53 protein-coding genes and 6 pseudogenes are annotated in these 56635 nt (G+C 61.0%); 29 read left to right on the forward strand and 30 right to left on the reverse strand.

Annotated features, from left to right (window positions below; translation table 11 throughout):
* Positions 1-151: 151 nt before the first annotated feature.
* Together NKJ28_RS28480 and NKJ28_RS28485 are read right to left on the reverse strand one after the other, a co-directional pair.
* The gene (locus tag NKJ28_RS28480) at positions 152-550 is read right to left on the reverse strand and encodes a type II toxin-antitoxin system VapC family toxin (protein WP_352637897.1); all 399 of its coding nucleotides are present in this window, start codon (positions 548-550) and stop codon (positions 152-154) included.
* Positions 547-813, reverse strand: a complete 267-nt coding sequence (locus NKJ28_RS28485) for an AbrB/MazE/SpoVT family DNA-binding domain-containing protein (RefSeq protein ID WP_059186960.1) — start codon at positions 811-813, stop codon at positions 547-549. Before NKJ28_RS28485 ends, NKJ28_RS28480 begins: the two co-directional genes overlap by 4 nt.
* A gap of 123 nt (positions 814-936) precedes the next feature.
* Here NKJ28_RS28485 and NKJ28_RS28490 point away from each other — a divergent pair, with 123 nt between their 5' ends.
* The 6 genes from NKJ28_RS28490 to NKJ28_RS28515 all read left to right on the forward strand — a co-directional run bounded on the left by NKJ28_RS28490 (position 937) and on the right by NKJ28_RS28515 (position 6148).
* Complete coding sequence (locus NKJ28_RS28490) at positions 937-2343, forward strand: pilus assembly protein TadG-related protein (protein ID WP_352637898.1); 1407 nt, start codon at positions 937-939, stop codon at positions 2341-2343.
* A gap of 26 nt (positions 2344-2369) precedes the next feature.
* Positions 2370-2789, forward strand: a complete 420-nt coding sequence (locus NKJ28_RS28495; RefSeq protein WP_352637899.1) for a TadE/TadG family type IV pilus assembly protein — start codon at positions 2370-2372, stop codon at positions 2787-2789.
* Positions 2779-3183 carry a TadE/TadG family type IV pilus assembly protein gene (locus NKJ28_RS28500; protein ID WP_352455495.1) on the forward strand — a complete coding sequence of 135 codons (405 nt, stop codon included), beginning with the start codon at positions 2779-2781 and terminating at the stop codon, positions 3181-3183. Before NKJ28_RS28495 ends, NKJ28_RS28500 begins: the two co-directional genes overlap by 11 nt.
* Positions 3184-4158: 975 nt before the next feature.
* On the forward strand, positions 4159-4446 hold the full coding sequence (locus NKJ28_RS28505; RefSeq protein WP_352592868.1) for a PilZ domain-containing protein: 288 nt from the start codon (positions 4159-4161) through the stop codon (positions 4444-4446).
* 415 nt (positions 4447-4861) lie between these two features.
* Positions 4862-5197: a hypothetical protein gene (locus NKJ28_RS28510; protein WP_352637901.1), complete on the forward strand. Its 336-nt coding sequence runs from the start codon at positions 4862-4864 to the stop codon at positions 5195-5197.
* Between the two features lie 357 nt (positions 5198-5554).
* On the forward strand, positions 5555-6148 hold the full coding sequence (locus NKJ28_RS28515; protein WP_352637962.1) for a class I SAM-dependent methyltransferase: 594 nt from the start codon (positions 5555-5557) through the stop codon (positions 6146-6148).
* Here NKJ28_RS28515 and NKJ28_RS28520 read toward each other — a convergent pair.
* The gene (locus NKJ28_RS28520) at positions 6137-6388 is read right to left on the reverse strand and encodes a thioredoxin domain-containing protein (RefSeq protein WP_352637967.1); all 252 of its coding nucleotides are present in this window, start codon (positions 6386-6388) and stop codon (positions 6137-6139) included. The two genes, NKJ28_RS28515 and NKJ28_RS28520, sit on opposite strands and share 12 nt — an antisense overlap.
* 544 nt (positions 6389-6932) lie before the next feature.
* On the opposite strand from NKJ28_RS28520, the pseudogene NKJ28_RS28525 reads away from it, so the two are divergent.
* The 5 genes and pseudogenes from NKJ28_RS28525 to NKJ28_RS28545 all read left to right on the forward strand — a co-directional run.
* Positions 6933-7117: pseudogene (locus NKJ28_RS28525) on the forward strand (DUF899 family protein); the annotation flags it as partial.
* A 131-nt stretch (positions 7118-7248) separates the two neighbouring features.
* Positions 7249-8007 carry an SDR family oxidoreductase gene (locus tag NKJ28_RS28530; RefSeq protein ID WP_352637902.1) on the forward strand — a complete coding sequence of 253 codons (759 nt, stop codon included), beginning with the start codon at positions 7249-7251 and terminating at the stop codon, positions 8005-8007.
* 160 nt (positions 8008-8167) lie between these two features.
* Complete coding sequence (locus NKJ28_RS28535) at positions 8168-9082, forward strand: sigma-70 family RNA polymerase sigma factor (RefSeq protein ID WP_352637904.1); 915 nt, start codon at positions 8168-8170, stop codon at positions 9080-9082.
* A 214-nt stretch (positions 9083-9296) separates the two neighbouring features.
* Positions 9297-10079 carry an SDR family NAD(P)-dependent oxidoreductase gene (locus NKJ28_RS28540; protein ID WP_352637906.1) on the forward strand — a complete coding sequence of 261 codons (783 nt, stop codon included), beginning with the start codon at positions 9297-9299 and terminating at the stop codon, positions 10077-10079.
* Between the two features lie 123 nt (positions 10080-10202).
* A complete protein-coding gene (locus NKJ28_RS28545) occupies positions 10203-10586 on the forward strand; it encodes a protein kinase domain-containing protein (protein ID WP_352637907.1) in 384 nt (127 codons plus the stop codon).
* A 10-nt stretch (positions 10587-10596) separates the two neighbouring features.
* Here the strand turns inward: NKJ28_RS28545 and NKJ28_RS28550 are convergent, their stop codons facing one another.
* Positions 10597-12168 carry a winged helix-turn-helix domain-containing protein gene (locus NKJ28_RS28550; RefSeq protein WP_352637908.1) on the reverse strand — a complete coding sequence of 524 codons (1572 nt, stop codon included), beginning with the start codon at positions 12166-12168 and terminating at the stop codon, positions 10597-10599.
* 135 nt (positions 12169-12303) lie between these two features.
* On the opposite strand from NKJ28_RS28550, the gene NKJ28_RS28555 reads away from it, so the two are divergent.
* The 3 genes from NKJ28_RS28555 (at position 12304) to ligD (ending at position 16821) form a co-directional block, all read left to right on the forward strand.
* Positions 12304-12723: a cupin domain-containing protein gene (locus NKJ28_RS28555; protein WP_352637909.1), complete on the forward strand. Its 420-nt coding sequence runs from the start codon at positions 12304-12306 to the stop codon at positions 12721-12723.
* Between the two features lie 342 nt (positions 12724-13065).
* Positions 13066-13470: an SDR family NAD(P)-dependent oxidoreductase gene (locus NKJ28_RS28560; RefSeq protein ID WP_352637911.1), complete on the forward strand. Its 405-nt coding sequence runs from the start codon at positions 13066-13068 to the stop codon at positions 13468-13470.
* A 1572-nt stretch (positions 13471-15042) separates the two neighbouring features.
* The gene (ligD, locus tag NKJ28_RS28565; protein ID WP_352637912.1) at positions 15043-16821 is read left to right on the forward strand and encodes a DNA ligase D; all 1779 of its coding nucleotides are present in this window, start codon (positions 15043-15045) and stop codon (positions 16819-16821) included.
* A gap of 74 nt (positions 16822-16895) precedes the next feature.
* Here ligD and xth read toward each other — a convergent pair whose 3' ends face one another.
* Positions 16896-17684: an exodeoxyribonuclease III gene (gene xth, locus NKJ28_RS28570; RefSeq protein ID WP_352637913.1), complete on the reverse strand. Its 789-nt coding sequence runs from the start codon at positions 17682-17684 to the stop codon at positions 16896-16898.
* A 441-nt stretch (positions 17685-18125) separates the two neighbouring features.
* Between xth and NKJ28_RS28575 the strand changes: the two are divergent.
* From NKJ28_RS28575 to NKJ28_RS28590, 4 genes and pseudogenes are all read left to right on the forward strand, one after another.
* Positions 18126-19005: pseudogene (locus tag NKJ28_RS28575) on the forward strand (hypothetical protein).
* A gap of 191 nt (positions 19006-19196) precedes the next feature.
* Complete coding sequence (locus tag NKJ28_RS28580) at positions 19197-19445, forward strand: type II toxin-antitoxin system VapB family antitoxin (protein ID WP_352637915.1); 249 nt, start codon at positions 19197-19199, stop codon at positions 19443-19445.
* A pseudogene (locus NKJ28_RS28585) lies at positions 19442-19854 on the forward strand (type II toxin-antitoxin system VapC family toxin). The gene NKJ28_RS28580 and the pseudogene NKJ28_RS28585 overlap by 4 nt, the downstream one beginning before the upstream one ends.
* Positions 19855-20100: 246 nt before the next feature.
* Positions 20101-21180: an AI-2E family transporter gene (locus NKJ28_RS28590; RefSeq protein WP_352455626.1), complete on the forward strand. Its 1080-nt coding sequence runs from the start codon at positions 20101-20103 to the stop codon at positions 21178-21180.
* Positions 21181-21268: 88 nt separating this feature from the next.
* On the opposite strand, the gene NKJ28_RS28595 is transcribed toward NKJ28_RS28590, so the two are convergent.
* Positions 21269-22258: a Tim44 domain-containing protein gene (locus tag NKJ28_RS28595; RefSeq protein ID WP_352637964.1), complete on the reverse strand. Its 990-nt coding sequence runs from the start codon at positions 22256-22258 to the stop codon at positions 21269-21271.
* A gap of 367 nt (positions 22259-22625) precedes the next feature.
* On the opposite strand from NKJ28_RS28595, the gene NKJ28_RS28600 reads away from it, so the two are divergent.
* The 5 genes from NKJ28_RS28600 to NKJ28_RS28620 all read left to right on the forward strand — a co-directional run bounded on the left by NKJ28_RS28600 (position 22626) and on the right by NKJ28_RS28620 (position 27499).
* The gene (locus NKJ28_RS28600) at positions 22626-23345 is read left to right on the forward strand and encodes a FadR/GntR family transcriptional regulator (protein ID WP_352637917.1); all 720 of its coding nucleotides are present in this window, start codon (positions 22626-22628) and stop codon (positions 23343-23345) included.
* Positions 23346-23359: 14 nt separating this feature from the next.
* The gene (locus NKJ28_RS28605; RefSeq protein WP_352637918.1) at positions 23360-24565 is read left to right on the forward strand and encodes a mandelate racemase/muconate lactonizing enzyme family protein; all 1206 of its coding nucleotides are present in this window, start codon (positions 23360-23362) and stop codon (positions 24563-24565) included.
* 39 nt (positions 24566-24604) lie between these two features.
* Positions 24605-25588 (forward strand): sugar ABC transporter substrate-binding protein, encoded by a 984-nt coding sequence (locus NKJ28_RS28610; protein WP_352637919.1) that lies wholly within the window; start codon positions 24605-24607, stop codon positions 25586-25588.
* Between the two features lie 196 nt (positions 25589-25784).
* Positions 25785-26765: an ABC transporter permease gene (locus NKJ28_RS28615; RefSeq protein ID WP_352637921.1), complete on the forward strand. Its 981-nt coding sequence runs from the start codon at positions 25785-25787 to the stop codon at positions 26763-26765.
* Between the two features lie 2 nt (positions 26766-26767).
* A complete protein-coding gene (locus tag NKJ28_RS28620) occupies positions 26768-27499 on the forward strand; it encodes an ATP-binding cassette domain-containing protein (RefSeq protein WP_352455504.1) in 732 nt (243 codons plus the stop codon).
* A 52-nt stretch (positions 27500-27551) separates the two neighbouring features.
* Here the strand turns inward: NKJ28_RS28620 and NKJ28_RS28625 are convergent, their stop codons facing one another.
* The 12 genes from NKJ28_RS28625 to NKJ28_RS28680 form a co-directional block, all read right to left on the reverse strand.
* Positions 27552-28550 (reverse strand): sugar-binding transcriptional regulator, encoded by a 999-nt coding sequence (locus NKJ28_RS28625; RefSeq protein WP_352637922.1) that lies wholly within the window; start codon positions 28548-28550, stop codon positions 27552-27554.
* A 97-nt stretch (positions 28551-28647) separates the two neighbouring features.
* A complete protein-coding gene (locus NKJ28_RS28630; protein WP_352637923.1) occupies positions 28648-29703 on the reverse strand; it encodes a hypothetical protein in 1056 nt (351 codons plus the stop codon).
* Positions 29704-30786, reverse strand: a complete 1083-nt coding sequence (locus NKJ28_RS28635; protein WP_352637925.1) for an ABC transporter ATP-binding protein — start codon at positions 30784-30786, stop codon at positions 29704-29706.
* Positions 30787-30863: 77 nt separating this feature from the next.
* The gene (locus NKJ28_RS28640; protein ID WP_352637927.1) at positions 30864-32189 is read right to left on the reverse strand and encodes an iron-containing alcohol dehydrogenase; all 1326 of its coding nucleotides are present in this window, start codon (positions 32187-32189) and stop codon (positions 30864-30866) included.
* The gene (locus NKJ28_RS28645) at positions 32182-33711 is read right to left on the reverse strand and encodes a xylulokinase (RefSeq protein WP_352637928.1); all 1530 of its coding nucleotides are present in this window, start codon (positions 33709-33711) and stop codon (positions 32182-32184) included. The genes NKJ28_RS28640 and NKJ28_RS28645 overlap by 8 nt, the downstream gene beginning before the upstream one ends.
* Positions 33712-33776: 65 nt before the next feature.
* Positions 33777-35306, reverse strand: a complete 1530-nt coding sequence (locus NKJ28_RS28650; protein ID WP_352637930.1) for an ABC transporter substrate-binding protein — start codon at positions 35304-35306, stop codon at positions 33777-33779.
* A 47-nt stretch (positions 35307-35353) separates the two neighbouring features.
* On the reverse strand, positions 35354-36253 hold the full coding sequence (locus tag NKJ28_RS28655; protein ID WP_352637931.1) for a carbohydrate ABC transporter permease: 900 nt from the start codon (positions 36251-36253) through the stop codon (positions 35354-35356).
* Positions 36253-37164, reverse strand: coding sequence for a carbohydrate ABC transporter permease (locus NKJ28_RS28660; RefSeq protein WP_292655834.1), 912 nt, complete (start codon positions 37162-37164; stop codon positions 36253-36255). The genes NKJ28_RS28655 and NKJ28_RS28660 overlap by 1 nt, the downstream gene beginning before the upstream one ends.
* Before the next feature lie 341 nt (positions 37165-37505).
* The gene (locus NKJ28_RS28665) at positions 37506-38552 is read right to left on the reverse strand and encodes an NAD(P)-dependent alcohol dehydrogenase (protein WP_352637932.1); all 1047 of its coding nucleotides are present in this window, start codon (positions 38550-38552) and stop codon (positions 37506-37508) included.
* Positions 38553-39097: 545 nt separating this feature from the next.
* On the reverse strand, positions 39098-39598 hold the full coding sequence (locus NKJ28_RS28670) for an N-acetyltransferase (RefSeq protein ID WP_352637933.1): 501 nt from the start codon (positions 39596-39598) through the stop codon (positions 39098-39100).
* A 23-nt stretch (positions 39599-39621) separates the two neighbouring features.
* Positions 39622-39927, reverse strand: coding sequence for a type II toxin-antitoxin system TacA family antitoxin (locus tag NKJ28_RS28675; RefSeq protein WP_352455514.1), 306 nt, complete (start codon positions 39925-39927; stop codon positions 39622-39624).
* 197 nt (positions 39928-40124) lie between these two features.
* Positions 40125-41240, reverse strand: coding sequence for a Fic family protein (locus tag NKJ28_RS28680; RefSeq protein WP_352637934.1), 1116 nt, complete (start codon positions 41238-41240; stop codon positions 40125-40127).
* 232 nt (positions 41241-41472) lie between these two features.
* Here NKJ28_RS28680 and NKJ28_RS28685 point away from each other — a divergent pair, with 232 nt between their 5' ends.
* A complete protein-coding gene (locus NKJ28_RS28685) occupies positions 41473-41715 on the forward strand; it encodes a hypothetical protein (RefSeq protein WP_352637935.1) in 243 nt (80 codons plus the stop codon).
* Here the strand turns inward: NKJ28_RS28685 and NKJ28_RS28690 are convergent.
* From NKJ28_RS28690 to NKJ28_RS28705, 4 genes and pseudogenes are all read right to left on the reverse strand, one after another.
* Positions 41638-41981, reverse strand: a pseudogene (locus tag NKJ28_RS28690) (P-loop NTPase family protein); the annotation flags it as partial. The gene NKJ28_RS28685 and the pseudogene NKJ28_RS28690 overlap by 78 nt on opposite strands.
* A gap of 70 nt (positions 41982-42051) precedes the next feature.
* The gene (locus NKJ28_RS28695) at positions 42052-42219 is read right to left on the reverse strand and encodes a hypothetical protein (protein WP_352637937.1); all 168 of its coding nucleotides are present in this window, start codon (positions 42217-42219) and stop codon (positions 42052-42054) included.
* Between the two features lie 164 nt (positions 42220-42383).
* Positions 42384-45769 (reverse strand): annotated as a pseudogene (locus NKJ28_RS28700) (acyl-[ACP]--phospholipid O-acyltransferase).
* Positions 45770-46020: 251 nt separating this feature from the next.
* Complete coding sequence (locus tag NKJ28_RS28705; protein WP_352637938.1) at positions 46021-46326, reverse strand: hypothetical protein; 306 nt, start codon at positions 46324-46326, stop codon at positions 46021-46023.
* 489 nt (positions 46327-46815) lie between these two features.
* Between NKJ28_RS28705 and NKJ28_RS28710 the strand changes: the two genes are divergently transcribed.
* Positions 46816-46998 (forward strand): hypothetical protein, encoded by a 183-nt coding sequence (locus NKJ28_RS28710; protein ID WP_352637940.1) that lies wholly within the window; start codon positions 46816-46818, stop codon positions 46996-46998.
* A 111-nt stretch (positions 46999-47109) separates the two neighbouring features.
* On the opposite strand, the gene NKJ28_RS28715 is transcribed toward NKJ28_RS28710, so the two are convergent.
* Both NKJ28_RS28715 and NKJ28_RS28720 read right to left on the reverse strand, forming a co-directional pair.
* A complete protein-coding gene (locus NKJ28_RS28715; RefSeq protein WP_352637941.1) occupies positions 47110-47757 on the reverse strand; it encodes a helix-turn-helix domain-containing protein in 648 nt (215 codons plus the stop codon).
* A 183-nt stretch (positions 47758-47940) separates the two neighbouring features.
* Positions 47941-48632 (reverse strand): annotated as a pseudogene (locus tag NKJ28_RS28720) (ABC transporter ATP-binding protein); the annotation flags it as partial.
* A 252-nt stretch (positions 48633-48884) separates the two neighbouring features.
* Between NKJ28_RS28720 and NKJ28_RS28725 the strand changes: the two are divergent.
* The 4 genes from NKJ28_RS28725 to NKJ28_RS28740 all read left to right on the forward strand — a co-directional run bounded on the left by NKJ28_RS28725 (position 48885) and on the right by NKJ28_RS28740 (position 52164).
* Entirely contained in the window at positions 48885-49529 is a 645-nt protein-coding gene (locus NKJ28_RS28725) for a CBS domain-containing protein (protein WP_352637942.1), read from the forward strand.
* A gap of 23 nt (positions 49530-49552) precedes the next feature.
* Positions 49553-50914, forward strand: coding sequence for a glucoamylase family protein (locus NKJ28_RS28730; RefSeq protein ID WP_352637943.1), 1362 nt, complete (start codon positions 49553-49555; stop codon positions 50912-50914).
* Positions 50915-51235: 321 nt separating this feature from the next.
* A complete protein-coding gene (locus NKJ28_RS28735; RefSeq protein WP_352637944.1) occupies positions 51236-51814 on the forward strand; it encodes a hypothetical protein in 579 nt (192 codons plus the stop codon).
* 2 nt (positions 51815-51816) lie between these two features.
* Complete coding sequence (locus NKJ28_RS28740) at positions 51817-52164, forward strand: hypothetical protein (protein ID WP_352637945.1); 348 nt, start codon at positions 51817-51819, stop codon at positions 52162-52164.
* Between the two features lie 220 nt (positions 52165-52384).
* On the opposite strand, the gene NKJ28_RS28745 is transcribed toward NKJ28_RS28740, so the two are convergent.
* The 6 genes from NKJ28_RS28745 to trxC form a co-directional block, all read right to left on the reverse strand.
* On the reverse strand, positions 52385-52831 hold the full coding sequence (locus tag NKJ28_RS28745; protein ID WP_352637947.1) for a pyridoxamine 5'-phosphate oxidase family protein: 447 nt from the start codon (positions 52829-52831) through the stop codon (positions 52385-52387).
* Between the two features lie 61 nt (positions 52832-52892).
* Positions 52893-53285: a hypothetical protein gene (locus tag NKJ28_RS28750; protein ID WP_352637948.1), complete on the reverse strand. Its 393-nt coding sequence runs from the start codon at positions 53283-53285 to the stop codon at positions 52893-52895.
* Positions 53264-53992: an MFS transporter gene (locus tag NKJ28_RS28755; RefSeq protein WP_352637949.1), complete on the reverse strand. Its 729-nt coding sequence runs from the start codon at positions 53990-53992 to the stop codon at positions 53264-53266. Before NKJ28_RS28755 ends, NKJ28_RS28750 begins: the two co-directional genes overlap by 22 nt.
* 53 nt (positions 53993-54045) lie before the next feature.
* Positions 54046-54636, reverse strand: coding sequence for an NAD(P)H-dependent oxidoreductase (locus tag NKJ28_RS28760; RefSeq protein ID WP_352637951.1), 591 nt, complete (start codon positions 54634-54636; stop codon positions 54046-54048).
* Between the two features lie 158 nt (positions 54637-54794).
* On the reverse strand, positions 54795-56048 hold the full coding sequence (locus NKJ28_RS28765) for an MgtC/SapB family protein (protein ID WP_352637952.1): 1254 nt from the start codon (positions 56046-56048) through the stop codon (positions 54795-54797).
* 2 nt (positions 56049-56050) lie between these two features.
* Complete coding sequence (gene trxC / locus NKJ28_RS28770) at positions 56051-56500, reverse strand: thioredoxin TrxC (protein ID WP_352637953.1); 450 nt, start codon at positions 56498-56500, stop codon at positions 56051-56053.
* Between the last annotated feature and the right edge of the window lie 135 nt (positions 56501-56635).

Below are 56635 nucleotides of genomic sequence, written 5' to 3' on the forward strand. Positions count from 1 at the left end.
AACCAACATCGGTGTGACGAACAGCTTAGGTGTGATGAACAGCTCAGAAGACGCTTGACTTCAAATGGCCGAATAGAGAAGTCCCGGCATTTAATGGGTTGGATTCCGCCAGGCGCGTCAGGCAATACAATGTCGACACGGCTGAGGACAGCTAGGAAAGAAGCTGAACAGGATGTCCTTGCGCTGACAGCAGTTTAACCGCCTTGCGGTCGAGGGAGAGGAATGTCTCCCCGCCCAGCCAGTCGCCGTCGAAGGCAATCACGCCGTCCGCAAAATCACCGCCGGCCTCAAGCACTGCAAGCCCTGCCTCGACAGCTGGCCGGTTGACGACGACATTTGCGGTATTCGCCAAGGCTCGGATTGCCGCCACGATATCTGCGCGTGCGGTTTGATACTGTCGGCCCAAAACCCATGCGAACTCGCACAGGGCCTGAAGGCTAACGGCCACGATGTCTGCCTTCGCCAAGAGATCGACGGCCGCTTCCGCCTGTCGTTCATCGTCGGCGACATAGGCACGCAGCAGAACGTTGGTATCGGCCGTGACTTTCATTCCTTGCTCGATCCCGCTGCAGTACCCGCTTCCGCGATTGCCTCGTTGATCTCTTCAATGCTCAACACCCGGCCATTCGTCTTGCCCTTGAGAAAACCGTAGAGCTCCCGGAATGATCCCTTTGCCCGCGCCGCCTTCAATTCCGCCCGGCCGTCGGGGAGCAGATCAAGTTCGATCTTTTCGCCCGGCCTGATGCCCAGATGCTGCAGAACGTCCTTGCGGAAGGTCACCTGTCCCCGTGCCGTCACCGTCAATGTAGTCATTTTCGCAGCTCCAACTCATCCACACGATTAGATAATGCAAATCTGCATTATCATCAATAGCAAAGGCGTTGTCGAGCAGTTGCGCTCTGGCGGGTCCACAATCACAACGGCCGGAGGCATCCTGTGCGCGTAACGAATCGCGACATCGGCATCGCCGGCGCGCAGGTACAGCTATTAGCAGCGTGCTCGCCGAGTGCGGCCGCCGGAGCTCGTGCCGGCCGCCCAAGGAGCGCACCTGTCAAATGGAGTGAAATCCTTAGTCGTTCCTTCATTCATCCTGGCTTAAATATTTCCATGGAATGGGGTGCCCGTATCTTGAGGCGGTTTGTTAGCCGTCTGCGACAAACAGGCGAGAGCGGCAACGTTGCTACTATTTTTGCCCTGTCTTTGCCGATTGTCGTCGGCGCAGCGGGTCTCGGTATCGAGACCTCCTACTGGTATTTTAGCAGCCTGAAATTACAGGCGGTGGCGGATGCGGCGGCCTATGCTGGCGCTTTGGAAAAGATTTCGGGATCTGACAAGCCAACGATTGTCTCCGCCGCGACACTGTCAGCGACGACGAACGGCTGGGACCCGTCAACAGGCACAATCGAAATCTTCACGCCTCCGTCTTCCGGCCCGAATGTCGCCCAAAAGGCCGTCGAGGTCATCGTTCATCAGACCCTCGATCGGTTTTTCACATCGATATTCACGCAAAACCCGGTCGGCGCACGGGCAAGAGCGGTGGCTCTTATCACGGATTCTTCAAAGGCCTGCCTTATGGCGCGCAATCCTTCCGCTCCGAAAGCGGCGCTGTTTTCCGGCAGTTCGAACCTCAAACTGACCGGCTGCGTCGTGATGTCGAATTCGATAGCCGCGGACGCCATCAAGCTTCAGGGATCGGCAAACCTTCAGGTCGATTGCCTAATATCGGCAGGCGGTGTTTCGTTGAGCAACCCCGTGACGACCGTCTGCGCCAGTCCGATAACCCAGGCGTTGCCCGCTGCCGATCCTTTTGCCGACTTGCCGGCGCCACCGGCCACGAACCCCTGTCAAAACAACAATCAGTCGACGTTGCAACCTGGAACATACTGCAGGGGGCTCAGCTTGAGCGGCAATGTGACGCTCTCGCCCGGGGTATACGTCATTCAGGGAGGAGATTTCAAAGCGAACTCGAATGCAAATATTTCAGGCGAGGGAGTCATTATCTATCTGGCCGGCAGCTCGGGCGTCAGCATGAACGGCACGGCCATTGTCAAGCTCAGCGCACCGACGTTAGGCACCTATTCGGGGGTGCTGTTTTACGGAGACAAAGCTAACCAGACGGGATCGAACACGTTTAATGGCACGGCAGATTCGCTTTTGACCGGCGCTTTGTATTTTCCAACACAGGATGTCAATTACCTCGGCAATTTCTCGGGCAAAGGTGGTTGCACTCAGGTCGTCGCCAGTACCGTGCAGTGGTCCGGCAATGCGAACGTCAATCAGGATTGCACGAGCCTTGGGATGCGAGACATTCCGGCCACGCAATCGATAAAGCTTGTCGAGTAATCTTCGTGGCACGGTTACCAGCCCGGATGTTCGGGAGCGATTCGGGTATCGCCGCGGTGGAGTTTGCGCTGGTTCTGCCGATCCTTTGCCTGGTACTTCTTGGCATCATTGACGGCTGGTCTTTTGTATCAAGCGCGTTGTCGATGCGTGCGGGCGTGAAAACGGCGGCCAATCTCGTGATGCAAGGCGCAGCCGACGACGCGGCTACCCAGACCGTCGCCCTTTCGAGCTGGGAAAATCATCCCGATGACGCGCAGGTGACGCTGAGCCGGAAATATATGTGCGGGATCATCGTGGTCGATCCATCTGTGCTGTGCGACAGTTTGAAAGCTTCCGCGGTTTTCGTTGAAATACAGGCGACGGCCACCTGGTCCCCGCCCTTCAGTTTCGGCGAGTTTTCCCTCTCGCGCGAGCTCAGCCACAAACAGGTGATACGTGTTCGCTAAAGGGAGAGCCTTCATACGTGAGGCATCAGGCGGAGCCGCACTGGAGTTCGCGCTGATCGCGCCTATTCTGATAATGCTTTTGATCGGCATCTTCGCATTCGGCTGGGCTCTGAATGCCATGTCAAGTGTTCGCTATACTCTGGAAACGTCCTCACGAGCGCTGCAAATGAAGAATTCGCTGACCGAAGCCGAGATAAAAGCGATAGCCACGGCAAAATTGCTGAGTTTGGGATTAACCGATGTCGACATAACAATAGCAATCGACGCCCCCAGCGGCGGCTTTCGAATGGCCCATCTGACCGCCAAATATGCGTTCGCGATCGAGTTTCCGTACTTCGACCGATACTCGATAAATTATGCGACAACTGTCACAGTTCCGTTGGTTGCGTCATGAGCGCACCCAATAGTCTCTTTACGCAACATGCGCAGTGATCGGCTTGTTCTTCTTTGCTTGCGTTCAGGTCTGCTTCACCGCCACCGGCGCAGAACGTAGACTTCGGCGCGGGCCTTCATCCTGGCTATAGATCGGGGACGGCATGTATGATCACGGCCTTTGCCCCGGCAATGCGCGGCTTGCCGTCCCTCACCTCGGCCGCTATTCCCTGCCTAACGCCATCGCCCGCGCGCTGCACAGCGCGGACCGGCGGCAGAGACTCCCTGACGGACATAATGCCGGCCGCCGGCTCCGCGCTCGCTCACGATCTCGCCAGTGCGGAAGTCCATGCACAGCGGGCGCTATCGCTTAACGGCGATCGGCGCCGGCCTGGCGACGAAGAGCACATATTCCGGCAGTTATTCCCTCGCACAGCGCACCTGCGGGTGCCGCGGACAAATTCGCCGATATCATTCAGGCGCCTGTCGAACATCGGGAGGAGCCGCTTGGTCCGGGCACAAGCCTGGACGATCATCTCTCCGAAAAAAACTGGCGACGCCACGCGAGGACAATTTCGAGCATGCCGTTGGCGAGACGCTTCTGGTCGCGATTGCGCGGCGTCTTGAGAAAGCAATCAGACGTGGTGGCTTGGTTGCGAGATTGGTGGAGATGAATTCGCACTGCTGATGTCCGGCCCTGCGATGGGACCGGCGACCTTAGCCTCCCGACGCGGCTCATGAAGAACTTGGCGCAACGGCTGAAGGCGGACGTTGGCACCCCCTCCGGGCGGACCATTGGCTACCCGGAAGGGTAGTTCAAGAATCCTGACAGGGCGCCGTATCAGGCCGAGGCAAGGGGCCGAGGCATATGGAAACACCCTTTTGACCCGACTGGACAGCGATCGCAGCTCGACGCGGGTAACAACGCTCCGCGATTTAATCCGGCTCGCGCGTGGGCGGTTCTGATATACAAGTGGGGTGCCTAACGGAGGTCACAATGGTTGAAGAAGGCGACAACCGCCGCGAACGGAGACAGCGCGTCCTGAAGGGTGCCGCGATCATTAACGGCATCAACAACTCCGAAATCAGCTGCACCATTCGAAACCAGAACGTCGGCGGAGCCGAACTCAAGGTGCCGGTCGAAGCCCTGGTGCCGGAGCATTTCCTTCTCTACGTGCCGACCGATGGCGTTGCCTATCGGTCTGTGTTGCGCTGGCGCAGGAACGACCGTGTCGGTGTGCAGTTCACCGAAACAGTGCCCAAACCGCGCCTTCACTATGGCTGAAGTTCTCGTCGCACCAGCCGAGCACCACCGGCAGCAACAGTTGGCACTGACCTTCAACACAGCAAGGGAAGCCGCCGCACGGCCGTGGGCAAAGGCTCAACTCACAAAAGCCGTCGATTGTCTCGTCGACCTTCAGGTTCTGACCGCTCAGCGCGGCATCGCGCCAAAATGCCGCCGCATCACGTTGATCAGGAAACGGACGATGATTGGAACCGAACTCGCCAGCGCGGTTTCGCGGCGGTAGACGGGACCGAGAGGCTCTGCCGCCCCAGGATTTCCCCGGTCAACCGCCGCAACCCCGGCTCGCTATCTCCGATGATGCGGGGCAGCACCGCGAGGCCGAGCCCCGCCACGGCCGCCGCGGCCATGTCGGCCATCTCGCGATTGACCAGCACAATGCTGGCGCGCCCGCCCCGTGCTCGGCAATCCATTTCGCGCCGGGCGTGCCGGAAAGCCTTGCATCGAAGCCAAGCACCTCGTGTCCGACGAGGGCGCGCGGCCTGCGCAGCGCCAAGCGCGAGACGTCACCGCGCAAGGCATCACGGACGCCTTCCGCGAGGCGGAGCGCTGCGCTGCCGCGCTGGATCAAGTCTTCTTCGGCGCAGTCACGTTTGATGAGGCGATGACCGAATATCAGCGCGGGCGCGACGAACGCGTGCTGCCGATGTACGAACTCACGTGCCAGCTCGCGACGCTGGAGCCGCCGCAACCCGAGATGCAGAAGCTCATCGGCGCGATCCAGGGCAATTAGGCGGCCACCGATGCATTTGTCCGCATGAATGCGGGCACGATCACGCCAGCGGAGTTCTTCGCGCTTCAGAATGCCGGCACGCCGATGGCCGTCGTTTGAACCCCGTCCGAACGCGCTGCCGGTGTCGGGACGGCAGCCGGCCCATGGAGTACGGTGCACGGCGCATTGTTCAGGAGGATCGCAGCGCGAACCCCCAACAGGAGCAGCGACGTTAATGTCATCGGAAGCTTGCAATGTCCGCCATCTCGACAATTAGAAGGAGGGTTGACCCGGTCAAAGGCAGCGCCGCTATTCAGGGCGAGCTGTGGGGCGTATGGGCGCGGGACTGGGCCGAGCTGAACGAACCGGCCTGGCGGCCTGTTCGAAGCCGCCCTCGACGTCGCCGAGTTGACTTCCGGTAAACTGCTCCTCGATATCGGCTGCGGCGCCGGCGGCGCCCTGGTCATCGCACGTCGCCGCGGCGCCGAGGTCGCCGGCCTTGACGCCTCGGCAAATCTTGCGACTATCGCGCGCAAGCGGCTGCCTGGAGCGCGGATCGAGGTCGGTGAAACGGAGCACCTGCAATTCGCGGACGAGACGTTTGACATCGTGATCAGTACCAATTCGTTCCCGTTCGCCAGCGATCTTGTCAATGCCCTCTCCGAGGCGAAACGGGTCCTTCGCCGCAACGGCACGCTCATGATGCTCGTCTGGGGAAGACGCGAAGACTGCGAACTCGTCAGCGGCACGGCAAGCGCCGTCTTCCCGCTTCTGCCGCCCGGCGAGCCCGGCACGCCGCCGCCGCTGCCACTGGCGGAGCCGAATGCGATCGACGAGGTGATGCATCAGGCCGGACTTGAGCCAACCGACGCTAGCGAGTTTTCTGCCGCGCTTGCCGTCCCCGACGCACAGACAGCAGTCCGCGTCGTGCTCTCGGCTTCGGCCCGCCCGCCTGATTTCTCACTCGCCTGACGCCCCGCTGCAAGCGTCCATATGTTGCGCATCTATAACGACCTCTCCATCCTCTTTGGTGAAAGGGCCGATATTGGGATTCGGCAGAAAATCGAGCACTGCTTCTGACGGGCGCGCGAGCTTGAAGTTGTTTAGCAGGCACCCGGCCAACGCCAACGCAGCCAATGCGCCGGCGAACTCGGCAACGATGAAACCGGGTAAAATTCTGACGGTGACGTCAGGTCCTTCGCGGACGGGCATCCCGATGATGGGGTGTGTCGGTCCCGCGATGAGCCCTGTGGAGGGTCTCACGCGGGGACTGAACTAGCGCCCCATGGCGTGCGCGTGGTGAGTCTTCGCCCGCTAGGGAATGCCCGACTCGGGCACGATCGAGGAAGTCTACGGGCTTCACGCCAAGTCGTGGGGAATTTCGCGCGAGCAGTTTGCGGGGATCATCACAAGCAGGACTCACGCGAAGCGGCTCCCGTCGTTGATAGAGATGGCCAACGTGGCGGCTTCGTGGCCTCCGACGAGGCAAGCGCGATGACTGGGACGATCGTCAACTTGAGTCTGGGTAACTTAGACGACTGAGCCGTCTGATTCTGCAAGGCGCTGAGAAGCGGCGAGCTGATCGACTGGCCGAAACTCTTCGCAAGGATCGGCGCGATCGCGAGAGCGAACGCCCCCTCACTTCGTCGATGCGGGCCAGGTCGAGCCAGCGGCTTCGGTTGACCGCCCTAGCAATGCAGCCGAGCGTAACGGTCCCACCCAATGGATTCTCCGACAATTAGGAGGCCAACTATGCATGTCACCCGACGACCGCTCAGCGGCCCGCTCGCCCCGAACCCCGCCGATCGTGTCGCCGCAAGAATGGCAAGCCGCGGGCGAGCAGTTGCTCGTAGAAAATCCCTGCTGCGCGCGGTTGACGCGCTTGCCGCCGAACGCAGGCGGATGGCGTGGGTGGCGGAGGAGAAGGCGTACGAATTTGAAGCCCGATCGGCCTGACCGACATCACCGCACGCCTGCGTTATTGTGCTTCTAAAAGCCCTTCCAAAGTAAAGCAGTGACTCTTCTCCTGAACCGCAAACGTCATAGCTAAGGTAAGGCAATGGAGTGGACTAATGAGCCTGAAGGACAAGAATGTCGTCGTCACTGGTGGGAGCCGTGGACTTGGCCTCGGGTTGGTCGAGGCGCTTGTCGCGCATGGCGCCAGGGTGACAGTCGTCGCCCGCGGCGCCGAAGCGCTAGAGGCGGTCAGCACTAGGCTTGGGGTCGCCACGATCTCCGCCGACGTCACGGACGAAGCCGCCGCTCATCGCATTCTTGGTAAGGTCCGCCCGGATATCCTGGCGCTGAACGCCGGCGCAACGCCGCGGATGGGTCGGTTCGATCAGCTGAGCTGGGAGGATTTCTCCGTGCCTTGGGAAACCGACGTCAAGGCTGGGCTCTATTGGCTACAGGCAGCGCTCAACCTCCCGCTCAAGCCCGGCAGTCGCGTGCTGGTGGGATCAAGTGGCGCGGCCGTGACAGGATCGCAGATGTCGGGCGGCTATGGCGGCTCCAAACGCATGCTTTGGTTCATGGCCAAATACGCCAACGGCGTCTCTGTGGAGAAGAAACTCGGAATCCGCTTCCATGCGATTGTGCCGCGGCAGATGATCCTCGGCACCGGGACCGGCGACGCAGCCGCCAAGGCCTACGCAGACTCCATGGGAATCACACCCGAACAATTCGTGGCCCGCTTCGGCGCGCCGATGCCACCACGGGCGTTCGGCGACAGGGTCGTCTCTGTGCTGGAAGACCCGCAATATTCCGAGGGCGTCGTCTTCGGCCTTAATGGCGATGCCGGCGTCACGGTCATGGAAGGCGCGACGGCTTGAGCAGTCGCGCGCGGCCAGACAAAGGAGACCGATATGAAGCTCTTCCAATCACCCGCCGCCTCACCGGCCCCGCATATCATCGCGTGCGAGGCGTTTGGCGTCGAGGAGGTTGTGATGACCGAACCAGAGGGGAGATGCCTTGAACGGTGAAGGATCTACCATGGACCGCGACCGCCGGGAGGGGCTCCTCACCCTGGCCGTCTCGTTGCGGCCTGAACTGCACCGCTACTGTTCGCGTCTCATGGGATCGGTCATCGACGGCGAGGACGTCGTGCAGGACACGTTTACCCGAGCCTTCGTTGCCCTGGACGAGTTGTGCGAGGTGCCGCAATTGCGACCTTGGTTGTTCCGGATCGCCCACAACCGTGCGCTGGACCTGCTGCGCAGCCGCGCCATCCGTGTCGCGGAGCCCATCGAGGCGGCCCTTCAAGTTGTCGACGACGCGAATCCGGACCCCGTGGAGATTTTGATGCGCCAAGAAGCGGTACAAACTGCGGTGTCGCACTTTACGAAACTTCCGATCCTCCAGCGCAGTGTTATCATCCTGAAGGATGTGCTCGACGAGCCATTGACCGAGATCGCCGGCCTGCTGGATATCACGGTGGATGCCGTGAAGGGGCATCTGGCGCGCGGCCGCGCCCGGCTCCGGGAGATGAATGCCCAGGTTGCCCCGTGTCCCGATGCGCGGATCGCGTCTGCTGCCGTGGTCCGCTACGTCAGCCTGTTCAATCAGCGCGACTGGGATGGCTTGCGCGCGCTGCTTGCCGACGATGTGAAACTTCATCAGTCCTTGCACCAGCCGCGCTCGGGTGCCGCTGATGTCGGCATGTTCTTCACCATCTACGCAAAGAGCGATGGCGTATTTCTGAAGCCGGCCTGGCTCGAGGGCCGGGAAGTGATGGCGGTGTTCGAAGACCGGACAGACGCGAAGCCCAACCATTTTATGTGGCTCGAGTGGTGTGAAGGCCGTATCAGCTTCATTCGCGACTATCGCTATGTCGCCTATGTTGCCGACGATGCGGAGCTGGTGCTGGCGCTGGACGCTCGATCCCACGGTGACGGCACTGGCCACTAACTATGCCGACCGAACGGCCGCTAAGCGCGAATTTCTCTGCAGCTGATCGTCACGTTGCGGATGCGCTGCAGCCATAGCTGGCCACCGCCCGCCCAAGCAATCCAGACGGATGGCGAAAAAAGTCGCCGGGTACCGATGAGTTTCGGCCGCCCCGCGAGTCTTATGCATGAGGTGGGCATGTGCAACCACCCGACCCAAAACAAGGAAACCAGAGATGATGCTAAAGAACAAAGTTGCAGTGATCTATGGAGCCGGAGGTGCGATCGGCGGTGCTGTCGCACGCGGCTTTGCGGGCGAGGGGGCCTGGGTTTTTCTAACCGGGCGCCTCCAGGCGCCGGTCGAAGCGGTCGCCAAGGACATCGTTGCCGCCGGCGGATCCGCCGAGGCGGCGGAGGTCGACGCGCTCGATGAGCAGGCTATCAACAAGCATCTGCAGTCGGTGATCGACAAGGCGGGCCGCGTCGATATCTCGTTCAACGCCGCTGGCATCAGGAACACAAAAATTCTGGGTGTCCCTTTGGCCGAGATGGATGCCGAGGTGTTCTCCTTGCCGATCACGGCCTACACGACATCATACTTCCTGACCGCGCGACTGGCCGCAAGGCGTATGATTCCGAACAAATCGGGGGTGATCATGACCGTCACCGCACTCCTCGCACGGCAGGGCACCACATTGAACGGAGGCTACGGTTCGGCGCAGGCCGCCAAGGAGGCACTCACTCGAGATCTATCCGCCGAACTCGCACCTCACGGCATTCGCGTGGTCGGTCTGCGGCCACACGGCATGCCGGAGACAATCACGATGACGGAATTCTCCGCGAAAGGCGCCGGCATGACTCGGGAACAGCTCGAAGGGTACCTCGCCAGCACGACTCACCCGCGACGGGTCATGAAGCTCGAGGAGATGGCAAACATGGCGGTCTTCATGGCGTCCGACAAGGCGAGCGGAATGACGGGAACCACCGTCAACCTGACCATGGGCCACGTGGACGACTAAACGAGGACTGCGATGAAGAGCGAGGCCGGGTCGCGTGACGGAGCCCAACGAAAGCGGCGGTAAGTCGCGCCCTCCAGTCCGCTCGCCGCCGCTCAGCCTTGCTCCTGAGACGAACCGAAAAAGGTGGTCGGGTATGCGCACTTGCACAGTCAAGGAATACTGCATGGCGACGTTCATCCCCGCAACGTCGTCGTCGACGAAAACAAGGCTGTGACCCTGATTGACTTCGGTTTGGCCACGCCCATCGCCGTTGCAAATAGTACGCCTATCGACACCAGGCGTGGCTGCATAGACCTCTTCACAGAGCCCGAACTCGCGCGGGCACATCCCCCTACGCGGCTCAGAGAGCGCCTGGAAGAATTGGCCGCGCTCGCCACGCCTGTCGCACGCGGGTTGCGCTGGCCGTCAGGCTGCTACTCAAGAGAAGCGTCGGAAGTAGATCTTGGCGCGCCTGCGTTTATCAAACCCGAATTGCTCGAATCCAGACATCTTGGTCTTGTTGGCTAAGCACTGACTCCTATGGCGGCAGACCGGCTTGGTGCCATGCTTCCACCAGCGTTGCAGCCAGCGCCGGCGTGATCCCAATGGCATTGCAGTATCCACTCGAACTGAAGGATGGTTGCAGCACAAGCACCTGCCTGGCGGCGGCTTTGGCTTCCGCTGTTCGCCCGAGTTTGGCAAGCGCCGCCGCCAAGAGGCTCTGGGTCACGCTGAAGCTTGGATTGGACAAGACGGCTCGCCGGGCGGCGGTTGCCGCTTCCTCGTATTGCCCAAGTATGAAATTGCCGATGGCTACGGCTTGGTGACCCCCAAAGGCAAACCGGTCTACAGGGCTGACCCGCAACGCACGTTCGGCCCACTCGATCGCCCGCTCCGCCTCTCCGGTCCAGGCCAGGAAAATGCCACCAAGAAAGAGCGCGAAGGCGCAAGAGGGGCTCAGCGCAAGCGCCCGCTCGAATGCTTCACGGGCAGCAGCGCGATCATGCTCCACCAGCCCGATGACGAACGCGCCCAGGGCCATCGCGGTTGCGTCATCGCGACCATGGGTGACTGCTGCGCGAGCGTGGCGAATGGCCGCGATGCGGTCGGTCTCCTTGAAGCCGGCTCGGATGAACAGGAACTGGCTGCACCAGGCGAGTAGGCCATGGGCACTGGCATAGTCGGTTTCCAGCACCAGCGCCCGCTCGAGCAGCGGCACCGCTTTGGCTGCCCCCTCCGGCATGGCTACGTAGACGTGAGGAAGGGCGCGCAGAACGAGATCGTAGGCGTCGAGATTGTCGGGCCTCTTGCGTTTGACGCGTTCGATTTCCGCATCGCGCAAGCTCGGCTCGATTGCACCCACAACGCTCAACGTGATTTCGTCCTGTAGTGCAAAGATGTCGTCGAGATGGCCGTCGCAGCGGTGCGCCCAAAGGTGAATGCTGGTTTCCGCCTCCACGAGTTGCGCACTGATCCGAACGCGCTCGTCCGCCTTGCGGACGCTGCCCTCCAGCACATAGCGCACACCCAGTTCGCGACCGACCCGCTTCACGTCGACAGGCTGCCCTTTGTAGGTGAAGGTGGAATTGCGCGCGATCACGAACAGCCACTTGATGCGCGAGAGTCCCGTGATGATGTCCTCTACCATCCCGTCAGCGAAATAGTCCTGCGCCGGATCCCCGCTCAGGTTCTTGAACGGCATGACGGCAATCGACGGCTTGTCCGGCAGGACCAACCCGGGCAGCGTACCCTCGGCTCGCGGGTGTTGCCGGGTGGCCGCCTCCGCGGCGCCACTAGCTCCCGTCCTGACCTCGGCGGCAAGCAGGAAGCCCCGCCGCTGCACGGTGCGAATGATCGCCTGCCTCTCGCCACTGTCGCCGATCGCCCGGCGGGCGGCGTTGATACGGCTGTTGAGTGCCGCATCCGATACGGCTCGGCCGTTCCAGACACGCTCGATCAACTCATCCTTGCTGACGACCCGGTTGGCGTTCTGCGCAAGATGGAGGATCAGGTCGAAGACCTGCGGCTCGACGTGAACCACTTCCCCGTCGCTGCCCCTAAGCTCTCGTCGGTCATTGTCGAGCAGGAATTTATCGAATGCAACCAGCATTATCTCCGTCCTTCGCAGTTCTCAAGCGAATGACCCGTAAATCTGCCGCGAATCACAAGATCGCCCGAAAGCCTTTGTGCTGGCAAGCGCACACAATGCTCGCGGACCTATCCGGTAACGATCAGGAGAAAATTCATGCGCGACATCGTAAAGACCGTCTCATATGCCACCCGCGCCACCGACGAGTGCGTGACGTACCTGCATATCTACGCCGATGCCGAAGGGGAAACTCACATGGAAGAGGTGGACCTCGCGTTGCTGCCCCGAACCTTCTTCAACGGCCATCCGCCGCTGCGTCTGACGGACACGCTTGCGGCGACCGGCTGCAACATCTGCCGGGTGCCTGCCGGCATGGGAGTGGTGGATTGGCACAACCCGCCGCGTCGCGAGCTGGTGATCTGGCTTACTGGCGAAGTTGAATTCGAAACGAGCGACGGGGACATTCGCCGACTCGCCGCCGGCAGCATAGTGCTGGCGGAAGACAGAACCGGCAAAGGTCATATCTCCCGGCATCCCGGAGAGGGCCAGTTGGTCGTCCACGTCGACCTTTGTTAGAGCCGAGTTGCCTGGCCCAGATTCCGGTCGCCTACCGGTGAGTTCAGTTGCCGCGATGGTCTTACATATGAGCCAGCAGGTGTGCCCTCCAGGCGCTAGACCATGATCCCGAAAAGTGGAACCCGGTTTTCGGAGGAGATCATGGTCAAACAACAAGATAGGGCCCCATCCGAATTCTATCGGATGGATCAGGTTGTAGGAGGACAAAATGCTTCTCTTGACAGGCAAGAACGTAGTCGTGATCGGCGGCAGCCGAGGAGTAGGGCACCGGGTTATAGAAGCCGTCGCGCGGAATGGCGCGCGTGTGCTTGCTGTTGCGGGAAGCAAGACCCGCTGAGGCGATTGGCCCAAGACGTTGCCGGTACGCAAGTCCTGTCGCTTGATGCAACGGATGAAGATGCGCCTTCGAAAGTGTTCGACATTCTCCTGCCCGATATCCTGGTGCTCTGCGCGGGCGCGTTTCCGCCCGTCGCGCCGCTCCGCGAGCAGAGCTGGCAGGAGTTCGCCGTCAACTGGGAGAGTGACGTCAAAATCGCATTTCACTTCTACAAGTCAGCGCTGTCGCGGCCTCTGCCCGCCGGTCGCTTAGTTATTCTGATCTCCAGCACCGCCGCGCTGGCGGGGTCGCCGAACTCGGGAAGATATGCGGGAGCCAAACGCACGCAGTTTTCATGGCAAACTATAGCCAGAAGGAATCGGATCGTCTTGGGCTCGGCTTGCAATTCGTGGCTCTTGCACCACGCATGATGCCCGACACCGAGCTCGGAAAGCATGTGGTCGCCGGCTATTCGCGCTATCTTGGCATGTCCTAGGCGGACTTCATTCAGAGCATGACTTCGCAGCCGGCTTCGGCCGATGTCGCGGCCGCGGTCGACGAGTTGGCTACGAACGCGGATCCCTCGAAGGGATTCATCGTCTCTGGGAAGGGACTTGAGGCCGTGGCCTCATGATAAAGCCATTGAAAGCCGCTCGCTCGCTACAGCGCTATCGAGAGCGCGCTCGCGAGCGGCTTCGCTACCGCCGAGCTACACCACCTGTCCCTTGAGGCGGTTGACCTGCCCTTGGACGGTCATTGCTCCTGGGAGTTCGATGGCGTTCCTATCGCGTCGGGAAGAATGATGTGGCCAGGTCTGCGCGCCCCCTAGCCACGGCCCCACGTCAGCAGCGAAAAAGACCGGCATCTGAAAACACATCACTTCTTCACAATGAGTCCGACAGTCTGGCTCCAAGATCGAAAGACGCGCATCAGAATTCTGAGAAGCCGGACGACTTCGCCCATTCTTTGAGGACAGTGCGTTGGTTTCCCGCTGAACAACGCTAAGATAGAACGAAAAGAGAACTTACCAGACGTGTGCATTTGAGCAGTGGCGCGGATGAGTCTGTCACCGTCGTCCTTGGACCCAAAAACACGACCAAGGGCCACCGCTGGCATACTGGCTTATCGCAACAAATCGCTCGCGCACGATTTCGACCCGCCCTTGGGGGCCTCTGATATTTCCTTCCAGAAAGTCATCGAAATCTGGGGCTCAAGCAGAGCTTTGAACTGGTCGCCGATGTAGGTGCGGACCTCATCGTCCGCGGCTCCGAGCTCAGCGAACAACTCTTTTCGGCCGTCGACGATCAAAGTATGTCCTCGGCATCCCGGCTAGAAAGCAGATCGTTCCCACCTCTGCCAAGATATGCCTCCAGCTTCGTCGCGACGAAGAGTGCCGGTGAGAAGAGGCGGATGATGAGGTTGTCGTCCGACGGACAGTCGACCGCCGTCTCGATGCCCCTTCATACCAACGATTGCTGAATCCAAGGATTTTGGATCGTCCGGCATGAAATCGACTTTGATCTCGCCAGATGCATTCGGCAAATGACACGGTCGTTAGGTGACTCCGAGACCCCCGCTCTCGAAGCTGTTCCAGCAGCTGCGCCCATTCCGAAAAGCCGGCCAGATCGACAATTAGGTCGACGTCGTCAGTTGCCCTGACATCCTCGAGCGTGACGGCATCGGTGATGAAAAGAGCGGTCGTACATCCGCCGACGAGTACAAGGGCGCTCGCGCAGGTCGTCGCATCCGCCAACGGCCGATCAGCGCGGTCCCGGGCCGGGCTCGTAAACACCAACAAGACCTTCGATGTTTTTGCACTGATAGGCAATGCCAGCGCAAGCGACATTCGTACATAAGCGACGGCTTAACTAAGAGTTCCCTCAACCAAGCCCGGTTCGAGCAAGGATTCGGGTAAACCGGCTCGGGACCCTACTCCTCCGGCCAGCTCTGTTGCGGAACCTATTCAGCGGCACCAAAGTTGGGGTGAAGGTCAGGAGTGTGCGATGAGTTGCAAAACCGGGGATGGTCGGCTCTCTTTCATTGAGTTTCAGTCGCCCACGCTGGTCGAGAACGCGCCTGAGGGCAGCGGATGGCTTCATGAGATCAAGTACGATGGCTACCGCACCGAACTGATCATTGCGGGCGGCAAAGCGCGAGCCTTCACGCGCCGTGGCTACGACTGGTCGCACCGATACCGACGAATTGTTCAAGCGGCGGCGGGCTTGCCGGTGAAGGCGGCGATCATCGACGGGGAGGCTGTCGTTCTCGGCGACAGCGGCCTGCCGGATTACCAAGCCCTGGAACGGGAGTTGGGCAATCCGAACTCGGCAAGGCTCATCTTCTACGCGTTCGACCTGCTGCACCTCAACGGGCGCGATCTACGACAGCAGCCGCTGGTAAAGCGCAAGGCAGCCCTGGAGAAACTGTTGAAGAATACGGCGCCGACACTGACCTATGCCGACCATCTGGAGGTGAGCGGCACGGACGTGTTTGAACATGCCTGCCGAATGGGCTTGGAGGGGATTGTGTCTAAGCGCACCGATGCCACGTACCGCTCGGGTATCCAGACGAGTTGGCTCAAGGTGAAGTGCATCAAGAGCGACACTTTCCCCATCGTGGCATTTGTCGAGAAGCTCGGCGCTTACCCGCGCCGCATCGCATCGCTTTACATCGGCCGTCGCGAGGGCGACCGACTGCTCTATGCCGGGAAGGCTCGCAGCGGCTATACGTTGAGCGCTGCGCAACAGGTTCGAGAGCGGCTTGACCCGCTGATCATCAGCAAGTCACCTTTGTCAGAGCCCATCGTGAAACCGAAGGCGACGTGGGTCAGACCAGAGGTGCTGGCCGAGGTACAGTTCAGTGGCGTCACTGATCGCGGCGTGTTGCGCGAGGCAGTATTCAAGGGGCTGCGAGAAGACCTGGTGGCGATTCCGGCCAAGCCTCCGGCGCCATCAAAGCGACGTGGGCCAGCCCAGGAACATGGCGTTCCCAGCGAGAACATCCTGCAACTGCTGCCCGACGCGGTCTCGCCCTCCAAGGAAGAGCTTGCGCGCTATTGGCAGAGGGTTGCCGATCACGCACTCGTCCATCTCGGCCGCCGACCGCTGAAGCTGGTCCGCCATGCTCTCGGGGCAACCTTCTACCACAAAGGCGCGCTGCCGAAGATCCCAGCAGCAGTGCATCAGTTGCGTGTTCAAAAGCGCGAGGGTGGCGAAGGTGTGCGCGTGTGGGTGGACGACCTTGCCGGCTTGCTGGGGCTGGTCGAGATGGATGCGGTAGAGCTGCATCCTTGGAATGCCACCGTTGACGACATCGAGCATGCCGACCGCATCGTTCTGGACCTTGATCCGGGCGAGGGGGTCGAGTGGGATGAAGTCATCGAGACCGCGCTGGCACTTCGCGACATCATGGAAGCGGAAGGTCTGGAGAGCTGGCCGAAGGTGACGGGCGGCAAGGGCATTCACTTGATGGCCCACCTTGAGACGAAGATCACGCACGATAGCGCCCGGCTCCTCGCGCGATCGTTCGCCAATCGCCTCGCTGAGGCCCGTCCTGATCGTTTTCTCCTCTCCGCCGCACCGTCAGCCCGAAAGGGCCGTATCTTCATTGACTACCTTCGCAATGGGCGCGGCAACACGGCGGTCGGCGCCTTCTCCCCACGAGCGCGACCCGGCTTCCCAATCGCCCGTCCCGTGACCTGGAGCCAGATTGAGGCAGCCATCCGTCCAGATGCGTTCACCATTGACCGTCCGTTTAGGGTGGCTGCCAGAAAAGCAGCGTGAGCAATCTCGCAGCGCATTCTATTAGCAGTGGGCGAAGACGCCCAGCGATTCCGCCGAACATTCGATCATGTCAACTACTTGCCGGACGGGTCGATCTCTATCCAGGCGGGCACATGATCACTCGGCTTTTCCCAACCTCGCAAGTCAGCGTCCACGCCCGCGTCACGTAACCTGTTCGAAAGTGATGGGCTGACGAGGAGATGATCCATCCGCAGGCCGGAGCTCCGATCATAGCCGCTCCGGTAGGAGAAGTTCCAATACGTGTAGATGCCTTTCTCCGGATGAATGCAGCGGACGGCATCCATCCAGCCATTGTCTAGCATTTCGGCGTAGGCTTGCCGGCTCTCCGGAAAGTAGACTGCGTCGCCTAGCCAACGTCTTGGCACCACGGCATCGATCGGCGTTGGCACGACATTATAGTCGCCGCACAGAACGCTCGGAACGTCGTCTTTGAGCAGTAGCTGGCCGTAGCTGATCAGACGGTCGAACCAGCGGAGCTTATAGTCGAATTTCGGGCCGGGCGCTGGATTGCCGTTGGGCAGGTACAGGCTGCCGACGACGATCCCATCCACCTCGGCCTCGATATACCGACTGTGAGTGTCGTCAGGATCACCCGGGAGGCCGCGTCGACGCTCCAGCGGCTCTTTTCCCCGGGCGAGTATAGCTACACCGTTGTAGGACTTTTGCCCGTGCCAGATCGCGCCGTAACCGGCGTTCCTGATGGCTTCGGCGGGAAATTTCTCATCCGAGGTCTTCAATTCCTGAAGGCACACGATGTCATAGCCGGTCTGACCCAGCCACTTGATGAGCACGGGCAGGCGACCGTTCACGCCGTTCAAGTTGAAGGTTGCGATGCGGGTCATCCGAAGTTCTCAACAACCTTGGCGATTTGGACATGGAAGGCTCAGATATTGATTCTTGGATCCGCCAAAGGTTTGTCAGTCGTCTTTTTAAGATTTGGCGGCCTCGCCAATCTTTCGCTAGTCGTTGCCGTACCGACGCACCAATTCTCGCGCCTGAGTTGGCGACAGATCCTGTGTCTCAACGACATGTTTCACCTCTGCGTCCTCGGGGGCGCGAACGAGCCTTTTTCGGCCGCACGCCCGCTGCCGCTCACTCATCTGATTCAAACATCGTTCATCCTCTCGGCACTCCTTAACCCACGAGCGTTGGGAAAGTTCAGTGCGCGCGTCCTGAGCATTGGGCATAAGTTCGGTCGCCATATTCCCGCGGGGCTTGTCCGGCTGGTGAACCTTTAGGGCCCGCGCCGCGTTCCGTGCAGCGAACTCGACTGATGCACTACGATGGAATCCGACACTGGTCCCGCGCCGCAGAAAGAGGAGGCAAGTGGTGCCGAAGCCCGCTTTTCGTTCGATCGAATGGCGGTCGAGCGGTTTCGGCAAGCCTTTCCGCTTGCCAGATGGAGCGACGAGCGCAGGAGCTGGTTTGTCCCCGGCAAGACGGCAGCCCGGCGGATCGACCGCTGGCTGGCGCAAGATGCAGCGCTACGGGCGCCCCATGACGATAGCAAGGGACGCGATGCCTTCGCCTTCGACCCAATATCGAGCCAGTATCTGGAGATCGCGGACGACCTCCGCATTCGCACGCCTTATTTGAGGGCGGTGCTTGAAGAATTGCGCGCCGTTCCGTGGGCGAGTTGGGACGATGAGTTGAGGGCCTGGAGAGTTCAATTCCGCTCATATGAAGAGCTCCGGCGCCGATGGCCAAGCATCGAAAAGGCTGCGCAGCAAGCCGAACCGGAGGAAAGGAAAGGGCAACGGGCGGCCGCCAGGAACACCGAATCCTATAGGGCCGCACAAAAGCGGGCTGCTGAGCGCCGGCGTCATCGCTATCCGTTGCCAGTTCAAGATCTACCTACCCTGGGCCGCGCTGTCGCGACCGAGCAGTACGGGACTGTCGTGTTCACTGAGATTTCCGGTGAACTCGTTGAGCTATCAGACGCAGCCGCCTTCTATTCCCATGGACTGCCTGCGAACGGCGACTTCGTTTGGGGCAGGTGGCGTTCGGCTACACTTGCAGAACTTGTAAGCACATGGCCCGCTCGGCTGTCGGCCGAACCGACGAACGCTTCAGCGGCTGGTGGAGCCCAACGCTTGCCGAACTTAGAGTTGCCGTCGAAAAGCCCGGAGTCGGGAGCGTAGTAGGCGAAGTCGCGAGCGGTAGATGCGGCGCTCACATCCGGCGTTAGGACGGCCGCAACGCACGGACTCTTCGGTCGGTGGAGCTTGGGCAGGTCTACTGCCTATTTTCTGTGCGACCACCAATATGCCCTGCAAGATTGGTTTTGACATCAAGCCATCAGCAGCCATCCTAGGGAGCCAAATGAGCCTATATAATGGTGCCAGGAGTCGGATATGGCCGAGCCACAACTCTCAGTCCGCAGCGCTAAGGCGCGTGATCTTGCACACCGGCTTGCCCGCCGTGAAAACCGCTCGATTGCGGACGTGGTCGAGCGCGCCCTCGAATCCTACGAGGTCCGCGAGGCCGGTCGTGAGCCTGCTTCTGCCTTCTATCTGCGTCTTTCAGAGCAATCCGGCACAGACATCGACCTTGAGGCGGTGATCCGCGAGAGTCGCCGGCCGAATCGAGTCGTCGAGCTTTGATCTTCGTCGATACCAACGTCGTTTCCGAAACGTTGAAAAAGACCCCATACGAGGCAGTTATTGCCTGGCTGATCCGATACGATGCCGAACTCGCGCTTCCGACCGTGACGATTGCCGAGATCGCCTTCGGCATCCAGAAGATAAGACCGGATCAGCGTGCCGAACGGCTGAAGCAAGGGTTGTCCGACTGGCGCCGGCGTTTCGCAGACCGCATCTTCGGTCTGACGGAAGAAGCTGCGCTGGTTTACGGGGGATTATGGGTGCTGCTGCTCGCCAGGGACGCGGCATGTCGGCACCCGATGGCATGATCGCGGCGATCGCTCGAGTAAACGGTGGCCGCCTCGCCACGCGCAATCTGACTGAATTCGAGACGGCAGGACTCGTTTTGACATCTCCGTGGGAGTTCTGAAACGTTTTCCTGTCGTCGCTTTTGTTCAAGCCCCATCTGCCAGTCACAGACGGGCTGAAAGGCCGTCAAAGCGCAGGCGAGCGATATCAGGTTCGATTTGCATGCCGTCAAAATCCCTGAAGGTCACTCGAAGCGCCTCACCGGCAGCTTGACCGTAAGGGTACGGCAACCGACCTGCCTTTTCTTCGGGAAAACCATTACGCTCGCTGGGCTTGCGACAAAGCGAGAGATGCCGACGTGAAACAGATGCCGGATGTAAAACAATTGAGATTGCTCGGCGTCGTGGCAGCGACGGCGATCGGTCTATACGTCTGCTATCTGCTGGCGTTGCCTTTTTTGCCGGCATTGACCTGGGCGCTCGTCCTGGCAATCGTTCTGTCTCCGGCTCACCGGTGGGTTGAGAGACGGGTCGGAAATCGAAACCTGGCAGCGCTGATATCGGTAAGTGTCGCGGCGATTGCCGTCGGCCTGCCGCTGGCGCTCGTCGCACAACAGCTCGTTCGCGAGGCGGTAAACGGAGCGACTTATCTGGAGGAGGTCATCCGCGGTTGGGACGCAGACGGCTTCATGTCTGGCTGTCCCACGCTTTCGGCCATTGCCCAATGGATCGAGAACCAATTCGATCCGGCCGGCTCAGTCGCCGCATTCGTGCAATGGCTGACGGGACAAAGCACATCGCTATTGCGTGGCTCCATCTATCAAGTCGCGATGTTCGGGCTGACATTTTATCTTCTGTTCTATTTTCTGCGCGACCGCCAACATGGCCTGCAAGCCGTCGTGGGCCTGTCGCCCCTGCGCGCTCCGGAGACAGCCTACATCTTGTCCCGCTTTGCGGAGACCGTCCATGCAACACTACTCGGCACCGTGTTCGTCGCCGCCGTCCAGGGAACATTGGGTGGCCTGATGTTCTGGTGGCTCGGCCTGCCGACGCCAGTCTTTTGGGGCCTTGTCATGGGACTTCTTGCCATCGTGCCCGTGCTCGGGGCATTTGTGATCTGGGTGCCCGCAGCGGTCTATCTCGCACTGGAGGGAGCTTGGGCCAGTGCGGCGATATTGACCGTCTGGGGCGGCGTCATCGTCGGCGGCATCGACAATCTGCTCTATCCGATGCTTGTCGGGAACCGGTTGCGCCTCCACACGGTGGTGGCCTTTATCGGCGCGGTCGGCGGCATCGTCTTGTTCGGAGCATCCGGCCTTGTCCTCGGACCTGCGGTGATCGCCATCACAATCAGCCTCATCGATGTGCTAAAGACTCGATTGACCGACCGGCGCAAGGCGACGCCGGCGCGCCCTGGTGAGCTACCTCATCAGTCCGTGATGGATTGATCGAGCGCGCGAAAAGGGCGCTGGCCTTCGAGTGGTGGCGCGAAACCTGAACAACCTCTGCGCAGATATCTCAATGAAGGCAAGCACATCAGCCAGGCTGCTGTATTGCGGCAAGCTTCCAGTCACCGGCGGCCTGGCGCGTAAAGGTCCACAGTTCGGTTGTCTCCGTCGGCTGATCGGCCTGGCCCTCAATGATCTTGTCGCTGACGCGATCGCGGGTCACGTCGCGAGACTCATAGCGCAAAGCGGCCGTCGCGTAGTCGCGATCACCCTCCCGCCAGCTTTCCGCAATATCGGCCTCCAACAGGCTGACCTCCGACACGTCGTTCCTGACGCCCTTTTTGGCATTGTCGGCAAGTTCCTCGGACAGATAGGACACCATCTCGGGCGTCACCAAGCGGCGCAATGCAGCATGGTCCTCACGCCCGAACGCCTCCTGAACTTCCGTCAGCCGTTGCTGGAAGGTGTCGAGGTCGGTTTTGGTGAGTGTGATCTCATCGGAAGCGTTGGCTTGGCTCGTTCCGCCATATCCTGACCCGATGGCTGGAATAGGGAAAGCTGTGGCGTTGCTCGGCTCGGGCCGGGCTGCTGCGTTTCGCCCAAAATTCCCTGCGCCCCGCAAGGCTCCAGCCGTAGCGGGCGCTGGGTTGTAGGCCGATTGCGAGCGGAAAAAGCGGATCGCCAGCATGATCGCGCCGCCGAACAGCAGTACTTGGAGCAAAAGACCCAACATGCCGGCCAAGCCGCCGAAGCCATGGCCCAGAAGAACGCCGATCAAACCGCCGAGAAGCAGCCCACGCATCATCGATCCGCCGAGGCCGTTGAAGAAGGCCGGGCGCTGGAATGCCTGCGGCTGACGGGCCGCATTGTTCGTTGCCGCATTGGGCGTCATCGAGCGCTCGACCGGTGCGGCCGGTTGCGGCGCAACTCTGGTCGACGGGACCGGCTGGAAAGTGCGCATGCCGCGACTGCCGAAGCTGCCGCCACGGCGCGCATCGGCGTGATCCACAGCGACCATGGAAAATGCCAGGAACAACCCCGCAAACAAAACTGCAAACCGTCCCCAACGCGAAATCAGCATAGGCAAGTCCTCAAGTGACACTCTTTCCGCTCATATGGGGTGCGTCGATCGAAATATCAGTGAATTGTCCGCCGAGATATTTTCGGGCGGCATGGTTGGCCGCCCGCCAGTGTTCACGACGAGAATGTCTGCCCTACCCAAGCGCGATGATCGCTGTTCGATCACGCAGGCTCCCGCACCCGGCCGACCGGTATCGGTCGCGTCAACAGCATCGGTCATGCAAGCCTCTGGTCATCGATCTCCCCGGCGATGATGCCGAGGGTCTCCCGGCGAAGACTCGATTGACATACAGCTTTCCCATGTACTATCAACATATCGGGAAAACCTGCCATACAGGTTTGCCGACTCCTGAACTGGAGATTGCGTGAGCACGGCCGCATCCGCAAAACATTCCGACGCAGCGAGCCTGGTCAGCAATACGATCGGCGAGATCACGCGCCATATCCGCGCGCATGAGCTCGGGCCCGGCGACCGGCTGCCCAGCGAGGCCGCGCTTTCGAGACAATTGAGCGTCTCGCGTACCGTGGTGCGCGAGGCCTTCAGCTCGCTCGCCGCCATGCGGCTTATCGACTTGAGGGCAGGCAGACGGGCTACCGTCGCTGAGCTGGATTATGGCGCCATGTCGCTGGTGATCGAGCATGGCGTCCACACCGAGCAGATCACGGTGCAGCAAATCTACGACGTGCGCCGCACGATTGAGACCCGCACCGCCATGCTGGCGGCCTTGCGCAGAACAGCCGACGAAGTGGAAAGGATCAGGACGCACGCGCTCGCCATGCGCGAGAATTTCCAGCAGCCGGAACAGGTCATGGAGCACGATCTCGCCTTTCACCTCGAAATCGCCAAGGCTGCGAAGAATCCGGTTTTCAGCCTCATCGTCGGCGCGTTCGAGCGCGTATCGCGCCAGACCTGGCCGATCGGCTGGCGGACCCGCCCTTCGGATGCCGAGCAGTTGGCGATGATCCAGATCCATATCGACCTCGCCGAAGCAATCGAGACCCGTGATCCCCAGTCGGCGCGTGACCTGATGGCGAGGCATTTTGACGAGAGCGTAAAGGCCCTGCTGGCGGCCGGCATCGCCTGAGGAGCAGGGGCGCAATGAAGATCACGAAACTGGAAACGCTGCGGCTCGAGGAGCGGCCGAACCTTCTCTGGGTCCTGGTTCACACGGACGAAGGCCTCGTGGGACTGGGCGAGACCTTCTTCATGGCTGAAACCGTCGAGACCTATCTGCACGAATATGTCGCGCCGCGCGTGATCGGGCGCGACCCCTTGCAGATTGACCTGCTTGCCGCCGACCTCGTCGGCTATCTCGGTTTCCGATCGACGGGCGCGGAAGTCAGGGGCAATTCCGCTTTCGATATCGCGCTTTGGGATCTGTTCGGAAAGGCGACGGGTCAGCCGATCGCACAACTCCTCGGCGGGTTCACCAGGCACGAGATCAGGACCTACAACACCTGTGCCGGAACCGAATACATCAAGAAGGCCACCGGGCAGACAACGGCCAACTACGGGCTCGATAAGCCCGGCGACGCCTATGATGATCTGAACGGCTTCCTTCACCGCGCCGACGAACTGGCGCATTCGTTATTGGAGGAAGGCATCACGGCCATGAAGATCTGGCCGTTCGACATGGCCGCCGAGAAAACGCGCGGCCAGTATGTATCGCAGGCCGATTTGAATTCCGCGCTGGTGCCATTCGAGAAAATCCGCAACGCGGTCGGCGACAAGATGGACATCATGGTTGAATTCCATTCAATGTGGCAGCTGCTGCCGGCCATGCAGATCGCTCGCGAGCTCGCCCCCTACAACACCTTCTGGCACGAAGATCCGATCAGGATGGACAGCCTGTCCAGCCTGAAACGCTATGCCGAGGCTTCGCTGGCGCCGATATCGGCTTCGGAGACGCTCGGTTCCCGGTGGGCTTTCCGCGACCTTCTCGAGACCGGAGCGGCCGGGGTCATTATGCTCGATATCAGCTGGTGCGGCGGGCTCTCGGAGGCGCGCAAGATCGCTGCCATGGCTGAGGCATGGCACCTGCCGGTCGCGCCACACGACTGCACCGGTCCAGTGGTGCTCGGCGCATCGACCCATCTGTCGCTGAATGCGCCGAACGCACTTCTCCAGGAGAGTGTCAGGGCCTTTTACAAGACCTGGTATCGCGATCTTGTGACCGCTTTGCCGCAGGTGAAGAACGGCATGATCACCGTGCCTCCCGGACCGGGCCTCGGCATGGAACTGAACCCGGAGATCGATCGCGCCTTCACGGCGCTTCGACGGGTGACTGACGCATCGTCTCTCTGAAAATGAACCTGAAGCAGCTATCTACGGAGGAGGAGAACCATGAAGAAGCTACTTATCTCGGCAGCCTTGGGAGCAGTACTGGCTGGAGGCTCGGCAATCGGCTCACGCGCACAGGAGCCGATGAACATCGTCTTCACGCATCATTCGTCGGCGTCGAACCCGTTCTGGCAGGCGGTGAAGAAGGGGTTTGACGACGCCTGCGCCAAGATCCAGGCCAATTGCCAGATGGTCTTCACCCAGACCGAAGGCTCGATCGAGCAACAATCGGCCAACATGCAGGCGGCACTCGCGGCAAAACCGGACGCGCTGATCACCTCGATCGTCGACAACAATGCCTTCGACCAGATCATCGCCGACGCCCGCGCTGCCGGCGTCACGGTCATCGCGTCCAACGTCGACGACACCGAGGGTGCAGCCGGCAATGCCCGCCAGGCTTTCATCGGCCAGGGCTTCATTCCCGCCGGCTACGAACTCGGCAAGAAGATGTCCGAGTTCTTCCCCAAGGAAGGCAAGATCAGGGCGCTCGTCGGCGTCTCCGCGCCCGGTCAGAACTGGTCGGAACAGCGCGCTGCCGGTGTCATGAAGTTCCTTGAGGAATACAAGGCCGCGAATGCCGGACGCGAAGTGGTTATTGAACGGCTCGACACCGGCACAGATGGCGCCGTCGTCGCCGATCGTGTCGGCGCCTATCTGTCTGCCCATCCGGACACCACGGTGTATTTCGACACCGGCCTTTGGCATGCCTACGTGGCCCAGGTCCTGATCGATCGCGGCATCGAGCCGGGCAAGGTGCTGATGGGCGGCTTCGACATCGTCTCGGAAGTCCTGCAACAGATGGAAGCGGGTTACATCCAGGTCCAGGTCGACCAGCAGCCCTACATGCAGGGTTTCATGCCGGTGATGGAAGCCTATCTCGCCAAGAACGTCGGTCTGCTGCCGGCAGACATCGACACCGGCAAGGGCATCATCGTCAAGGAAGACGTGCCAAAGCTCAAGCAACTGGCCGCACAAGGCGTGCGGTAGGCGCGAAGCCGGCGTCCTCTCCTCGTTCTTTACGCGGAGAGGGCAAGGGCGAGGGCCAGGGAGCAAGGCCTTGGGCGTCGGCTCCGTCCATCCCTCCAACGGCATCTCCCTTGTCAAGGGCGGTAGAAGACAGACTGCCGCCATCCCCTTGCCGATGCGACAAGCCAGCGCAAACAATCCCAAGCCGGAGCGAATGATGAAGCGCTTGATGAAGATTTATCTGGAGAAGCCGGAGCTTGCGGCGGTCGTGTTCCTGCTCCTTCTCCTCCTCGTCTTTCAGATCCGCTCGAACGGCGTATTTCTGAACACACAGAACGTGCGCGGAATGCTTGGGCTGCTGCCTGAAATGGGGCTGGTCGCGATCGGCGTGACCCTGCTGATGATATGCGGCGAGTTTGATCTTTCCGTGGGCTCGGTCTTTGCGCTGACCCCGATGACCATGGCGGTGATGCTCGCGGCAGGCGTGCCGTTCGCGCCGGCCTTTGCCGCCGGGCTCGCGATCGCCGCCCTGATTGGCTTCTTCAACGGGTTCATAACGATTCGTTTCGCGATACCAAGCTTCATCACCACGCTTGGCATGCTGTTCATCGCGCGTTCGCTGACGGTGGTAATCTCCGGTGGCTTCCCTCCTGTCATCTCAGCCAACGCTCTGCCGAAATGGCTATTTACGATCTATGTGGGACCGGGCGACCTCTTTCGCATGTCGTTCTTCTGGTTTGTCGCCGTGGCAATCCTGGTGACGGTGCTCCTGTCGCGCACGAATTTCGGCAACTGGGTGCGCGCCACCGGCGGCTTTCTGCCCGCCGCCCAGTCGATGGGCATCCCGACGGCCCGGGTGAAGGTCGCCTGCTTCATGATCTGTTCGGTGCTCGCCGGCTTTGCCGGCACCATTCAGGTGATGCGGCTCGGCGCGCCGCTGCCGTCGATCGGCGAGGGGCTGGAGTTGCAAGCCGTGTCGGCTGCCGTCATCGGTGGCGCCTCGCTGGCTGGCGGCATCGGCACCATCTTCGGCGGCATCATCGGGGCTGCCCTGATCCGCGTCATCGACAACGGACTGGTGCTGAGCCAGGTTGACGCCAACTGGTTCAAGATGGCAATCGGCTTCCTGACTATCTTCGCGGTCGTCGTGAACGCCTGGCTTCGAAAGCGGGGCAGGGCAATGAAGGTGGAGACCTGATCATGGCGGCACCCATCATCGCGATCAAGGGACTCCAGAAATGGTATTCCGGCGTCCACGCCTTGAAGAACGTCACTCTGGACATTTATCCAGACGAGGCGCTGGGCCTCGTCGGCGACAATGGCGCCGGCAAATCGACGCTGATCAACATCCTGTCAGGCACCCAAAAGCCCGATGGCGGCGAGATCAGGATCGACGGTGAACCGGTCCGCTTCTCGAACCCGCGCGACGCCATGGATCGCGGCATCGAGACGATCTACCAGTACAATTCGATGGTCCCGACCATGAGCATCGCCCGCAACGTTTTCATCGGACGCGAGCCGGTGAAGGGCTCGGTTTTCGGCATCGGCATCCTGGACCAGAAGCGCATGCGTGACGAAAGCGTCAAGGCGATCGCCGACGTCGATCTGCATCTGAGGTCGCCCGATGCGCTGGTCGGCGAACTGTCGGGCGGCCAGCGCCAAGGCGTGGCGATCGCCCGGGCCATGCACTTCAAGTCGAAAGTCATGATCCTCGACGAGCCGACCAATCATCTCTCGGTGAAGGAGACGCGAAAGGTGATCGGCTTCGTTCGCGCCCTCAAGGCCCAGAACATCACCAGCGTCTTCATCAGCCACAACATGCATCATGTTTTCGAATGCTGTGACCGGGTCGTGGCGATGGCGCGCGGCGAGATCGTTCTCGACAAGCGGATCGGCGAGACTTCGATCGAGGAAATCCACGAGGTTCTGTGACGTGGAGAAGCGATCACTCGCGAGCCACTCTGCTGATAGAGGTCAGTCTGCGCTATGGCTTTTCCGCAAGGATCGCCTCAGCGGTTTTTTCGTCGGTGATCAGCACATCGACCACTCCCAGACGCAACACGGCGCGCAGCACCGGAACCTTGTCGAGGCCGCCGGAGGGCAGGATCACAGTGTCGACGTCGCGCAGATGTTCGGGGGCGAGGCCGATGACACGGCTGTTTAGCGGGTGATCGACGAGTTGTCCGTCGGCGCCGATCCAGTGGCCGCAAATATCGCCGACGGCTCCGGCTTCGCGGAGCGATCTGAGATCATCGTCTCCTACCAGTCCGATCCGAAAGATGGTGGCGTCCTTGTGCACCGCGCCTACCGAAACGAAAGCGGCGTCAACATCGCGGGCATGGCTGAAAGCGTCGTCCAGAATTGACTGGCGCATAAGCAGATCGCGCGTGGCTTCTGTGTCTGTGAACACCGGTGCTGCGATGTAGAAGCATTCCGCGTCGAAGAGCGCCGCGAGCCGGGAAGCGATCTCGTAGATATTGATCGCCGATCCGCGCGTGAGCCCGCCGAGCAGGGAAACGACCGACATTCCTTTGACCGGGCGTACGGTCACTGACCGCAGACTAAGCTGGAGCGTCCGTCCCCATCCCACGCCCACCGATATCCCGTCACGGATTCTAAGCGACAGGGCCTCACCGGCGGCGGCTGCGATGACCTGTGGCACCAGGGCAGGATCGGGTGGTGTCGGAACCACGATTGGATCCGAGACACCATAGGCGTCCCGCAGCCGGTGCTCCAGCTCGATGCAGTTCGCCACCTTCGAATTGATGCGAACCTGAACGATCCCCCGCTGGCGCGCAAGCGCCAGCATCCGGTTGACGCGAAGGCGGGTCAGGCCAAGAGACTTGGCAATTTGCGCCTGTGTGAGGTCACCGACATAAGCAAGCCAGGCGGCGCGGACGAGGAGGCCTTCCTCACGATCAGCCGTGACCGAAGGCGTGACGGCTTGGCGGCCGTCGCGTTTTTTTCGTGCTGGTTTCTCCATCAGATCATCCTGTCCACTCCGCGGCAGCGGGTCCAGAGCGGCTCGGCGGAGCCATGTGCTCATCGATATGAGGCATCAATCGAGTTTCCCGGCTCCGCTAGCCTCGATGATAGCGGTCGAAGGACAAAACCAGCGGAGCATCATGGCAAATTGCGTCGATGATGGCAGTCGTCAGCGGCAGGCGATCGTGGGGAAGTACACCCCGGGCCATCATATTCTTCAAAGTCGGACCAAGGTCCAACGCCAGTTGCGCGCCCTCGACCGTGTCCGAACTCATATGTTCGCGCTTCGCCACCGAATAGGGCAGGCCGCGGCCGAGCAGGCGCCCCATGCGACCGTTACGGCCCGCCTGGCAGGTCACATAAAGATCGCCGGAGCCGGCCAGCCCCAGCACCGTTTCGACCTTTCCACCCAGAGCTTCGACCAGAATCGCCATCTCGGCCAGGGACTGCGAGAAAAGTGACGAGGCTAGGTTGTGCATGAGTGCGCCATTGGGCGCCTTGCCGTCGCGCTCGAGCAGCCCGACCGGAGCCCCAACGGCGAGTGTGTAGAAATTCTTGAAAGCGGCGCAGATCTCGACGCCGACGAGATCGGATGACGATCGCGCATGATAGAAAGGCGCGCGCAGAATGCGGGACGCCGCGGCGACCTGGTCGGGATTATGCCCGGCCACGATCACAGAGGTGTCGCGCTGCGCCGCCAGTTCGCCGGCAATGCATGGTCCGCCGACGGCCATCACCGGGACAGACAAGCCAGTGCGTTGCTCGATCTCGCGGGCAAGCAGATGTGGCAGGATTTCCACGCCTTCGTCGCTTGCTGCAAGGCCTTTCGTAATCATCAGTATCGGCACGGGCGACTTGATGCTTTCTGCAATGCGGTCGATCGCCCAAGGAATGCCGGCCGACGAGACGCCGAGTACAAGCAGATCGGGTCCATCGTTCATCGCCGCCCCGAATTCGGTCCAGGAACAGGCGGTTACCACATCAGGCAGAGTGATGTTGAGGCGTGGGTGATGACTTGTGCTGGCCACCGAGCCGACGATCTCCTCATCGAGATGGGTCCCGACAAGAGTGATGCGGTTACCAGCGTGAGCGGCCGGAAGCGTCATGGCAGAGCCCATGACGCCGGCGCCGAGGATGATGATCCGCGCCATTCAACTTCTTTCCTTGTCCAGCCGCTCGCCGCTACCTTGGTCGAACAGGTGGATTCGCTCAGGCGCCGGCTCCAGATGGATCACAGCTCCAGGAGAGAGCTCCATGCGGTCGTGCAGCACCGAGCAGATCGCGGTGTTGCCCATGCTGGCAAAGATGTGGATTTCGGGGCCAGTCGGCTCGACAACCGTAATCCTCGCCGGAATGCCGCGCCCGTCGGCCACTGGTCGAAGATGTTCGGGGCGAATGCCGTAGATCACCTTTTGGCCGGGCCGGACCGCAGCCCCTGGCGGGAGCGGGAGGGATAGCTCGTCGGTCCGCACCACCCAGGCGTCGCGCTCGGAAGCCACCTCGCCATGGAACATGTTCATTGCGGGCGAGCCGATGAAAGAGGCGACGAAGAGGTTTGCCGGGCGATCGTAGACATCGAGCGGGCGCCCGATCTGCTCGATATGGCCGTCGCGCATGATGACGATGACATCGGCCATGGTCATGGCCTCGATCTGGTCATGCGTGACATAGACGGTGGTGGTCTTCAGCCGCTGGTGGAGTTCCTTGATTTCGGTGCGCATCTGCACCCGCAGCTTGGCATCGAGATTGGACAGCGGTTCGTCGAACAGGAACACAGTTGGGTCCCGCACGATGGCGCGGCCCATGGCGACGCGCTGCCGCTGACCGCCCGAAAGCTGGCGAGGGTACCGTTCCAGATAGGGGGTCAGATTGAGGATCGATGCCGCCCACCCGACCTTCTGTTTGATTTCTTCGTTGGGGCGCTTCTTCAACTGCATGGAAAAGGCCATGTTGTCGAAGACGGTCATGTGCGCATAAAGCGCGTAATTCTGGAAGACCATCGCGATATTGCGGTCTTTGGGATGGAGCGTGTTGACGACCCTGTCGCCTATGGCGATATCACCGGATGTGATGGGCTCGAGACCGGCTATCATGCGTAACAGCGTGGACTTGCCGCAGCCGGACGGCCCCAACAGAACGACGAACTGGCCATCCTCGATCGAGAGATCGAGTCCATCGATAATAGAGAGGGCGCCATAGTCCTTCTTTATGTTGCTGATGGTGACGGACGCCATAAATTGCTACCCTTCGATTGCCCTTGCCGGTTGGATCGCATTTTCGCTATGCGAGCTATTGGCGATCGGATGCGCTCTCACCATTCGCTCTCCAGAAACTCTTCCAAGAGTCCCGCATCGGCGGCCAGATTGATGAAGGACCATCGACCGCGGATTTCCCGCGAATAGTGAATGGCGTCGTGCCAAAGCGCTCGCGGCAGGCCTAGTTCCGCGCCGGTGACCGGCCCTCCCGCAGCCTTGAGTGCTGCCTCCATGCGGGCGACCGGCATTGCCATGGGCCGAACCTCCTGGCGCAGCGCCGGCCAGATTTCCGCAAGCCTGCGGTTGAAGATTTCCGTCTGGCTGGCGTCGAGTGCCGTCTTCTTCGTCTCGGCAATGCAAAGTGGTCCAAGCTGCGCGCCATAGCGGGCCAGCATCGCCGCTTCGTCGATGGCGGTCGGCTTCACCTGCGGCGGCTCTTTCATGTCCAGCAGCCGCGCTTGCAGACGCGCCATGACCAGCGAGGCAACCCCAACCTGCTGACCATGCGTGGTGCCGGGATGGCGCTCTCCCGCGAACATGTCGACCCAATGGGAAATCTGGTGCTCTCCCATGGACCCGGGATGGGAAACGCCGGCAAAGCACACGCCCATCGAGCACAGCGTCAGGACGCGCTGGAGATGCCCGACAGCGGTGACGTCATGCCTGGCAAGGCCAGGCGCATGGGCCAGCATCGGCTCCTCATCGCCCGCCTGCAGCAGGTAGGGCACCTCGGAATAGTAAGTGTCGAACAGCCGATGCGAAGCCCACCAGTCGATCTGGGCCGTGGAGCGGCAGAGGCTGTCGCCAAGCCCGGCGGCGCTGAGCCAGGCGGGCGCTGCGGCCGACACGCCAAGGTCCAGGAAGATGCCCCGGGGCGCATGCGAGGGCAGCGAGATCTTGAGCCCGGAGGCCAAGGTCACCGACGCTGTCGAGGCGCCGTAGCCATTCATCGAGGCGGCCGTGCCGAAGACGGCATAGGGCCGCTCGTCGAGAAAGGTTGCATGCTTGCAGCCGTCGTTGAGGACGCCCGACCCGACGGCCACGACCCCGTCGGCGTGACGCGTCTTCTCCCTGACCATCTGGATCATTGCCTCATCGCAGTCGAGGCCGTCAGGCAGCACGATTTCGTCGATGTCGGCGATGGCACGCAGCGCCTTCGCGACGCGCCTGCCCATCACATCGACGGTGTTGATATCGGAAACCACGGCAACGCGGCTGCCTAGCTTCAGCGGCGCAACGAGATCCGACTCGCGGCCCTCCGTCGTCTCGAGCAGTTCGATCGTCTGGAACGGCAGGACCGCGGCCGCGCCGGTCTTGGGATCTGTCCAGCGTCCCGCGACAACGTCCTCGATCAACGCGTTCCAGTTGGTCGTTTCAGCCATGATCGGCCTCCATGAAGGCCGCGAGGCGCTGGTTCCAGGCTGAAAGCGTTGGCCAAAGATCGGCATGGATCGCAAGAAGTTCGGCGTAGAGCGCGGCCCGTTTCGTGTCCGGTTCGAAGGTTTTGGCCGGCTCGCTGGCCATTGCGAGCGACGCTTCGGCGATGGTGGAAAACCAGCCCGCCCCCTTTGCCGCCGCCATCGCCGCGCCAAGCGAGGAGGCTTCCACCGTCGTCGAACGTTTTACGGGACGGCCGAGTGCATCCGCCAGAATTTGCATCCACAGGTCGGACTTCGCTCCTCCGCCGATGGCTATGAACTGGTCGATGGTCTGGGCGGCAGCCGCAGCGGCCCGCTGACTTGTCGCGGCCTGATGCAGCGCTATGCCTTCCAGCACGGCGCGATAGATGTCGCCGCGGCGGCTCGAGCCCGAAAGCCCGGCAATCACACCGCGGGCAGCACTATCCCAGTGCGGGTCCATGACGCCCTGCCAGTAGGGTAGGAGCATTATGCCGCCTGCGCCGATCGGGCTGGCAGCGGCTTCGGCCTCGAGCGTCTCCAGGGCATCATTTGCGCCATGCAGATCGACGCCAAGCATCTCGCGCGCCATCCAGTCGACGAGAAAAGTGCCGGCGCGAAGGCACGTCTCATAGATATAGCCATCATCGGCAACCGCCGTCTCGGTGCGGAAGGCCTGGTCGTGGACGTAGTCCGTGCCGAAGCTGCCGGAGACGACCGCCGTGCCGAGGTTGATGTAAGCGCATCGCGGCTGCAACACACCAGCGCCCGTGCCGGCGCATTGACCGTCGCCGCCGCCGGCGACGATCGGCGTGCCTTCCCGCAAGCCCGTCAGCATGGCCGCTTCCGAAGTCAGTTGGCCCAGAACGGTGCCGGGCCGCGCCAGATCCGGCATCATGCGCCGGGCGACGCCCGCTGCCTCCAGTATATCGTTCGACCAGTCCATAGCTCGCATATCGAGTATGCCCATCGGGTCCGCGGATGCGGTGGACGTCACCCACCGGCCGCTTAAGCGAAAGACCAGATAGCCGTGGACCTCGGCCATCCGCTCCACCCGGGCAAAAATCTCGGGCTCTTGCTCGCGGAACCAGATCATGCGGTAAAGGCAAGGAATGACGTCCAGCGGCTTGCCGGATATTGCGTGGACGCGTGCCGCGCCGAAACTCTCGCCGAAGCGCCGTGCTTTCCCTCGGGCGCGCTCATCGAGCCAGAGCGTTGCGGGCCCGACCGCCTGGCCCTGCTCATCGAAAAGGCCGAAGCTCTCGCGTTGGTTGGCAATCGCAAGGGCGGCAATGCGTGCCGGCGAAACTGTTGCCGCGACCGCACGAAGCGCCGTGACCGTCGAGGTCCACCACTCGGCCGGATCCTGCTCGAAATAGCCCGAACGCGGGTTCGACAGCGCAAGCGGTGCACGACCTTCAGCCACCGCCAGACCGTTGCGGTCCCAGGCGATCGCCTTGGTTGCCGAGGTCGAGGAATCAATGCCGATGACGAGATCAGGAACCATTGCCGCCACGTTGCCAACGGGCGAGGGCGGTCGAAACCGCCTTCGCCCAAATCACCGATTACCCACTAAAGACCGGCATCCTTGACTTTGCCGTCGACAATGCCGGCAATGGCATCCAGGCATGCCTTGGCGTCGTCGCCATAGTCTTGGCCCGTAAGCAATTTGCCGAGCTCAACCGGAATGTCGTTGTTCGACAAATCCGCCCAGATCGGCATGTCCGGCTCCGATCCCATCTGGTTGTCGATAGTGTATTTGATCGCGTCGAAGTGGCGTGTCGTTCCGGGGCCGACAACGGCCTTCGCCTTGACCCGAGGATCTGTAAAAGAGGAATTGCGCATCGGCGAGGCGCCGCCGCCGAGCGTCGATACCCGCGCCATCACATCCTTCGAGCAGACCCACTGCATGAACAGCCATGCTGCTTCCTTGTTTTTGGAATATTGCGACAGCGAGATCGTCGAGCCGCCCTGGTGGCCGACGGCCGGGATTTCGTTGAAGCCGCAATCGGCGGCGGCTCGACGGCCAGGAACCTCCTTGGGCGCGGGCAGGGCCTCGAACAGGCCTTTGACCTTGGAATCATTGGCGTCGAAGCCGGGGAAATCCTCGCCCCAGGTGATTGCCATGGCGGCCTGACCCTGTGTCAGTGCCTGCCCCTGACCGTCCCAGGTCCACGTCGTCGCCGAGGGCGGCGAGTTCTTGACCAGCTCCTGATAGAATTGCAGCCCGGCCACGCCGCGTTCGTCATTGCCGACAAACTTCTTGTCCTTGTTGAAGATCGAACCGCCATGGCCCCACAATGCGAAGGTCCAGTCGCATTCCAGCGAATAGTGGCCGGACTTCGCCTGGCACGCGGTGCCGAAGATGCCGTTGCTTTTTTCTGCCTCTGTGAGCGCCTGCACGGCCTTGAGGTAAGCGTCGAGGTCTGTCGGCAGGGCAATGTTGTGTTTGTCGAATAGATCCTTGCGGTACATCAGGATGAAGATCGGAATATCGAATGGAATTCCGCACTGTTTGCCGTTGTAAATGGCAATGCCGTCGACCAGCGGCTTGGAGAAATCGTCCCAGTCGAAGTTGGGCATCGCCAGGTCTTTGTTCTGGTCGTAATACTCGCGCGGATCGACGACATCCTGGGCAAATGTCGCCATCCAGGACTGGTCGAGATAGTAGACGTCATAGGTGCCAAGCTGGCCCTGTACGTCTTGCGTCGCCTTGGCGAGAACCTGCTCCAGCGGTACGATCTCGACTTCCACCTCAATGCCGGTTGCCTTGGTGAATTCACCCGCGACAAGCTGGTTGGCAACGATCGTTGGCGGCGTCGCTTCCGAAGTGTAGCGGATTTTGGTGCCGGCATATGGCTTGCCGACATCGGCCAGCCACTTCAGCATGTCGGCGTCCTGGGCGCGGGCTTCCTCAACCCCGAGGCCCAGCATCCCCCGATTGGTGCGGCCGCCTCCTAGCATGGCCGATCCGAAGGCGGAAAAGCCGACACCGGCGAGCGCCATCTTCCTCATGAAGTCGCGTTTGGTTATTCGGCGCGCCGTAAAATCGTTGCAGGTATCGGTGACGAATGTCTTCTTGTCGTGTTCACTGAAGCTCATGATCGTTCCTCCATTGCGTTTTTGTCGTCGTTCTTCTCGTCTGCGCCTCACTCCTTCAGCGATCCGAGGGTGAGGCCGCGGACCAGATGCCGTTGAACCAGCAGGATAAAGATGAAGCTGGGTATGATCGCGGACGTGCCGAGCGCTGTGATGTAGCCCCACTCGGTCGCGGTCGAGGTGACAAAGGTCGAGATCTTCACCGGCACAGTGCGGATCGACGTTGTCAGGAACAGTGAGAGCAGGAACTCGGTCCACGAAAAGATGAAACACAGCACGGCCGTCGCAGCGATGCCGCCCTTGACCATGGGAAGGACCACGCGTCGGAACGTCTGCCAGCGCGTCGCGCCGTCAATCAGCGCCGCCTCATCGACCTCGCGCGGAACATCGTCGAAGAACGACTTCAAAAGCAAAACCGCCAGCGGCAGGTTAATCAAACTGTGAACGAGGATGAGCCCCGTATAAGTATCGCGCAAGCCGAGATCGCGGAACATGAAAACGATCGGAATGACGATCGCGATTGGCGGCATGAAGCGTTGCGAGAGAATCCAGAACAGGAAGGACTGCTGGCCGCTGAACTGCATTCGCGACAGGCAATAGGCGGCCAGCGTGGCCAGCAGCAGCGTCAGCGCCGTCGATCCGACGGCTATGATGGCGCTGTCGAGCAACGACCGGCGGGAATCGTAGGAACTGGCGCCACCCTTGATGACCCCGGCCGCCTCGCCGCCCTGTTCCATGCCGATGTCGACGCGTGAGACGCCAAGCAACGTCACGCGGTAATTGTCCGGCGTCGGTGTGAATCCGACGTAGACCGGTCCGCTGCGGTCGAAGATCGCCGAATAGGGTTTGATGGACGACAGCGCCCACCACGCGATCGGGAACATGAAGATCGCCACCACCAGGACGGCGAGCACGTCACGGGCGATCGTTTGGGCGCGCGACGACTCCATCAGAACCTCACCTTGAACAGCCTGACGAACAGGTTCGACACGACGATCAAGACGACGAGCACGATCAGCGACAGGGTCGCGGCATAGGGAAAGTCTCCGGTGAAGTAGATTCGACCCGCGTAGAATGAAAGTGTCTCGGTGGCCGTGCCTGGCCCGCCGGCGGTGATGATGTAAACGTAGTCGTAGATGCGAAAGAGATCGACGCCGCGGATCAGCACCGCGACCGCTATCACCTTGCGCAGCATGGGCAATGTGAGGCGCAAGAACGTCTGGATGCCGTTGGCGCCGTCGATCGCGGCGGCTTCGAAAGGTTCCTTCGGCAGCGCCCTGAGCCCTGCTAGGATGATGAGCACCATGAACGGCGTCCATTGCCATATGTCTGCCAGCAGGATCGCCGCCAATGCGGTTCCGGGCTGCGTCAGGATCGGCTGTGCCGGCGAGATCAGGTCGAGGGCATAGAGGTAGAACGACAGGACGCCGAAAGAGCCGTCCTGCATCAGCAGGAACATCATTCCGGTCACCGCAGGCGGCACCACCAGCGGCAGTGTCATCAGCGCCCGCAGCACGCCGTAACCTTTGCGATCGGTGTCAAGCAGAAGCGCGATGAGGATGCCGAGCGCAAGCTGAACCGCAAGCGCGACGAAGGTGTAGATCAGCGTGGTTTCCAGCGAATGCCACATACGCGCATCCGAGAAGGCGCGCGTCCATTGGTGGAGCCCGGCGAAGTCGAGCTGCCGGGAGACGACATTGCGTTTGTGAAACGACAGCCAAACCGAATAGGCGAGGGGATAGATGCCGAAAACGAGAAGCATCACCGTAATCGGCGCGAGCCAGGGAAAAGGATGCTCGGCCGTCATGAACCGGGGTAGGGCCCACCTGGAAGTCGGCCGCGTGAGGATAGCGCTGCTCACGTGCAAATCTCCGCTCGGTCACAGAGACGCATCGGCCTTCTCCCTATCGGCCAGATTGTGCCAACTTGAACTTTTGTAAGTTTGTTGTGCCTTTTGTTAAGAACGTGTCGGACGGCCGCCGATTTGTCAAGTGTCGGGTCCGTCAGCGCTCAAGGGATTTGCTCGTGGTAGATCCCGTCATCGGCGGGTATGAAGTTGTTTTTGGAGGGATCGCCGCCGGTAAATGCGGTGGACCGGCATCAAAAGCGCTCAGGGCCGCCGCCAACTTTGGCAGCCCAAGGAAAGCTACGGAAAGTATCGAGGAGATCGGGAGGACAGCCCGGGGGCTTTTGGAACTCGCCTTAATCCGGCAACAGGATCTGAAGCTTTACGTCCGCGGGCCGGGCTTCGACTGCGCGGTCGAAAGCGGTGATGGAATCTTCGAAGGGGAAGGTCGCCGAAATGAGTGGCTTTAGGTCGACCCGGCCCGACCCCATCAGCGCGATTGCCCGCTCATATTGATGGGCATATCGGAACACAGTCTCGATGCGGACTTCCTTGGTCGAGGCGGTGGCGACATCGAATGCGATCGGCGCCACCGGCAGGCCGACCACCACTACCGCGCCACCGGGCCGCGGCAGATCGAGCAGGGTCTCCCATGCCTTGGACGAGCCCGAGCATTCAAACACCACGTCGGCGCCCCAGCCATCGGTCAGCCGCTTTACCTCCGCCGCCAGGTTCTTGTCGCGGATGTTGACCGGGATCACGCCTTGATAGCCGCTGGCGATGTCGAGCTTGGGTTGGGCGAAATCTGCAACAATGGCGCGGGCGCACCCGCCGGCGAGTGCCGCGATCGCCACCATCGTGCCGATCGGCCCGGCGCCAATCACCACCGCCGTGTCACCAGGCGCGATCTTTGCTTTGGCAGCCGCCTGCATGCCGACAGCGAAGGGCTCCACCATGGCGCCTTCGGCGAAGCTGACATCGTCGGGCAGTTTGAAAGTGTAGTTGGCGGGGTGGACGACATAGGGCGTCAACACACCGTGGATCGGCGGCGTTGCCCAGAATCTGACAGCTGGGTCAATGTTGTAGAGACCGAGCCGGCTCGCCCGCGAATTGGGATCAGGGATACCCGGCTCCATGCAGACGCGGTCGCCGACCTTCAGATGCTCGACGCCTTCCCCTGTTTCGACGACGGTGCCGGCGGCTTCGTGGCCCAAGACCATCGGCGCTTCGACCACGAACGGGCCGATGCGGCCATGCGTGTAGTAGTGCACGTCCGAACCGCAGATGCCCACCGTATGGATCTTGATGCGAACTTCGCCCGCGCCGACGGTCTGTGGCAGATCGAAGTCCCGCAGCTTGAGTTCGTGCTGGCGTTCAAGGACAAGGGCGCGAACGTTCGTCATCGACGTAGTCTCCTCTAAAGCCGACTGTTCGAGGCCTCCGCGACCTTGCTTGCATTCGGCACGTTCATCATAGCCGCTCATTCACGGCTTCAAAATCCAGTTCGGAAACGGGTGTTGCAAGATTCCGACTATCCGTACCAACTTCCCGGCTAAGGGACTTTGAAGGCCGACCATGCCGCTGCCGAATTTCGTTTGGATCATTTAGGGTGCTCTGAGGTATCAAGTGATAGATTCGGCATCAGGATAGGAACCAGTGTTTAGAGGGCGACGTGCACACTCGCTGCACACAAAGTTCTCCCTTCTTTCGGTTCTGTTTTGTCGAAGAGGCAACAGGGCATGCTGTGACGCGATGTTTGAGAGATTGTCGCCCGGCTTCGGCTGCCCGGGCGACAGAGCACCTGACAGGGCGCCGTAGCACGACGAAAGAGGGTCTTTCTACTGGGTGTGCGAGATGCTTCTGAGGGCTTCGGCAAAGCACAGGGTGGCCGAACCCGTCGCGGTCCGAGGCGAAGGCTCCGCGTTAGGCGATGTAGGTGCTGCGTCGATCATGGCTCCACCAGTTGCTGGATTGCGTGCATCGGTAGGACGAGCCGGAGGGAGTCCGGCAGCCGCACGAAGCCGTTTCCCTCATAGAAGGCAGCGGCGCGCTCGCTGATGGCATCCACCACCAGCATCGAGGAACCGACTGTGGCCGCGCTCGCATAGGCGCGCCGCACGGCGTCGGCGAGAAGCATCGCACCCAGGCGTTCGCCCTGACGGGCTTCCGAGGCCGCCAGCCATCCGATCAGCGTGGCGCTGACCAGCGGATAGCGCGGGATGTGCTTGCGCGCGGCGGCCGGCACGTCGCCCTGTGCAAGGCTGGTTGCGCAAAGCGTATAATAGCCCAGCACGACATCCGGTTTATCAGGCTCCACTAGAATGAAGACCCCATTCGCCTTGCGCCGCACATCTTGGCTTGCCTGCGTCCGGAGATAACGGTCGAGTCTGTCGACGCCGCAGGCAAGGCCGTCCCGGTCGTGATGCGACGCGAGCGCCTCGATCTTCAAATCTGGCCGAGACGCCGCCATGCTCAGGACGCGACCCGGCGCTTGTGCTCGGCCAAGGCGCGGACCAGCCGCTCACTCGGCTCTGGCGGATTGACCAGCGCGTCGAAGAATGCCGCGCGGTCGCGATCGGACAGCACCAACGTCTCATGCTCGGCGATCGTCCGGCGCGCGGTGTCAGTGAGCGCAGTGACGCAGAAGTCGCTGACTTTGCGTCGTGACAGATGCGCTGCCCGCTCGATAAGATCCTTAGTCTCTTCATCCAACCGGAATCCGAGGCGTTCGACGCGGTTGGGCGTCTCTCGTTCGATCTGGGGCTGTTTGCGCGGCATTGGGATCACTCCCGTCGTGGTCTATGTTTCGCAGACAATGTACGTCACATAGACGAACAAATCAAACCGATTTCTGCCCTTCATCCACGCGCTGGTGGTCGAACATCAGCTTCGCCCGCTGTTCGGCTTCTACTGGGTGCTGACGGTCCAGGCAGGCAGGCTCTTCGACAGCCCGCTTCTTCTGTCCCTGTTGTGGTTTACGCTCGGCCAGCAAGAGTGTTCAATGCGTAACGTGTGTATCGTCGTTCGCCAGTTCTAATCAGTGCACCCTTGGCAACGAGGTCCTGCAAATCTCTTGTCGCTGACGCGCGAGATGCCTGAGTGATGGCGATGTAATTCTCGGCGCTGAGACCGCCCTTGAAACCATCTATACCTTCGCGGAACATCCGGGTGATGACCTTTTCCTGTCGCTCGTTGAAGTGACCGTGGTAGCGTTCGTAAAACTTGGCCCTGGCGACGGAGAATTCGACACGGGCAAGCGTTACGCGCTGCGCCTCAAGGATCGTTTTAGCGAAGTAGAGCAGCCAATCCGTAATCGCGTTGCTCTTGTTGCTGGCCTCGAGATTGTCGTAGTAGGCCTTGCGGTGGCGTTCAATCGTATACGCCAAAGCGATGAGACTGGGCTCACCCAGGCTTTGCGCCAACGCCTTTTCGCAGAGGGCACGCCCTATGCGCCCGTTGCCATCCTCGAACGGGTGAATGCTCTCGAAATAAAGGTGCGCGATTCCGGCACGCGTCAACGCCGGAATCGGTATCTTGCCTTTGGGCGCGGTTTCGTTGAACCAAGCCGCGAAGGCGTCCATTTCGGTCTTCACCCGGGCCGACGGCGGCGCTTCGAAATGCACTTTGGCCTTATCCAGCCGATTGGAAACGATTTGCATAGCATCGGCATGCTGGCGGTAGCTGCCGATGGTCCCGATACCCCGCTCACCCGACATCACCATCTTGTGCCAAGCGTAGAGGGTGCGGTGCGAGAGTGTATCGGCGAAATGCAAGTAAACATCGGCCATCATTTCAGCGATGCCGCGCTCGGCCGGCGGAATGTGCCTGATCTCGCTTCCCAGGCCAAGTTGCTGGCGTAAGGATGATTGCAGACTCTCGCGGTTGAGGTATTCCCCTTCAATCGCAGATGTCTTCAAGGCCTCTTCGCTGATAAGGTCGATGCGGATCTGGTCGCGATCGTTGGCACCCACATGACGAAAGACGCCCAGGAACTCGCCCGATCGCAACAGGAACTCGCTTTCCAGCGGTTCCAATACCTTCTTATCGTAGGTAAAATGCGGCCAGTCAGCCTGCTCCCAATTCCATACCATGAGTTATAGAGCACCTTTCTATAACTCATGATGCCACGACAGGTGAGCTATAGCAATCCTTGCTATGCCTCAGGGTCTTCTCGGATACGTCAACAATTGGCGAACGTGTTCGGGGTTCGAGTTGTAGACCGCTATATCGCAAGACCCACTGTTGAGGAGGCGTTCTTGCGGTCGCGCCAATCTGTTTCCGGCATGCGTCTTGATGCGATGGCAGTGCTTGGAGTGCGGGTGCATGCTTACGGAGCCTGGCCTTGGCCGGCTGTCCTTTATCGAAGTCCAAATGCCCACGCCGGTCGAGATGCCGCCCAAGGTCTTCCACGTAGTCAACCTCCTCCATCTCAACGGCAGAGACCTGCGTGAGGCTCCGCTCCTCGAGCCGCATCATCCTTCGCAGCGGTCGGATCTCACCTGGCATGCCTTCGACCAGCTTCCTGCCCTCCTGCAGGACGGTTACTTTCTCGGCCAGCTCGAATAGCGAATCCACGCGAGGTAAATGATGATCCTCGTGCGTGACGGGCTCATGCCGGCAAGCGGCTCGTCGAGTAGGAGGAGGCTAACCGATTGTTGTCAGCGCCAGACCGATTTGCAGCCGCCGTTCCCCGCCACAGGCAAGATCCGAAACAGGCCGATCGAGCCGCGCCATGAGGTTCACCAGCGCTGCCGTTCGCAAGACCTGCTCATTGAGACCGGAACGCCGCGGATATTCTTGAACGGATAAGCCTGAACCCTGAACTTTCCGCGCGCGCCTCGTCGAGGACTCGCGCAGGCCCGCGGTCGCAGCCCGCTAAGAGCCGCGGCAAGCTGTCCGTGGTCATTGATTGTTCAGCGCCGTGGCGATTGGATCCGCGCCGGCGAGGAAGCGACGGGGCAGTTCGCCCTCAAGCTGGATCAGCGTCCGAGCACGCTTGGCGGCGTCACCACCCTTGCTTGCCGTTCTGCAAGGTCCAGAACTGCTCGTGCTGAGTTCGGCGATCGTCATAGTTATATGTTTAAGATTCCAAAGGTCAGACAGAGACGGCTGCCGCGCATCCGGTGATTTTCGGGACCTAATGAAGCATCGGCGTTACCTACGCGGGCGGCAACTGGATGGGACTGCGCGGGAGAGCGGGCCAGCTTGGTTCGTCGGCCGTTGGTAGGACGTGCTCAAGCGGCGTTAATCTTCATCTCTGCGCCGAGCACCATCTTTGTCACGGCGGCGAAGTCGAGCTTCCCGGAGCCGAGGACGGGCACTTTCGCAACGACGCGCACTCCGGCGGGCACCATCAGGTCCATGGCGCCGTTGGCCTTAGCGAAGGCCAGGAGTTCGGCACGCGTGGCGTTGACGGCCTCGGTGATGAGGATCAGCTTTTCGCCCTTGCGCGCATCTGGCACGGCGGCGACCGCCGAGAGCGAGCCTTTCCACAATTCGCCCGCCAGCGCCTCGACGGCGGCCATCGAGATCATCTCGCCACCGATCTTGGCAAAGCGCTTGGCGCGGCCTCGAATGGTGATGAAGCCGACATCGTCGACGGCGACGACGTCGCCGGTGTCATGCCAGCCGTCTTCGAGCGGTTCGAGCACGCCCGGCTTCTCGGCGCGCAGATAGCCTGCCATGACGTTGGGCCCACGCACGAACAGCCGTCCGCCATCCTCGACGCCAGGCACCGGATCCAGGCGATACTCCATACCCGGCATGATTTTGCCGACGCTGCCGGACCGGTTGTACATCGGCGTGTTGATGGAGATCACCGGCGCGGTTTCGGTCACGCCGTAGCCTTCGAGGATGCGCAGGCCGAACTTTTCCATATAGATCGCGCGCGTCGAAGGCTTGACCGGTTCCGCGCCGGCAAAGCAGTAGCGCACTGACCGGAAGTCGTAGGGGTGTGCGGTGCGGGCATAGCCGGCAAGGAACGTATCGGTGCCGAAGATGATCGTTGCGTTCGAGGCGTAAACCAACTCCGGCACGATCCGGTAGTGCAGCGGCGAGGGGTAGAAATAGACCGGCACGCCCGAGATCAGCGGCAGCACCGTGCCCGCCGTCATGCCGAAGGAATGGAAGATCGGCAGCACATTGAAGACCTTGTCGCCCGAGTGGAAGTCGATACGCGAGGCGGCCTGGGCGGCATTGGCCAGGATGTTGCGATGGGTGAGCACCACGCCCTTAGGGGTGCCTTCGGACCCCGAGGTGAACAGGATCACCGCCGGATCTTCAGACTTGCGGGCGACCCGGGGTGCGCTCTTGCGCAGAAGGCCGAGCAGCTTGTGCCTGAGGCCAATGGTGGGCCGCAGATCATCGAGCCAGACGATGTCGACCGATCGGCCGAGTTCCTCGACCACGGCGCCGAGTTTCGCTTGTTCGACAAAGGCGCGCGAGGTCAGCACGGTGCGCACCTCGGCGGCTTTGCAAGCGGAGAGGATGTTAGCTGCACCGGCAGTGAAGTTCATCATCGCCGGAACCTTGCCGGCCGACATAACGCCGAGCAACGTCGCACAGGCGCCATTAGCGTTGGGCAGCATGATGCCGAGCGTCTGCTGGCCGGCATAGAGTTTCTTGAATTTCTCGCCAAGCACGGCGGCGGCTGTCAGCAGCTTGCCGTAACTCAGCGAACCGGTGACCGGGTCCTGAACGGCCAGTTGCTTCATGCCGCGTTCGTTCGCCGTCTCGATGATCTTCTCCAGCACAGTCTTGTCGATGTCCTGGGTGCGGAAGACGAGGTCCGACATGACCTGGTAGAGGGCAGCGCCCGCCGCGGCGCGGCGCTTCCGGCCCTTCAGATCCTGCAGTACTTCAAGTTTGACGGGCTCCAGAATGGTCACCTTGACCTTCGGGAACAGCCGGCGGCGAATATGCAGCGAGGTCAGCCGCGAAAAATAGCTCTTCTCCAGCCCGTCGATGCGCACGGGCACGACCATCGAGCCGGTCTTGTCGGCCACCATGGCGGCGCCGTCATAGACCTTCATGAGGCCGCCGGTGACCGTGATCCGGCCTTCGGGGAAGATGACCAGCGGATCGCCGCCTTGCACGATCTTGATCAGCGTGCGGGTCGACATCGGCTTGGCTGGATTGAGCGGCAGCGCACGGGCGAGCTTGAGGAAAGGCTTCATCCACCAGGCCTGGGCGATAGTGTGGTCGATGGCAAAGACGGGCTCTTCCTCGGTCAGCGTCAGGGCCAGCGGACCGTCGAGGAAACTGACATGGTTGACCGCCAGGATGGGTGCCGGGCCGGCCGCCTTGAGGTTTTCCAGCCCCTCCACCTCCAGACGATGGAAGGCTCGGAACAGAATGGAAACGAAATCGCGGAAGGCGTTTGTCGGAAGGTATCTCAGCATCAGCCAGGCGGCGACCACGTTGAGTGCGGCGAGGCCGAACAGGATACCTCCAGTGGAGACGCCCGCTGCTTGAATCGCGGCGACAAGTATGCCGCCCACCGTCATGAAGCCTGCATTGACGATGCTCACGGCGGCGACGACGCGAGCGCGGCTGGCTTCGGGCGCCCAGGCTTGCACTGCGGCGAAGGTAGGCACGACAAGAAAGGCGCTGGCAATAGCCATGCCGGCAAGGTCGATCGCAACATGGACCGTGTTTGGCCCGGCGAAGAATATTGCGAGCGTTTCGGCCCTGGGCGAGCGCTGCATGCTCCAGATGGTCCAGGCCAGGTCCAAGCCGAATAGTGCCATCAACGCCGTGCCAACCGGGGCTGGCAAGAGCACGATGCGGCCCTGCGACATCCATGCGGCTATGGCAGAGCCAATCGCGATCGAGACGGCGAACACCGCGAGATAGGCGGTGACAGCGATTTCTCCGCCACCGAGCGAATCCTTGACCAACGTAGGCAGGATCGAAAGGACAATGGCCCCGATAAGCCAGAACCACGACGTCATCAGTCCGGCGCGCCAGATCCGCTTGTCGGCACGCAAGCCGTTGACCTGTCGCCACGTCGAGCGAAAGATGTTCCGGTCTATAACGAGGTCGGGTGCAGCAGAACCGGTTGACGGAATGTATCGGCTGACAAACCAGCAACCGATGGCGAGGATCATCATCATCGGCCCGAAGACCGAGACGCCTATGCCATCGGCCGAGACGACGCCTCCGGCGATAGTGCCGCCGAGGATGGCGGCGAAGGTTGCCGATTCGATCCAGGCATTGGCGCGGGGCAATTCCTTGCGCTCGAGATGATCCGGCAGGATGCCGTACTTGATCGGTCCGAACAGTGCCGAGATGATGCCGAACATGAGCAACGCCATCATCAGCACCGGGATCGACGACAGCGCGATCCCGACGACAGCGACAGCCGCAGCGGCGATCTCGGTGAATTCAGCCGACGGGCGATGAGCGCCTTGTCGAACCGGTCGGCGATCTCGCCACCAAGGGCGGACAGGAGCAGGAAAGGAGCCATGAAGACGGCACCCGCCAGGGTGACCAGTGATGCCGCCTTGTCCGCCGCCAGGGTGAACAGAATAAGGAAAACCAGCGTGTTCTTGAGGAAATTGTCGTTGAAGGCGGACAGGAACTGCGTCCAGAAGAGAGGCGCAAAACGCCGTGAAGTCATCAGATGACTGTTCGTGGGGTTGTTCGTGACGATTTCCATAGCGGCGACTTCCATTAGGCAGACCGTTGAAGATCCTGGTCGGATCGATCCGCGGTCTTGCGCGGTTTGAGCCTTTTTGTAGTGGGAACCCGATTACGCTTCGTTACTGCGGCTCACATTGATCAGCAGCTTTCGGTGTCGCCGGTTGATGAAGCGGCTTGCCTCTTCCGCGTCTCGCGGTGTCTTGGTGATGGTTCGAGGTATCCACGAGCCTAGTCGCGGCCATCGGGCAGAACCCCTTGGCGGCTATGCTTGCCCCATGAAATTGATGCGGCCGTCATCATCCAGGCGGCGATAGCGAAAGTGGGCGTGGTCAACGTTTGCAGGCGCTTGAACCCTTGGGAGCATAGCTGTTGGAGGTCATCGATATTGTCTTTTGGTTTCAGGGTGAGGTTGCGCCGGCGTTGGTCTGTTTCCGGGTTCGATACAATCATCCGGTCTTGCGACAGTCTTTCGCAGCCGGTCGAGGACGGCGTCAGTGAGCCGGCTCGCTTCATCGGCATGAGCGGTGACGGCATACGTCATCAAAGCAACAAGACTGCCCGCATCCTCACCCCGTCGTTTGGTCGAAAGTAAGGTGGGACAATCAGAGTGCGCAAACTCGTCATTACTATACTGCGCTTCACCCCAGCTTTTAGCGTGCGCCCTTCGGCATATGCGTGGTTCACCATTCCTTCACTTTATTAGCGCACGTTCATATGCGGACATGTTGGTGTAGCTTGTACGTGCCCAAAGCCCCGGCGCATCGACCCAGCGCTGGGGCTTTTTTTGTCCGCCTGGTAATCCGCGTGTTCCCCAGACAGGGGCGTGAACTGCGCAGTCGCCCTTGAAGGTGAGTCGCCGCTGTGGTGTCCTCTTGCATCGACCAAGCTCAAGGCAACGCCATCGACTTGAGCCTAGCTGTGCGTGTTTTGACATGTCGACGTCGCGGTGTCGGATTATTTGCATGCAAACCAGTTTTACGACGCTATCCTCCCATCCTCAACGGACCATTCTGGGAGGAATGCATGGCTGCGCATGAGCAACATGCCGTTGAAATCATTAGGGACAAAGAGTGGTCGGTTCGCGTGACGGTCAACGGCACCACCACCACGGTCGCTTTTACATCTGAGAGCTACGCGCGTTCGTTTGCAGACGGTCAGGCGTTCCGACTGGGCGTTCAGGTCGCGGAGATCAAGAAGGCGGCCTAGCTGCGCGCTTGCCCCAAGAGCCCCACAGCGATTGAACCTCGAGTCACCAAAGTCGGTCGAAAAAGCGGCAACGCTTACGGTCTGCCACGCGCGGCAAGTGACCAAGTAGCCTCACTCGCTCATCGCATGAAGCACGTCGTGCTTGATGATCTCGATGCTGCGCAGATTGAGCAGGCGGATGACGCCTTTGTCCTTCAGCCGGGTGAAAACCCGCGACACGGTTTCGATGGTGAGGCCGAGATAATCGCCGATATCCATGCGCGACATCGGCAGTTCGACCTGTCGCAAGCCGCCCTGCCGCTCCGCCATGTCGACCAGGAACGCGGCGACGCGTTCGATGGCATTCTGACGGCCGAGAACCAAGAGATGTTCCTGCGCTCTCGTCAGGCCCTTGAGAGCCAACGGCAGCAGCTGACGGGAGAGATCCGCACCAGTGGCAAAGCGGAAGACGCGGACACCCACGGCGTTGATGGCTTCGGCGAAAAAATGATGAGTGGTGTCGGCTTCGAAACCGAATGTCTCTCCGGCCAGATGGAAGGCACTTATCTGCCTGCGACCGTCCGCAAGCAGGCGGTAAACACGCACGGCGCCAAACTCGACCTGATAGAAGGCTCCGGCCTTTTCACCTTGCGCATAGATTTCCGAACCGCAGCGAAAGAAGCTGACCGGCTGTAGCAGTGTCGGATCGAATGCCGTAGGCAGGCTCGACTGTAAGCCGTGCGACGGTAGTGAAATTCTGGAGCTCGATTGGGCGTGCATGGCTGTTTCCCGGTTGATCCGTAGCACAGCAATCGCGCGAATCAGCAGGTCGCGAAATTCGGTTCTATCCCTACGGGAAACTACCTAGTGCTTGGCTGGGAAAGCGGTGAAGGCCGGCAGCGTGCCTACGCGGCGCTCGCCTTCTCGGGAACTTGCGTATGCTTCTGCCGACTTGTGCCGCACGGCGAAAAACAGGACGCGATCGGCGACATCCTGGATGCTGGCGTTGTGCGTGATGATGAGTGTCGTGGTGCCAAGCTGGGCATTGATGCCGAGCAGTGCCTCGATTACCCCGATGCCTGTCTTGGAATCCAGCGCGCCTGTCGGCTCGTCGCAAAGCAACACGTCCGGGCGTTGGCGATGGCACGGGCAATGGCCACGCGTTGCTGTTCGCCACCGGACAATTGAGCCGGGAAATGGTGCATCCTCGGTTCAAGCCCGACTAGCGCCAAAGCCTCCTCCGGGCGCATCGGATGATCGGAAATCTCTGTGACGAGAGCGACATTTTCATAAGCGGTCAGGCTGGGGATCAGGTTGTAGAACCGGAAAACGAACCCGACGTGCTGCCGCCGATAGGCAGTCAGCCCCCGATCATCGAGGTTGGTCAGTTCCTGGTCCCTGAAGAACAACTGGCCGCTCGTGGCGTGGTCAAGCCCGCCCATGATGTTGAGCAGGATCGACTTCCCGCTGCCCGACGGTCCAAGCAGAACGACCATCTCTCCCGCCGCGATCTCAAGATCCAGCTTACGACACGCAAGCACTTGCGTCTCGCCCGACGTGTAGGTTTTGGTCAGCGCTCTTGCGGTGAAGACAAGTATCAGCCATGGCCGCCAGGGATCGCATGTTCGAGGCACTTGTCGCGTCGGCGCAGACATCAATCCGCGAGGTCGCATGGCACAGTCTTCCGTCGAGGTGAGCGCGACATTGATACAAATCAAAACCGCTTCGGGGGCGGTCATGTGTTTCGGTAGCCGCTCGACATGTTGTGGGAGCAGTCGAGTCGCCCGCACCGGTCGGTTCGGAACCGGCATTGACTTGCCTCAAAGAGGTCGGCGGCATTTACGCTACGATGCCGCCGATTGTCGCTCCGGCGCCTGTTCACTTGAACTGAGCCAAGGATGAGGCAGATGAAAGCAAAGGATGTAATGAGTCCAAACATTGTTGCCGTGTCGCCTGACCACAGCGTAAGACATGCAGCGCGGATCATGCTGGATCATCACATCAGCGGCATGCCTGTCGTCGATGACAAAGGCCGCCTGGCTGGAATTGTGAGCGAGGGTGATTTCCTGCGCAGGTCAGAACTGGGTGCCCCAGTATTTCCGATAGGTGCACCGCGCAGCTATGTGAAGGGCCACAGCTGGAAAGTGGCGGATCTGATGACCTCGGATGTCATCGTGGCGGACGAGGAAACCCCGATAGCGCGAATTGTTGCGCTGATGCAGGAGCACGGCATAAAGCGCATTCCGGTGATGAGAGGACAGCGTCTGGTCGGCGTCGTCAGCCGCGCCGATCTTCTGCGCGTCGTCGTTGCGACGAGGTTTGACGACGCTACGGCGGCAGGTGACGATGCGATCCGGCGCAGCATTCTTACACGGCTGCGAGAGGACGCAGGGGTCGAAGCAGACGCGTTAACGCTTATGGTGACTGATGGCCTGGTGCATTTTTCGGGTGCGGTCAGATCGCAGAGTGAACGGGATGCTGTGCGCGTGGTTGCCGAAGGCGTCAGGGGCGTCAAAGGTGTGTTCGACCATCTGTGTCTGGCGCATCCGTAAACAGCGGGGGGGAACGCAGCGCGATGCGAGCGCATTCTCCCGAGACCAACAGCGTCGCGAACACCTCTGCCATGCAAGACGATCTGGCGATATTGCAGCGGGAGACATTCGACTACTTCATTCATGAAGCGAACCCCGCCAACGGTCTCATCCTGGACAAGACCGAGGCGGATTGGCCGGCAAGCATTGCGGCCACCGGCTTGGCGCTGGCTTGCTATCCGGTGGGAGTCGAGCGCGGATTCATGACGCGAAGCGCGGCCGCGGAACGCACCTTGGCAACGCTGCGCTTCTTCTGGAACAGTCCGCAGGGCCCCGAGCCCGACGCTACCGGATACCGCGGCTTCTATTATCACTTCCTGGACATGCAGACCGGCCGGCGGACCTGGCAATGCGAGCTGTCGACGATCGACAGCACGTTCCTGCTGGCGGGCGCGCTGGCTGCAGGGCAGTATTTCGATGCCGATACCGCGCCCGAGGCCGAGATCCGTACCTTGGCCGAGGCGCTTTATCACCGTGCCGATTGGCGCTGGGCGCAGGACGGGGGAGAGACCGTCGCCCACGGCTGGACACCCGAGCACGGGTTCCTGAAATATCGCTGGCAAGGCTATGACGAGGCGCTCTTGCTCTATGTCCTGGGACTGGGTTCGCCGAACCACCCCTTGCCCGAGACTAGCTACCCGGCCTGGACCGCAACATTCCGATGGGAAAATTGTTACGGCTACGAATATCTTTATGCTGGATCGCTGTTCATTCACCAGCTTTCCCATGTCTGGATCGATTTTCGTGTCATCCAGGATGCCTTCATGCGTAGCAAGCGAAGCGACTATTTCGAGAACAGCCGACGGGCCACATTCGTTCAGCAACGCTACGCCGTCGACAATCCGCGTGGATTTGAGGGTTATGGCGAACACTGCTGGGGCATCACCGCAAGCGAGGGGCCTGGTCCTTCCACGCTCAAGTTGAACGGCATCGAGCGCCAGTTCGAGGGTTATGTCGCGCGCGGCGTGCCCTATGGTCCCGACGATGGCACGCTCGCTCCGTGGTCGGTCGCTGCCTCCCTGCCTTTTGCTCCCGAAATCGTCCGGCCGGCGATCAGCTTCTGCATCCACCAAGCCAAGCTCAAGGCCGCCAATGCCTATGGTTTCAAGGCGGCCTTCAATCCGACGCATCCAGGAACATCCGGCAACGCCTTTGGATGGTGGGTTTCGCCTTGGCATTTCGGCCTCAACGAAGGTCCCGTCGTGCTCATGATCGAGAACGAATGCAGCGGCCTCCTGTGGCGGCTGATGCGCTCGTGCCGGTACATCCGCAGTGGCTTGCAACGGGCGGGGTTCGAGGGCGGCTGGTTGAGGGAGCTTGAACCAGGTCCGACACCAACTGCTTGATCGGCTTGGCCGCGGGGGAATGAACAAAGCCCTGAAACAGGGGAGCGTCGTAGTCACGACCTTTCCTTTGGCGAAGCGTTCCCGGACAATTCGGCGCCGGCCCCGGCCAGCAAACCAGCGATGGAAATCACGTTCGACGGATGCGGAATCGAATCCGTGCTCGCGACCTTATCGGCACCGGCCGCCAATAGCTGCGGCTAGGTGCCTTGGATAACGAAGCAGGAACTGAAGCCACAAAATATCGCAAATTGATCCCAGTCAAAGCGGAAAGGTCAACCATCGGCTTTAATCAAACAGCTGTTGATGTCGGGAGGTGCCATCATGGAAATCTCTTTTCGCGATCTTATGACAGTATTCCACGGCATGGGGTTTGGGGCGCTGTTCATGCTGGCATTTTCGGCGGCGCTTGCCGAACTTTATCGAATGTCTGCGCCTGGAGCCCCATCCATCCCAAGCGCCAGAGAACACAATCTGCTTTTGCTTTATCTCTCGATAATGGTCTTCCTTGCCTGGGGTGCGGTGCTGTCGGGTGCCTACATAGTGTATCCGTGGTATCGATCGGCGGTGCCCCCAGGGGTTACCGATTTAGCGGACTATCCAAAATTTCTGCTGACCTCCAACCCGAAGACATCCGCGTGGCATAGCTTGGGGATGGAGTGGAAAGAACACGTGGCTTGGCTTGCGCCAATTGCCATGACGATGGTCGCCTATGTCTTCGCCAAATACGGACCGGCTTTGGCCAGGCAGAAAGAAATCCGCACGGCCGTCATCGGCTTCGCGGTTGTTGCCTTCGTGGCGACTGGTGTAGCGGGTGCTTTCGGGGCGTTTCTCAACAAATACGCCCCGGTTCGTGGTGGCGCGATGATTGAAATCATCGCCGGTGAACAGGAGGGCGAATAGTCATGGCCAATATCAAGCCTATCAGGCCTGACGAGATTCCCAACGGTCCCGGTGCGGCCGCCATCCTGGCCGCTGGAATTGGATCTGCCGCTATGGGGATATTCGCCTTGGCCGGCGATGCCTTTACATCACTCAACCACTTTTTCACGTTTTATACACCAACCGGCGCCTTGTCCGGCGTCTCGACCAGCGCAGTCATCGTCTGGTTGATTGCCTGGTTTATCCTTTCGCGCAGGTGGGCCCCAAAGAACGTGGAAATGACAAAGGTCCTTTCTGTGTCCTTCGCGTTGCTGGCGGTAGGCGTATTGCTGACGTTCCCGCCTGTCATGGACCTCATCCAGGGCAGGTAGAGAAGAAACTTACTTGAGTTGGGCGCGGGCATGGTCCATCGAAAGCGGCCAAGTTCGCGCGATCTATAGCTTCCCCTTGCCACCGGCACGTTCGCGATCATCGGCGCCGATCGAAATGTCGAGCTGAGAATTCAAAGGCTGAAAACGATCGGCCCGGCGCAATCCACTGTCAGCCAGGTGCTTGCGTTCCGTGCAACGCGTCAATCTACCGGAAAACAGCCTATTCTATTGCCTCCCGGCCCGAAATTTCTTCTACGAGAATCCGGAAGAAAACGTGCGGTGTGCTGTCTGACACGGGAGGTGTGATCGGCCTGAGCGCGCCAGGCTCCCACCAGTCCGTGTGCTTGCTCAACACTGCCCATGCATGACCGCGTTGAAACTCGTGGCCGGTCCGGTCACTCAGTTCTTCAAAGCGGCCGCCGACAATGACGCTTCTCCATCCGCGTCCTTGGCCGTGTTCCTCGACCTGGGCGCACACCAAGGGATTGGCTCTCATCCACTCGATCTTCTTGCCTAGCAAGGAAAACGCGTAGAGGTGAGTGTCAGCGTAGGCGTAGTTGAAACACACGACGTAGGGTTGCCCGTCCTTCGCGCATGCCAAGTGGCCAATACGATTGGCCGCTAGCAACTTCGTACATTCCAGTGAAGACAGCGTGCGGATCAGCATCGATGCGATCTCCTGTTTTTTGTATTTCACATCCTGGCAGCCGCACTCGCAATGACGTGGATCAAACTGTTGCGTCCGCTTGGTCGGCAGGGCTCGACCGCGCCTCGGAATGTGCGCGCGCCAATGGCAGCGGCAGCTTCAGGCTTGCAATCGCGGCGAGGCCCATTGCTGCGGCAGCTGCGAAGAAGGCGGCGCCTTCCAGCCTGGGGAACCCCGAACAGCAGGCCGGCGGCCGCGGAGCCCACCAACGCCCGAGGCTGACCGCTGCCGACTCGATGCCGAGTTCCATACCTTGGCGTCGTGCACTGATGCGCGACACCCGGTAGGCGGGCAGCGGGCTGATCACGCCGGCCGAAGCCGAAACAACGGAAACCGCAAACAGCATTTCCGTGAGCCCGGCAAGTATCGGCACAACCACCAGACCCATCGCCATCACCAGGAAGGCAGGAGCCACAAGCAGCCTCGCCGCTGCCGGGCTGACGGGCGGCGAGAAGACAGGGCAGCAGGTTTCCAGGCAGCACAGACCACACACCAAGCGCTGCCGCTACAGCGAGGCCGGACGCTAGAAGGAAGGGAACGGTCTGGCGGGACAGCCGCAACGCCCAAATCAAGCTTCAGTCCCACCGCGAGCCTGCCAAGTGTGGGCCCGACCACGAAGCTTGCGATCGATGCCATGCTCATCCGGCCGAACGCCCTCGTGCGGCGATCGTCCCCGCCTTGGGTATCGGCAATGAACGCAAGAGCCGCTGGCCCCACGGCAGCCGCGAAGCCGCCATTCAATATCCGACCGACATAAAGAACGAGCAGACTTGGGGCCAGCGCAGAAGCGGCCAAGGTGATGGCAAAGCCGATCAGACCGACGACAAGGACAGATCTGCGCCCGATCAAACAAGACCATTTCCCCGAGAGGAAAGCGGCGCCCACCGGCGCGGCGATATAGGCAGCAGTCAGGAAGCCAATCTGCCGCGCATTGAATGTCGGATCTGTCGCACCGGCAAGCCGCTCGACCATCATCGGCAGGACCGGCAAGACGATTCCGTAGCCGAGCGCAACGACAAAGGCCGAGGCGAGCAGTGCGCTCAGGGTCCATTGCGACGTCGGCGGGCGAGCCTTTGCTGACCGGCACTTCGCAAAGCCGTGCCAATTCTCACGTTCGCCCACCTTTGCATTCGTGCGAAAGGGGAGTTTTGCTGTTCCGGTTGAAGACAATCGTGCTAAAGCGCCCGCTCACCGAGCCTGCGCATTTGTTCGAACCATTTCGCCCGCGTCGTATCGGTGGCATCCGCGACCATGCCGAACAAGGTTTCGCGCTCCGGGCTCACGCCCGCGAAACGCAGAATGCTCCGCCGCATGCCGGCAATGCCGTGACTGAGGAACCATAGCCGGTAAAGAACGGCCGGCATGCCCATCGTGACCACGACGCGAGCGGAGCGGCCGCGGAGCAGTTTCCTGGGCAAGCCGCCACCCTTGTCCCGGTAGGTAAAGGCAGTTCCCGGCCGCATCACCTGTTCCAGAAAAGCCTTGAGCAGAGCCGGCACAGTCCCGAGCCACAGCGGAAAGACAAATACAATGTGCTCCGCCCAGACTATCGCTTCAGCGGCGTCCTTTAGGCTGTCGGGAATCGCGCCGTGCTCGAACTCCTGCACCGTCCGAAGCATTGGAAAATCGAGTGCCGCGAGGTCGACCCGGCGGACGACATGCCCCGCCAGTTCCGCTCCCTCGGCATAGGCCTTGGCGAGACTACGGCAGAGCCGGTGCGGCGATGCATCGGGATGGCCGACAACAATCAAGATGCGCCGCGGCACGGGTTACCTCCGAGGCGGCTTGGCACCAACCGGACGTGCCGGAATTTCGGGGTGAGACCCTTCAAGCCGATCATGGCGTACTCCTTCGCGGAGTTTCATAAAGCGGCTGTCCGGCTTGGCCCTTGATCGGCATCAAAAGAGGCCGGTTCTCGGCGCTATCAGAAGGTCGATGGCAGCAACATCGTGCCGTAGCCGGCTATTGCGGCGACGAGGGTTGCACCTGCGAGCGGCAACCAGAACCTGATCGGGCCGGCAAATGCGGCCAGCGACAGGCGGCAGATCGCGTTTGCTGCCAGTGCCGCGAGCACCGCCTGGCCAATGGTCTCGACAGGGACCGAATGCTTGACCAGGCGCAAGGCACTGAGAACCGAGACATCGACATCGAACATGCCTGCAAACGCCGAACTCGCCAGTAAGCCGCGTCCGCCGAATTGAGCAGCCAATGCAGCGCTCGCGGTCGCGACGATCGCAAACAGCAGGGCAAAGAGCAGCAACGGGCCTAGGTCGAATGGATTGCGCGCGACCGCGGGACCCTCGTGATCCCCGCTGTCCCGAGCCAGCAGCAATGCTCCGCAAGCAGCGAAGGAGAGCGCCGCGGCAATTGCGGGAATGCCAACCGAAGCGAACACGATTGGCTCGACGATCAGAACCACGGCGCAGACGCGTAGCAAGGAAACCATTGCGGCCAGCGACGCCGCGCCAGCGAGCGGCAGAGGATTGCTTCCCGACACGGCGTTGCGGGCCAGCGCCACGGTTACGGCGGTGGAAGAGACGATGGCGCCGGCGAGCGAGCTGACGAGCAGGCCGCGGGTGGTCCCCAGGACGCGAACGGCGACATAGCCGGCGAACGATATCGACGCCATCAGCACCGTGAGGAACCAGACTTCCCATGGATTGAAGCCGCCCCATGGATCCATCGTCCGGTTTGGCAGCAAGGGCAGGATGATCGCGCTCATCACAGCCAGGATCAGCGCGGAACGAAGCTCGATCCAGGTCAGCCGCTTCAGGAGGCCGTGCAGGATTTCTCGACTGGCAAGGATGGCCGCGAGTGCTGTTCCTCCTGCAGAAGCGGCGCGGTAATCGCCTGCGACGGACAATGCACCGAGCGCGAACACGCAAAGGGCTGCTACTACCGCCGTAACACTGAAATCCTCATCATGGGCTGCCTCACGCGCCTTGTACCAGGCGAAGATTGCCGCAAAGGCGATGAAACCACCGACCAGCACGGACACTGCGTCGAGAGCATCGGCCAGAGCTGCGAGAATGCCGCCGAGCAGACCGGATATGCCGTAGGTTCGAATTCCGGCCGTCCGGCTACGATCGGGCGCGTCCCGCTCTCGCCAGCCGCGCTCCAGTCCGACGAGCAGGCCTATAGTCAGTGCAAGTCCGAGTCGGGCGATGAGCGGATCCACGATTAGGCGCCGGCCACAGGCAGGTGGTCGCGGATCCACCTGACGATCTGCCCCGCCGTCATTGCACCGGAAGTGCGCGCAACCTCATGTCCGCCATGGAACAGGATCATGGTCGGGATGCCGCGAATGCCGAGCCTGGCTGAAACGGCCTGCTCATTATCGGAGTTGAGCTTGATCAGCCGAACATGCGGTTCCAGTTCGTTTGCTGCGGCTTCATATGCGGGCGCCATCATCTTGCAGGGCCCGCACCATGGCGCCCAGACATCCACGACAACGGGAAGGGTGCCTCGCTTGACCTGACGATCGAAGGTTCGTGCATCGACGTCCTCGGGGTGGCCTGAGAACAGCTTTTTCCCGCACTTTCCGCATTTTGCGTTTTTGGCATCGCGCGCTGGCGGCAGTCGATTGATTCCGCCGCATTTGCTGCACACCACCAGATTTTCCTGCGCCATCGCCCTTCACCACTGGTATACATGCGCCACAGAGTGCCTATCCCCAAGCTGGCTCGGACTTCCAATGTTTTTTGCGCGATGGACGAATTGGCGTGAAAACGGATTGCACGGCACAATCCACAGCGGCTGTGCGCC

Source organism: Mesorhizobium sp. M0145 (genome assembly GCF_040322355.1).
GTDB lineage: Bacteria > Pseudomonadota > Alphaproteobacteria > Rhizobiales > Rhizobiaceae > Mesorhizobium.

Bases quoted from the DNA above. Each gene is read 5' to 3' on its own strand.
- NKJ28_RS28480 (WP_352637897.1), bottom strand. From the start codon at position 550: ATGAAAGTCACGGCCGATACCAACGTTCTGCTGCGTGCCTATGTCGCC.
- NKJ28_RS28485 (WP_059186960.1), bottom strand. From the start codon at position 813: ATGACTACATTGACGGTGACGGCACGGGGACAGGTGACCTTCCGCAAG.
- NKJ28_RS28495 (WP_352637899.1), top strand. From the start codon at position 2,370: ATGTTCGGGAGCGATTCGGGTATCGCCGCGGTGGAGTTTGCGCTGGTT.
- NKJ28_RS28505 (WP_352592868.1), top strand. From the start codon at position 4,159: ATGGTTGAAGAAGGCGACAACCGCCGCGAACGGAGACAGCGCGTCCTG.
- NKJ28_RS28520 (WP_352637967.1), bottom strand. From the start codon at position 6,388: ATGCCCGTCCGCGAAGGACCTGACGTCACCGTCAGAATTTTACCCGGT.
- NKJ28_RS28530 (WP_352637902.1), top strand. From the start codon at position 7,249: ATGAGCCTGAAGGACAAGAATGTCGTCGTCACTGGTGGGAGCCGTGGA.
- NKJ28_RS28535 (WP_352637904.1), top strand. From the start codon at position 8,168: ATGGACCGCGACCGCCGGGAGGGGCTCCTCACCCTGGCCGTCTCGTTG.
- NKJ28_RS28540 (WP_352637906.1), top strand. From the start codon at position 9,297: ATGATGCTAAAGAACAAAGTTGCAGTGATCTATGGAGCCGGAGGTGCG.
- NKJ28_RS28550 (WP_352637908.1), bottom strand. From the start codon at position 12,168: ATGCTGGTTGCATTCGATAAATTCCTGCTCGACAATGACCGACGAGAG.
- NKJ28_RS28555 (WP_352637909.1), top strand. From the start codon at position 12,304: ATGCGCGACATCGTAAAGACCGTCTCATATGCCACCCGCGCCACCGAC.
- ligD (WP_352637912.1), top strand. From the start codon at position 15,043: ATGAGTTGCAAAACCGGGGATGGTCGGCTCTCTTTCATTGAGTTTCAG.
- xth (WP_352637913.1), bottom strand. From the start codon at position 17,684: ATGACCCGCATCGCAACCTTCAACTTGAACGGCGTGAACGGTCGCCTG.
- NKJ28_RS28580 (WP_352637915.1), top strand. From the start codon at position 19,197: ATGGCCGAGCCACAACTCTCAGTCCGCAGCGCTAAGGCGCGTGATCTT.
- NKJ28_RS28590 (WP_352455626.1), top strand. From the start codon at position 20,101: ATGCCGGATGTAAAACAATTGAGATTGCTCGGCGTCGTGGCAGCGACG.
- NKJ28_RS28605 (WP_352637918.1), top strand. From the start codon at position 23,360: ATGAAGATCACGAAACTGGAAACGCTGCGGCTCGAGGAGCGGCCGAAC.
- NKJ28_RS28610 (WP_352637919.1), top strand. From the start codon at position 24,605: ATGAAGAAGCTACTTATCTCGGCAGCCTTGGGAGCAGTACTGGCTGGA.
- NKJ28_RS28615 (WP_352637921.1), top strand. From the start codon at position 25,785: ATGAAGCGCTTGATGAAGATTTATCTGGAGAAGCCGGAGCTTGCGGCG.
- NKJ28_RS28620 (WP_352455504.1), top strand. From the start codon at position 26,768: ATGGCGGCACCCATCATCGCGATCAAGGGACTCCAGAAATGGTATTCC.
- NKJ28_RS28625 (WP_352637922.1), bottom strand. From the start codon at position 28,550: ATGGAGAAACCAGCACGAAAAAAACGCGACGGCCGCCAAGCCGTCACG.
- NKJ28_RS28630 (WP_352637923.1), bottom strand. From the start codon at position 29,703: ATGGCGCGGATCATCATCCTCGGCGCCGGCGTCATGGGCTCTGCCATG.
- NKJ28_RS28635 (WP_352637925.1), bottom strand. From the start codon at position 30,786: ATGGCGTCCGTCACCATCAGCAACATAAAGAAGGACTATGGCGCCCTC.
- NKJ28_RS28640 (WP_352637927.1), bottom strand. From the start codon at position 32,189: ATGGCTGAAACGACCAACTGGAACGCGTTGATCGAGGACGTTGTCGCG.
- NKJ28_RS28645 (WP_352637928.1), bottom strand. From the start codon at position 33,711: ATGGTTCCTGATCTCGTCATCGGCATTGATTCCTCGACCTCGGCAACC.
- NKJ28_RS28650 (WP_352637930.1), bottom strand. From the start codon at position 35,306: ATGAGCTTCAGTGAACACGACAAGAAGACATTCGTCACCGATACCTGC.
- NKJ28_RS28655 (WP_352637931.1), bottom strand. From the start codon at position 36,253: ATGGAGTCGTCGCGCGCCCAAACGATCGCCCGTGACGTGCTCGCCGTC.
- NKJ28_RS28665 (WP_352637932.1), bottom strand. From the start codon at position 38,552: ATGACGAACGTTCGCGCCCTTGTCCTTGAACGCCAGCACGAACTCAAG.
- NKJ28_RS28675 (WP_352455514.1), bottom strand. From the start codon at position 39,927: ATGCCGCGCAAACAGCCCCAGATCGAACGAGAGACGCCCAACCGCGTC.
- NKJ28_RS28680 (WP_352637934.1), bottom strand. From the start codon at position 41,240: ATGGTATGGAATTGGGAGCAGGCTGACTGGCCGCATTTTACCTACGAT.
- NKJ28_RS28685 (WP_352637935.1), top strand. From the start codon at position 41,473: ATGCTTACGGAGCCTGGCCTTGGCCGGCTGTCCTTTATCGAAGTCCAA.
- NKJ28_RS28695 (WP_352637937.1), bottom strand. From the start codon at position 42,219: ATGACGATCGCCGAACTCAGCACGAGCAGTTCTGGACCTTGCAGAACG.
- NKJ28_RS28705 (WP_352637938.1), bottom strand. From the start codon at position 46,326: ATGCCGTCACCGCTCATGCCGATGAAGCGAGCCGGCTCACTGACGCCG.
- NKJ28_RS28710 (WP_352637940.1), top strand. From the start codon at position 46,816: ATGGCTGCGCATGAGCAACATGCCGTTGAAATCATTAGGGACAAAGAG.
- NKJ28_RS28715 (WP_352637941.1), bottom strand. From the start codon at position 47,757: ATGCACGCCCAATCGAGCTCCAGAATTTCACTACCGTCGCACGGCTTA.
- NKJ28_RS28725 (WP_352637942.1), top strand. From the start codon at position 48,885: ATGAAAGCAAAGGATGTAATGAGTCCAAACATTGTTGCCGTGTCGCCT.
- NKJ28_RS28730 (WP_352637943.1), top strand. From the start codon at position 49,553: ATGCGAGCGCATTCTCCCGAGACCAACAGCGTCGCGAACACCTCTGCC.
- NKJ28_RS28735 (WP_352637944.1), top strand. From the start codon at position 51,236: ATGGAAATCTCTTTTCGCGATCTTATGACAGTATTCCACGGCATGGGG.
- NKJ28_RS28740 (WP_352637945.1), top strand. From the start codon at position 51,817: ATGGCCAATATCAAGCCTATCAGGCCTGACGAGATTCCCAACGGTCCC.
- NKJ28_RS28745 (WP_352637947.1), bottom strand. From the start codon at position 52,831: ATGCTGATCCGCACGCTGTCTTCACTGGAATGTACGAAGTTGCTAGCG.
- trxC (WP_352637953.1), bottom strand. From the start codon at position 56,500: ATGGCGCAGGAAAATCTGGTGGTGTGCAGCAAATGCGGCGGAATCAAT.